The organism is Halovibrio salipaludis, assembly GCF_002286965.1.
In the GTDB taxonomy this organism is placed as follows: Bacteria; Pseudomonadota; Gammaproteobacteria; order Pseudomonadales; family Oleiphilaceae; genus Halospina; species Halospina salipaludis.
This window is the reverse complement of record NZ_NSKD01000002.1, coordinates 114,717-172,387: the sequence shown is the minus strand read 5'-3', so window position 1 is coordinate 172,387 and position 57,671 is coordinate 114,717. Positions and strand designations below refer to the sequence as shown.

Here is a 57,671-nt window from a genome sequence, read left to right as displayed (position 1 = left end):
GCGCCACAGCTGGCAAGTGCGCTCTCGTCACAGGCTCTGGTTTTCCTATAATGGGGGTGAATCCAGTAACGGAGTCCGCTATGAGCTATCAGGTCGATGCCATCCCCGCACTCAGCGACAACTACATCTGGTGCATCCATGATACAGAAAGCAAAGCCGCGCTGATTGTGGATCCCGGCGAAGCAGCCCCTGCCCTGGATTTCCTCGAGCGCAACAGCCTGACGCTTGAGGCGGTTCTCCTGACCCATCACCACCCGGACCACACCCAGGGGGTGGGCAAGCTGATCGGCGACAGCGGCGTGCCCGTGCACGGCCCTGCGGATTCACCCTTTGGCGGCATCACCAACCCCCTGCGTGAAGGTGACACCCTGGGCTGGCGGGCGCTGTCATTCCAGATCCTGGCCGTACCCGGACACACGCGTGATCACATTGCCTTCAACAGCGACAGCCCGGGGCTCAGCCAACCCATAACCCTCTGTGGTGATGCCCTGTTCGCCTGCGGATGTGGTCGGCTGTTCGAGGGCAACCCCGCACAGATGCGCGCTTCCCTGGTAAAACTCCGCGAATGGCCGGACAACACTCTGGTGTGCTGCGGCCACGAATACACCCGCGCCAATGTCGCCTTTGCGCGCGCCGTCACACCGGACGACACAGAGCTTGCGGAATACCAGACCAAGGTTGAACGGTTGCGTGAAGCCGGCCAGCCCTCGGTCCCCACCACCCTCGGGCAGGAACGCCGCCTTAACCCCTTCCTGCGCTGGGATGACCCGGCCGTGGTAAGTTCGGCGGAAACCAGGGCCGGCGAGCACGGGCTCGACGGGGACCGCATCTTCGGCATCATCCGGGAGTGGAAGGACGGTTTCCGCGGCTGAAAACCGCTTTTAACAGAACCCACATTAAAACTTACCCGGTTTAATTGACGGTACTCAGGGCCCTTCCTAGAATCCCGATACGCTGTGTGAACCGGGTTTGTCACAGGCTTCAACCAACCGGCTGTCCCTATGCATTACGTTCCGCTCCTATGCCTGCTTTCAGCCATCAGCCTGCCACTGCTGTCAGGCTGCGAAAGTCTCCAGCCCCAGGGGGCCAGTACTGAGAGCAATCCACCGCCCATTACCCGGGCCGCGCGGATGGATGCCGACGTGCGCAACGATGGAGCGCTGCGCCCCGAGCACCAGAGAAAAGCCGAGGATGGGCCCGACGAAACGGATGACGGCTATGACACGGTCTGGCACCGGTTGCGGGACAGCTTCAAGCTTGATCTTGATGTCAACGACGAGCGCGTGCGCGACCAGCTCGCCTGGTACAGCCGTAACCAGTCCTACATGGACCGGACTGCGGAAAGGGCCCGCCGATACCTGCCCTACATCATCCGCGAGATCGAGAAGCGGGACATGCCCGGCGAACTGGCACTCCTGCCGCTGGTCGAAAGCGCCTATGATCCGTTCGCCTATTCCCATGGCCGGGCATCCGGAATCTGGCAGTTCATTCCAGCCACGGGCCGCGCTTTCGGCATGGAGCAGAACTGGTGGTATGACGGGCGCCGTGACATCATCAGCGCCACCCAGGGCGCTCTGAGCTACCTGGAGCGGCTATCGGGGCGATTCGACGGCGATTACGAACTCGCCCTCGCCTCCTACAATGCCGGTGCCGGCCGGGTACTGCGTGCCATACGACGCAACGAGCGCCAGGGAAGACCCACGGACTACTGGAACCTCCATCTACCGAGAGAAACCCGTCATTACGTGCCCAAGCTTATAGCCCTGGCCCGTATCGTGGCGGACCCGGAAGCCCACGGTATCCAGCTTGAACCCATTCCGGATGATCCCTACTTCGAGGTGGTGGATATCGGCGGCCAGCTGGATCTGGCACAGGCTGCCAGCATGGCCGGAGTCGGAGTGAACGAGATCTATCGGCTCAATCCCGGCTTCAACCGCTGGGCGACGGCTCCGGACGGCCCGCACCGACTGCTTGTACCCGCCGATTCAGCGGACAGGTTCCGGGAAGCGCTGACCACCCTGCCCGAGGACCAGCGGGTGAGCTGGCGCAATTACACCATCCAGAGTGGCGATACCCTGATCAGCATTGCACGTTCCTTCAATACGACCCCCGATGTGATCCGCCAGCACAACGACATCCGGGGCCACACCATCCGCAAGGGCGAGCGCCTGCTGATCCCATCTGCCGGCAACGCCAGCAATGCCTATACCCTGAGCGAATCCAACCGCAGGGCAGCACGCCAGGCCGCCTCCGGCAACAAGGGGCAGAACCGCATTGACTACCGTGTCAACGCCGGAGACACGCTATGGGATATCGCCAGTGCGCATGATGTCGCCGTCAGCAAACTGGCCAGCTGGAACAATCTGGCGCCCGGCGACACCCTGCGGCCCGGGGATACGCTCGCCATCTGGACAGACAAGCAGCAGCCCCGGAGCGAACGCCGTGAAATGGTCCGGCGCGTGGGCTATACGGTGCGCTCCGGCGACTCCCTCCGCCACATCGCGAACCGCTTCAACGTGGGCGTCTCCCAGATCGCCCAGTGGAACAACATCAATACACAGGACTATCTTCAGCCCGGACAGCGGCTTAAGCTGTACGTGGACATACGCAACACACACTGAGGTCAGCATGGGAATACTGGACGGAAAGAAAGCGCTGGTCGTCGGCGTCGCCAGCAAACACTCAATCGCCACTGGCATTGCCCAGGCACTGCATGAACAGGGTGCCAAGCTTGCGCTCACCTATCAGAACGAAAAGCTCAAATCCCGGGTGGAAGGCTTTGCCGAGAGCTGGAACAGCAACATGGTGTTCCCCTGCGATGTCTCCGACGATCAGCAGATCGCGGAACTGTTCGAGTCCCTCAACGAACACTGGGGTGGCCTCGACATCCTGGTGCACTCGGTGGGCTTCGCTCCCGGCGAAGAGCTTGACGGCGACTTCACCGATGTAACCAGCCGTGAAGGCTTCAAGATGGCCCATGACATCAGCTCCTACAGCCTGACGGCGCTGGCCCGCGAAGCACGGCCTCTGATGCAGGGGCGGAACGGCTCCATCCTGACCATGACGTACGTGGGCTCGCAGCTGGTTCTGCCCAACTACAATGTCATGGGTCTGGCCAAGGCCAGCCTGGAAGCCAGCGTCCGCTACCTGGCCGCCTCCATGGGTCCGGAAGGCATCCGCGTGAATGCCGTTTCAGCCGGCCCCATCAAGACCCTCGCGGCCTCAGGCATCAAGAGTTTCCGCCGCATGCTCGCGGAGAATGAAAAGCGCACGCCCCTCCAGCGCAATGTCACCACAAAGGAGGTTGGCAACACGGCGGCCTTCCTGACCTCCGATATGGCAAGCGGTATAACGGGCGAGGTCATCTATGTGGATGCCGGATTCCGCAACATGGGCATGAACCCGATAGAGGACTGAAGGGCTCAGGCCTCCAGCAGGATGGCGACAGTCTCCTTCCAGGCAGGAAGGCTGTCGTCACCCGTATCCAGCACCGCAAGACCAACCCGCCAGAAGCCATCCGCCCACTCCCGGCACGAACGTACCTCGGTCAGCAGCGAGTGAACGGCGCTGTCATCCACCGTCACCTTCAGATTCAGCAGAGCCCCTTCCACAACCGGCTCGTCCGCGGTAACACTGAGGCCACTGGCGGAGATGTCCCGTGTGCGGCAGCGCAGCCAGCGGGGTGGTTCGTCACCCACACCGTCCGCCACCTGGAGATCCGCCACAATACGCCCGGCAATCCGGTACTCGTCCCGCTGTTCTCCGTCTTCCGGCTTCCAGGTTCCTGTCATCAGCGCCCCACCCGCAGTCGTCCCACAACGCGGGAAAGCGTATCCGCAAACTCAGCGCCTTCACTGAGCAGCTGCGCTTCCCCATCCCGTACACGGGTGGCCAGATCTTCGCGCAGGATCTCCCGGCGATTGAGACCGTACCGGTCCACGAACACCAGTTTTCCGGAAGCCCTGATACGCAACGCCAGCTTCAGCCGCAGCGCTTCCTCCCCGCTGCCAAGCTGGATCCAGCTTCCGGCCTCCAGACGATCCACTTCCGCCAACACCTTCTCCCGGATTTCCGCTTCGTCATTGATGCGCCGTGTCTCGGCCTCATCCCGGGCTTCCCTTTCCGCTTCCGCCCGCTCACGGGCCTCCCGTTCCTCGCGCTCCTGCTCCCGCTGGCGCTCTTCTTCAAACGCCTGCTCCTGGGCCCGGCGCAAAGCCTCCGCTTCCTCCCGTGCTTTGTCCCGCGCCTCTTCGCGCTGCTTTCTCTGGGACTCCAGTACTCGCTGGAGGCTGTCCAGAGTATCACTGAGTACGCCGGCAAAGGGGTAGGCTTCCGGCAGATGGGTAAGCTCACCGGCCTCAAATCGCTCCCTGACCGACCGGAAGGGCTCGATATCAAGCTTGGCGCCCCGGGCATTGGTCCAGAGCACCTCGCCGGTTTCCTCCAGAAAACCGGTCAGAAACTGTCGGATCTGTTGGCCATCCGCCTCGTACAGATACCAGCTGCCCACCCAGCTACGGGCCTCATCCCCCTGAGCCTCATCGGGTCTCTCAAGCCAGCGCGGATCCGCTTCCGGTATGCTCGCGGCCTCCTGCTCCACCGCTTCATCCCGCAGGCGCCTGGCAAGAAGCGCATCCACCGGTGCAAAGCGCTGTGGAACCGGATCACGCCCCTCCACCAGGGTGACCACCTGCACCAGTTTGTCAGTGAGTTGTTCCCCGACGTGATAGAGCCGGTTCCGGTCCTGGCCACACAGATTCCCATCCCCAACCCAGATCAGCCATTCCAGAAGGCGGAAGGCATGGCGCCAGGGCTCGGAATCAATGCCGTGTTCCAGAGCCGCCCGACGCATCAGTACCCGCCAGTCATCCTCAATGAAAGCCCAGAGGCTGGCGGGGAGCTGCCGCCCCCGGCAGGTGCGCGAAAGCGCCGCCCGCACTGCCTGCTCCGCGGCGCGCTGGCCGGCCGCGCCGGACTCGGTCTGCCACAGCCGTTGCGCCACACGCTCGGCCTGTTCAGCCTGGTGGCTGATCTGTTCCAGCCAGTCACTGACGCAGGCCTCAAGTGGCTCTTCCCCGCCGGTCCGGAACGCCTCGCCCACCGCCTGTTCCATAGCCGCAAGATGGCTTTCCACCGGTCTATCGGAACGCCCCCCGGTCCGGCTCCATCCCCGCAATGCCTGAAGGCTGTCCAGCCACCGGTGAAGCGGGCGCTGCTCGGAGACTGCTTCAGCACCACGCGCCTCAAGGTCCAGTGCCAGCCAGAAACGCAGTCGCGCCGCACGGTGCACCAGGTAGGGATGAAGGCCTGAACGGCGCAGAAAGACGTTCATGATCCGATCCGCCAGATAGGCGGCGTTGACCTGACGCATGCTCCAGACGGCATCAGTCCGCTGAAGGTGGGTGACTACCCGTTCGTCACTGCCAGCCTGCCAGGCCTCCGACAGAGTACTGTGCCAGCGGGAACTGTCATCCGGCGCGGACTGCCCCACCGGATACGGCAGATCCGGTATCCGCAACTCGGTGATGATGGATTCAATCAGGCTCACACGTTGCCCTGCACGGTCATGGGTGTCTGGCATACACCTTAAACCAGGCAAGGAACGGCGACCAGTACACAGAGGGCCGCCGGATTGCATCACCGCGGGATTTGACGCACTATAACGGCCCGTTTCCGTGCATGGGTGAACAAGAGGCAGTGATGGCAAGCAGCGACATCGAGAACGTCAACATTGAGGAACAACAGGTACTGACCACGCCGGCGGCGCTCAAGGAGCAGCTGCCACTGACCGATGCAGCGCGGCGGACCGTGCTGGAAGGTCGTCAGACCATCAACAATATCCTCGATGGCAAGGACCCGCGCCTGTTTCTGGTTGTGGGACCCTGCTCGATCCATGACCCTGATGCCGCTCTGGACTACGCCCGGCGCCTGAAGGCGCTGGCGGACGAGGTCAGCGACACCCTCTTTCTTGTCATGCGGGTCTATTTCGAGAAACCGCGGACCACTACCGGCTGGAAGGGTCTGATCAATGACCCGCACCTGGACGACAGCTTCGATATCGAGCGTGGCCTCTACATCGGCCGTAAGCTGCTGCTCGATATTGCCGAGCTCGGCCTGCCCACGGCCACGGAAGCCCTGGATCCAACGGCGCCACAGTACCTGCAGGACACCATTGCCTGGTCCGCCATCGGTGCGCGCACCACCGAATCCCAGACCCACCGGGAAATGAGCAGCGGCCTGTCCATGGCTGTGGGCTTCAAGAACGGTACGGACGGCAGCCTGGATGTGGCAGTCAACGCCATGAACTCCACCGCCAACCCGCACAGTTTTCTGGGCATCGACCAGAATGGCCAGGTGGCCATCACGCGGACCAAAGGCAATCCCTACAGCCACGTGGTGCTGCGCGGTGGCGGCGGAAGCCCGAACTACGATTCCGTGAACGTCGCCCTCTGTGAGAAGGAGCTGGAAGCGGCGGATGTGCGTAATGCCATCATGGTCGACTGCAGCCACGCCAACTCCAACAAGGATCCGGCGGTGCAGCCACTGGTCATGCAGGATGTGACCCATCAGATCAAGGAAGGCAATCAGTCCATCATTGGGCTGATGGTCGAAAGCAACATCAACTGGGGCAAACAGAAGCTTGCCGCCATGGACGAGATGGAATACGGCGTCTCCGTAACCGATGCCTGCATCGACTGGGAAACCACCGAGAAGGCCATCCGTCAGATGCGGGACGAACTCAGGGACCTGATTCCCCACCGTCACCGGAGCTGAACGCCTCCGGCTCGGCGGGCATCTGCTCCAGCCAGCCGAGCTGACCTCTCAGACTCACTACATCGCCCACGATGATGATGGTCGGGGCACGCACCCCGGCCGCATCAACCGCCTCCACAATGGACTCCAGGGTAGCGCTGACAACCTGCTGATCCGGTGTGGTCCCCTTGGACACCAGTGCGCAGGGCGTTTCAGCCGGCATGCCATGGGCAATCAACTCGCGGGTGATCACCGGAAGCCCGACGAGGCCCATGTAGAAGACCAGTGTCTGCCGGTTCTGCACGAAATCCTGCCAGGGCAGATCCGTGCTGTCATTCTTCAGGTGGCCGGTAATGAAACGCACCGACTGGGCGTGATCACGATGCGTCAGCGGTATCCCGGCATAAGCGGAGCAACCCTGGGCCGCCGTGATGCCAGGCACCACCTGGAAGGGCACACCGTGTTCCGCCAGACGTTCGATCTCCTCGCCGCCACGTCCGAATATGAACGGATCCCCGCCCTTGAGTCGCACGACCCGCTTTCCGGCCTGTGCGTATTCCACCAGAAGCTCGTTGATCCGGTCCTGGGGGACGCTGTGATTGGAGCGCGCCTTCCCTACATGGATGACCTCCGCGCCTTCATTGATCAGGGCCATAATGGGCTCCGAGACCAACCGGTCATGCAGCACCACATCCGCCTCACGCAGCAGGCGCAGCGCCTTGATGGTGAGCAGGTCCGGGTCCCCGGGTCCTGCCCCCACCAGATAGACCTCGCCGCCCCGCTGGATTTCCGTGGAGGTCGTCCTGCCCGGAGGCAGGAGGCTTCTCAGGCGATCCTTCACCCACTGCGTCACCATTGGCTTCAGGCTCCTTCCGGTACAAGCTCAGTGATGCCGCCCATATAGGGCTTCAGTGCCGCCGGAATACGGACCCGGCCGTCTGCTTCCTGATAGTTCTCCAGGACCGCCACGAGGGCGCGCCCTACCGCCACGCCCGAGCCATTGAGTGTGTTCACCAGCTCTGGCTTGCCGGTCTCGGGATTGCGCCAGCGTGCCTGCATCCGACGGGCCTGGAAGTCCCGGGTGTTGCTGCAGGAGGAGATTTCCCGGTAGGCGGACTGCCCGGGCAGCCAGACTTCCAGATCGTAGGTGCGGGCAGCCGCAAAGCCCATGTCACCACCACAGAGCGTCACAACCCGGTAGGGAAGCTCTAGGCGCTGCAATACCGTCTCGGCATGGCCGGTCAGCGCTTCCAGCGCCGCATCGGAGTCCTGCGGCCGCACAATATGAATCAGCTCCACCTTCTCGAACTGGTGCTGACGGATCATCCCCCGGGTATCCTTGCCATAGGCCCCGGCCTCGCTGCGGAAGCACGGCGTATGGCAGACCATCCGCTTCGGCAGTTCCTCTGCCCCCAGGATGCTGTCCCGCACCAGATTCGTGGCGGGCACCTCGGCGGTGGGAATCAGGTAGAGATCCCGATCACCGTCAATCCGGAAGAGATCTTCCTCAAACTTGGGCAGCTGCCCGGTACCGGTGAGGCTGTCGCTGTTCACCAGGTACGGCAGATAGGTTTCCGTATAGCCGTGCTCGGCGGTGTGCAGATCCAGCATGAACTGGGTCAGCGCGCGGTGCAGGCGCGCCACCCCACCCTGCATCACCGCAAACCGTGCCCGGGCGATGGTGGCGGCTGCAGCAAAGTCCATACCCCCAAGGCCTTCGCCCAGGGTCACATGATCCACCGGTTCAAAGGCCGGTTCCGCGGGTTCGCCCCAGCGCCGGATCTCAACGTTGTCCTCGTCGGAATCCCCCTCGGGCACCGTCTCATCCGGCACATTCGGAATCCCCTCGAGGAAGGCGTTGAGCTCCGCCTGGAGCTCCCTGAGCTGGTGTTCTGCGTCCGCCTTCTGCTGCTTGAGGGATTCCACCTCGTCCATCAGCGGTTGAGCGTCCTCGCCGTTGCGTTTGGCTTCCCCAATGGCCTTGGAGCGGCGTTTCTGCTCCGCCTGGAGTTCCTCGGTCCGCGTCTGGAGGTCACGCCGGCGGGTTTCCAGTTCACGCACCCGCCCGGTGTCCAGCTCATAACCGCGCCGTGCCAGCTGGGCAGCCACGGTGTCAGGATCGGTTCGCACCCATTTGGGATCCAGCATGATGCTCTCTTGTCCAGTCGTCAGTTGTTGTTTCCTTCCGGATAGCGCTGCCGGTCGCTCGCGGCATTCAGACGATCGAGATAGGCGCGCTTTTCCGCCAGTTTCTGTTCCAGGCCACGCGGCTCCGGCTCATAGAAGCGCGTGCCGTGGAGCGCTTCCGGCATGTAGCTCTCACCCGCCGCAAACGCCTCGGGTTCGTCATGGGCATAGCGGTATTCCGCGCCATAGCCCTGTTCCTTCATCAGTTTCGTGGGCGCGTTGCGCAGATGCACCGGCACCGGGCGGTCCTGGTCCTTGCGCACCAGGGCCATGCATTCGTTGAACGCCCGATAGACGCCGATGCTCTTGGGCGCCAGCGCCAGGTAGGTCACCACCTGCGCCAGGGTCAGCTCGCCTTCCGGGCTCCCCAGCCGCTCCTGCACCTGCCATCCCTCCATGCCCAGGCTCAGGGCCCTGGGGTCGGCATTACCGATGTCCTCGCTGGCAATGCGCACCAGCCGGCGCGCAATATACAACGGGTCGCAGCCGCCATCCAGCATCCGGCACATCCAGTACAGCGCGGCATCCGGATCCGACCCCCGTACCGACTTGTGCAGCGCGGAGATCTGATCGTAGAAAACATCGCCGCCCTTGTCGAAACGCCGCAGCGAAGTCTGCAGTACCTCCCCCAGAACGGCCTCGTCAATGACGGGCTTTTCCCCGCCCTCATCCCGGGCAAGATCCGCGCCTACCTCGAGGCTGTTGAGGGCCCGCCGCGCATCGCCATCTGCCGCGCGGGCCATCATTCCAAGCACCTCGTCGGACACCGACACCGCCTGGTTGAGCCCATCTTCCGCTTCGAGCGCACGCCGCAGCAGCGCCACCAGGTCCGCTTCCTCAAGATCCCGCAGCACGTACACACGCGTGCGTGACAGCAGCGCGCTGTTGAGTTCGAACGACGGGTTCTCGGTGGTAGCGCCCACGAAGATGACGGTGCCTTCCTCGATATGCGGGAGGAAGGCATCCTGCTGCGACTTGTTGAAGCGGTGGACCTCGTCCACGAACAGCAGGGTTTCCTGGCCGTTCATCTCCAGCCGTTCACGCGCCGCGTCAACGGCATTGCGGATATCCTTGACCCCGGCAGCGACTGCGGAGAGAGTCTCGAAATACGCCGAAGTCTGTTCCGCGAGCAGGCGCGCGAAGGTGGTCTTGCCAACCCCCGGAGGCCCCCAGAGAATCATGGAATGGAGCTGGTTCTCCTCAACGGCACGGCGCAGGGGCTTACCCTCGCCCACCAGATGCGGCTGCCCGACGTAATCCGTCAGGCCACGCGGGCGCATGCGCGCCGCCAGGGGCTGGTGGCGCCCGCTCCCAGAGCTGAACAGGCCCTCCTGCATCAGCGGGCTCCGTTGCCCTCGTTGCGGATCACATCCACATCATCCGGCGCATCCAGCTCGAAGCGGTCATCCGGGATGGATTCATTGAGCACCACATCACGGAACTGCAGGTCGCTGCGCTGGTCAAGCGAGTCGTGCAGCTCCATGCCCTGGAGTACGCCTTCCTTATCAAAACGCATGCTCAGTTCCAGAAAAAGCGTGTCTTTATCACGCGGTTCCAGAATGAACCGCTCGCCCTCACTGGTTGTCTCGCGCCGGATCCGGAAGGTTTCCGACAGATTGCCCACCTCGCCGGAGAGAAGCAGCGCCGGGGTTGAGGCAATGCGTTCCTCCAGGGGATAGATGGTGACCTGGCGCAGATCCGGGTCATAGACACGCACCTTTTTCCCGGAAGTCACAATCTTCTGTTCCATGGGCGGATCGGTATGCCAGAAGAAATCGCCGCCGCGCCGGGCGCTCAGCTCACCCGTGGTCTTCTGCAGCCGTTCACCGTCAGGGCTCTGAACCGTCTGCTCAAAATCCGCCTGATAGCTCCTGTAATCCGAAAGGCGCTTACTGAGCAGTTCAGCAGCGTCCTCGGTATCAGCCGACTGGCCAAAGGCCGGAAGGGCTGCCAGGCAGAACATCATCAGTGCGATCGCGGTCCGTCTTGTCATCATCTAGTCTCTCGGTGGCGGGGCAGCGAGCACCTCGCGGGAACCATTCTGGCCGGCGGCGCTGACAACGCCCGCTGACTCCATGGCTTCCACCAGGTTCGCCGCCCGGTTGTATCCAATCTTGAATTTGCGCTGCACGGAAGAGATCGAAACCCGGCCACTCTCGGTGACAAACGCCACGGCCTCATCGAAAAGCGCATCCTGCTCGCTGTCCTCGCCGCCCATGGCGGCGATTCCGGGCACACTGTCACTGTCTCCGCCACTGAGCACGTCGTCCACGTAGTCCGGCTCACCGCGCTGTTTCCAGGCCTCGACAATCCGGTGGACCTCATCGTCATCCACAAAAGCCCCGTGTACCCGCTCGGGATTGCTGGATCCCGGCGGCAGATAGAGCATGTCACCATTACCCAGAAGCTGCTCGGCGCCGCCCTGATCCAGCACCGTGCGTGAGTCCACCTTGGACTGAACGGAGAACGATGCCCGTGTGGGAATGTTCGCCTTGATCAGGCCGGTGATCACATCCACTGAGGGCCGCTGGGTCGCCAGGATCAGGTGGATGCCGGCCGCCCGCGCCTTCTGGGCGATGCGGGCAATGAGCTCTTCCACCTTCTTGCCCACGATCATCATCATGTCCGCGAACTCGTCCACCACCACCACGATGTACGGCAACGGCTCGAGTTCCGGCCGAGCGTCCTCGCTGGGATCCAGCGCGTTCTGCGGGTTCCAGAGCGGGTCCTTTATGGGTTCGCCACGCTCCCGGGCGTCCCGCACCTTGCGGTTGTAACCGGCCAGGTTGCGGACACCCTGGGAGGACATCAGCTGGTAGCGCCGTTCCATTTCCGCCACGCACCAGCGCAGGGCGTTGGCGGCCTCCTTCATGTCCGTGACCACCGGCGCCAGCAGATGCGGAATCCCCTCGTAGATCGACAGCTCCAGCATCTTGGGGTCGATCATGATCATGCGCACTTCCTCGGGCGTGGCCTTGAGGAGCATGCTCAGGATCATGGCGTTCACGCCCACGGACTTCCCCGAGCCCGTGGTACCAGCCACCAGCAGGTGCGGCATCTTGCCCAGGTCAGCCACAACGGGCTCACCGCCAATGTCATTGCCCAGCGCCAGCGTCAGAGCGGAACCGGATTTTGAATAGCTGGCCGAGGAGAGGATCTCGGACAGCTTCACCATCTCCCGTTCCTCGTTCGGGATCTCGATGCCCACCACGGATTTGCCCGGGATCACCTCCACCACACGGACGCTGTAGACCGCCAGGGCCCGCGCCAGATCCTTCGCAAGATTGGAGATCCTGCTGACCTTCACGCCAGCGGCCGGCTTGATCTCGAAGCGGGTAATCACCGGCCCGGGATTGACCTCGACCACTTCCACGGCCACCCCGAAGTCCGCCAGTTTTTCTTCCAGCAGGCGTGACATGTACTGCAGCGAATCCGCTGAATAGCCCTGTTTCTTATGGGGCCCTGGCTCATCCAGAAGGCTGACCGGTGGCACCGGGCTCTGCCCTTTATCGGCGGCCCTGCCGTTACCACGGCGGCGACGCTTCCCATTACCTTTGGTCTGCTCGGACTCCGGCTGCGCCTTGCCGGCACCCTGACCCTGGAAGCGTGTGATCGTCACCGCCTGCTGGTCGGCTTCCCCTTCGGGGGCCCCGGGTGCCTCGTCAACGGTATCCACCACCAGCGGCAGTGACGGCTGCTCCGACTCCGTCTCCTCACTCATAACGGGTTCGCGGCGCTTCGGTTCCGGCTTTCCGGATGTGGCCCGGTCACGCCTGAACCGTTGCCCCAGACGTTTCAGAAGGCCCGGCGACGGTTCGTCCACGCGCCGGTTCACGATGGGCGGCTCGGTTTTCTTCGGGGCATCCAGGCGGGCCTGGCGCACTTCGCCCGCCTTCCGGCGCATCCGGCCCAGGCCGCCGGTAACCGCCCGACCGCTCCAGGTCACCGCGCGCCCGAGCATCACAGCACCATGCCCGATACGGTCTATCATGGCGATCCAGGACAGGCCCGTTACCAGCGTCAGCCCGAAAAGCGCTATTGCCCCCAGGATCAATGTGGTCGCCGGCCTGTTGAGCATGGTGACCAGGGTCATGGCCATCTCGCTGCCAAGCACTCCTCCGGAGTCCGGGCCCAGCCCAAAGAACGAATACAGCCCGAAAAGGCCACAGCTGGCGGAAATGAAGAGCACAAAACCACCGGCGCGCAGAAAGAACAACGGCCAATGGAAATCCGGATAGGTGCCGCGGTTGCGATATAGAACAATGGCGCACCAGCCGGCGAGCATCGGGAAAAGCCAGGCGAGTTCCCCAAAGAAGGTCATCAGGAGGCTTGAGAGCCAGGCACCGCTGCGGCCGGCATAATTGGTGGCTTCCAGTTCATGGCCGATACTGGCCCAGCCGGGATCGGATGGATTGTGGGAGACCAGCGCCATCACCAGATAGACGCACAGCACAATCAGGGCAATCAGCGCGCCTTCACGCCCTCCCTGGGCCAACAGCTCACGGAAGCGCGTCTGGCCGCGGTGACCTGTCTCCTGCTGCGCCTGTCCGGATTTACCCTGTGCCATAGCGTCCACTTGATCCTTTGCCCCAAGTTAAACATGTAATGGCCTGATTCGCCAGAACATGTCCAAGCGGCAACCATGCGTTCAGCCGCCCGCAAGCGCCCGATCGAGGTCCTCGATCAGGTCCTCGACCGATTCCAGGCCAACGGACAGCCGTACCAGGTTTTCCGTGATGCCCCCCTGCTCCTTGTCCTCATCGGACAGGCGTCCGTGGGTGGTGGTCGCCGGATGGGTAACCGTGCTCTTGGCATCCCCCAGGTTGGCCGTGATCGAGAACAGGTTGAGGCGGTCGATCAGCTGCCACGCCTGCTCACGGCCACCGTTGACCCGGAAGGACACCACGCCGCTGCCGCCGCTCTGCTGGTGGCGTGCCAGCCCGTTCTGCGGGTGATCCGGCAGGCCGGCATAGAGAACAGTCTCGATGCCCGGCTGTTCACGCAGCCACTGGGCCACTTTCAGGGCATTGTCGGAATGGGCCTTCATCCGCAGCGACAGGGTTTCCAGCCCCTTGAGGAACACCCAGGCATTGAACGGGCTCATGGTCGGGCCGGCCGACCGGATCACACCGTGGACCTCTTCCATCAGCTGATTGCTTCCGACCACGGCACCACCAACGCAACGGCCCTGACCATCCAGGTACTTGGTGGCGGAATGGATGACAATATCCGCCCCATGGCGGAACGGCTGCTGCAGAACGGGCGTGCACAGGCAGTTGTCCACCACCAGCAGCGCCTCGTTGCTGTGCGCCAGGGTTGCCAGGGCCTCCATGTCGGCAATTTCCCCCAACGGATTGGAGGGGGTCTCGAGAAAGAGCATCCGGGTCTCGGGCCGGATCGCCGCTTCCCACTCCGCCTGGCTGGTCAGGTCAACAAAGGTGGTCTCGATACCAAAACGGGCCATGTACTTCTGCAGCAGAACCGTGGTGGTGCCGAAGACGCCACGGGAGCACACAATGTGATCCCCCTGCTGGAGCAGGCCCATAAAGGTCGCGAGTATCGCGGACATACCCGAGGCGGTGGCTACCCCGCGCTCACCGCCTTCCATCGCGGCAATCCGATCCTCGAAGGTCGCAACCGTCGGGTTGGTGAACCGTGAATAGATGTTGCCCGGCTCATCCCCCGCGAAACGTGCCGCCGCCTGGGCCGCGCTGTTGTAGACAAAGCTGGAGGTCGGATACAGGGCCTCGCTGTGCTCAAGTTCCGGCGTCCGCCGCTGCCCCGCCCTCACGGCCCGGGTTTCGACCCTTGTACCGGTCAGATCGGCATGCGGCACCTGCTTGCTGGAATCACTCATGGGTCTACTCGTCGTTATGGATATCGATAACGTCGCTGTCCGCCGTCAGTTCCTTGTTGCGTTCGTTCTTCTTCGCTTCCGAACGCTCTTCTTCCAGGCGCGTCAGGTATTCCTCGGTCACATCCCCGGTGGGGTAATGGCCGTTGAACACCGAGCAGTCAAACTCGCTGATCGCCTCGTTGCCTTCCCGGGCACACGCCACCAGATCGTCCAGGTCCTGATAGATGAGCCAGTCCGCGCCGATCAGCTCCTCGACCTCTTTCTCGGTCCGGCCATGCGCGATCAGCTCCCTGGCGGCCGGCATATCGATGCCGTACACATTGGGGTAGCGAACCGGCGGCGCCGCGGAGGCGAAATAGACTTTCCTTGCCCCGGCATCCCGTACCATCTGTACGATTTCCTGGCATGTGGTGCCGCGTACGATCGAATCATCCACCAGCAGCACGTTCTTGCCCTGGAATTCCAGCTCGATGGGGTTGAGCTTCTGGCGTACCGAGCGCTTGCGCATGGTCTGCCCGGGCATGATGAAGGTGCGCCCAATGTAGCGGTTCTTGATCAGCCCCTCCCGGAACTTGACCCCCAGGTCGTAGGCCAGCGGCAATGCCGAGGTCCGGCTGGTGTCCGGGATGGGGATCACCACATCAATGTCATGGTCGGGCATCTCGCGCTTGATCTTGCCGGCAAGGGCCTCGCCCATGCGCAGCCGGGACTTGTAGACGGAGATGTTGTCGATGATGGAGTCAGGGCGCGCGAAATACACATGCTCGAAAATGCAGGGGTTGAGCTTGGGGGATTCCGCGCACTGCTGGGTGTAGAGACTGCCATCCGTCTCGATGTAGACCGCTTCGCCCGGAGCGATGTCCCGGATCAGCTCAAAACCCTGGGAGGCCAGCGCCACGCTTTCAGAGGCGATCATGTATTCCCTGCCTTCGGGCGTCTCGCGCACGCCGAAACAGGCCGGCCGGATGCCATTGGGGTCACGGAATCCAACAATCCCGTAGCCGGTAATCATGGCAATGGCGGCATAGGCGCCCCTCGACCGCCGGTGAACGGTGCGCACCGCGTCAAACACGTCCTCACTGGTCGGATTCAGCTTGCCCTTTTTCTGGAGCTCATGGGCAAAGACGTTGAGCAGAACCTCGGAGTCCGAGTTGGTGTTGATATGCCGCAGGTCGGAGCGGAATACGTCGTTTGCCAGCTCCTCGGTATTGGTCAGGTTGCCGTTGTGCGCCAGGGTTATGCCATAGGGACTGTTGACGTAGAACGGCTGCGCCTCGGCGGAGCTGGAGGTTCCCGCCGTGGGATAGCGCACATGGCCGATGCCCACATTGCCCACCAGCCGGCGCATATGCCGTGTCCGGAAGACATCCTTGACCAGGCCGTTGTCCTTGCGCAGGAAAAAGCGCTCATTCTCGAAGGTCACGATACCGGCGGCATCCTGGCCCCGGTGCTGAAGTACAGTCAGTGCATCATAGAGCGACTGGTTGACGTTGGTCGTGCCAACGATGCCAACGATTCCACACATCGGATTGGGTTACTCCGCGGTTGCTGGGGATTGGGATCGGTCTTCCTGCATTTCGATAAGGCGCTTGGCGCCTTCCTGCATGGCCTCTCCGGAGGCGGCACTGGTAGCTTCCGCATCCGGCAGAAGCGCATCGATCTCGTCACCAAGCACATCCCGCGTCCAGGCCTCGACCTTTGCGAGTTCCTGGACGGTGGCCGACTCGCGCCACCAGGTGTCACCAGTGACCGGTGTCATCCGCAGCAGCGCCAGCGCAACCAGCACCACCACCAGACCGCGCGCCAGCCCGAAGAACATGCCCAGGGTTCTGTCGGTGGCACTGAGACCGGTTGCTTCCACCAGACGGCCCAGTGCGTTGTTAACCACAGCACCGACGACCAGTGTGCCCACGAACAGTATGCCGAAAGCCGCGATGAGACGAACCGTGGGATTGCCGACGGTATCCGCCAGCAGCATCTGCATGTTGGGGTGAAAGGTGCGGGCGATCACAAAGGCGCCCACCCAGATCACAAGCGACATGGCTTCCCTGACGAAGCCCCGTTTCAGGCTGATCAGGGTTGAAATGGCGACAATGGCAATAATGACCCAGTCAATCCAGATCAGCGCATCCATCCGGAGGCCCCAGTGCTTTCAGGAAGCGGGCATTCTAGCAGGAATCGGGAAGCCGCCAAACCGGCGTTACTCTTCTCCTTCAACCACCATTGCTTCCAGATTGAACTCGCTCTCGAGCTGCTCCATTGCGGACACTGCTTTCTGTTCATCCACAAAGGGCCCCGCGAATACGCGCGTAAAGGTGCCTTTGTCGTTTTCCACCGTTTCGCTGTGCGCGTCCATCCCCTGATCCCGTACGCTATCACGCAGTTTCAGGGCATTGTCGCGGCTGCTGAAGCTGCCGAGGCGTACCAGCCATGCCCCTCTGAGCGCTCCGCTCTCTTCCTGCTCAACCTCGGGAGTGGGCTCAGCCTCGGAAACAGGGTCGGGCTCCGGCTCATCCCTGGTTGCCGTTATCTTCTCATCACGCGCCCCGTCACGCTCGACCTCGCCTTCATCGGCTGTCGGGATCTCAGGCGCCTCTTCGGATTCCGGCATTTCCGGTTCCCGGGGCTGCTCAACCTCAACCGGTTCCATTTCAGGTTCCGGCGGAACCTCCAGAGTCTGTTCCCGGCGAGCCTGATGCGGTTCGTCGAAAAGCATCGGCAGGAAGATCACAGCCAGACTGACAATGATCAGTGCCCCGATAATCCGCTGTTTGAATCCGTCCAAATCCCTGCGCCTCGGTTGTCTTTGGTTCTGCGCGAGTGTAACCGCTTTGATGAGCCCGGGGCCAGTTACGACCCCAGCAAGGCCAGTGCTTCCGAGACCGTCAGGAAGGATCCGAACACCAGAACGCATCCCTCCTTTCCGGCCGCCTCCCGGGCCGAAGCCAGGGCTTCCCGGACCGACTGGAATGTCCGGATCCGGTCATCCGGTATGACTCCGGAAACCCGGTCACTGACCTGCTCCGCGGTCAGCCCGCGCGGTCCCGGAAGCGGGGCCAGGTGCCAACCGTCAATCACGTCGGCAAGGGTACCCGAAACGCCCTCAATGTCCTTGTCGCCCATTGCGCCATAGACGGCCTGCACCGGTTTCTCCGGAATATCGCTCAGGCGCTGGGCCAGCCAGCGTGCCGCCTGGGGATTGTGCCCGACGTCCAGGATCACCGGCGGCGCACCTTCCAGCCTCTGGAATCGCCCGGGCGGTGCGGGAGCTTCGCGGAGGGTTGCCAACAAGCCGGAATCCGCCTCGAATCCGAGAATGCCATAGGCCTCCAGAGCCGTCTGCTGGGAGGCCGCGAGCCCTCCCTCGCCATCCTCGCCACCGAAATCCCGACCGCGTATGCGCAGCGGGATCCCCTGGGCGGCCGCCTGATCCGTCACGGAGGAAGGCGGATCCGGATCACCGAACAGCGCTGGCCGCCCCGCCCGCAGGATACCGGCTTTTTCATAGCCGATCTGTTCCCGGTCATTACCCAGCCACTGGGTATGATCCAGGTCCACGCCCGTAATGATGGACAGTACGGGGTCCGCCACATTCACCGCGTCCAGGCGTCCGCCCAGGCCCACCTCCAGGAGCGGATACGCCACTCCCGCCTCCCGGAAGAGCCAGAACGCCGCCAGGGTCGTGAACTCGAAATAGGTCAGTGGCACATTGCGGCGCGCCCGCTCCACGGCCGCCATGGCCCTGCAGATGGCCTCATCCGTGGCTTCCTCACCGTCGATGCGGATGCGCTCGTTAAAGCGACGGATATGGGGTGAAGTGTAAGCGCCGGTGCTGTCTCCCCCGGCGCGGAGCAGGGATTCCAGGGCTGCAAGGGTGCTGCCCTTGCCATTGGTGCCCCCGATGATCACCACCTGACCGGGCAGGCCTTCCGGCATGAGACGCCGGTAGACGATCATTACCCGGTCAAGGCCAAGCTCCATCTCGCTGGCATGCAATGATTCGAGGTACGCCAGCCAGTCATCCAGGCTGGCATCACTCCGCGGCATTGGCGTCCCCGCTGCCCTCCTCTTCGGGCAGCTGCTCAGCAAGCGGCTCGTGTTCATCCTCCGGCGGCTGCTCGCGACGCTGCAGCTTGGCCAGAACATGGGCGATGCGATCACGCATATCGTGCCGGGAAACGATCATGTCGATCGCCCCGTGCTCGATCAGGAACTCACTGCGCTGGAAGCCTTCGGGGAGCTTCTCCCGAACCGTCTGTTCAATCACCCGCGGCCCCGCAAAGCCCACCAGGGCATAGGGTTCGGCGATGTTGAGATCCCCCAGCATCCCGAGGCTCGCGGAAACGCCGCCAAAGACCGGGTCGGTCAGTACCGAGATGAAGGGGATACCCTTCTCGCGCATGCGCTGCAGCGCTGCCGCGGTCTTGGCCATCTGCATCAGGGACAGGATCGCCTCCTGCATGCGCGCCCCACCACTGGCCGCGAAGCACACCAGGGGCACGTTCTCCTCAATACAGAAGTTCACCGCGCGGACGAATTTCTCGCCCACCACCTGCCCCATGGAGCCACCCAGAAACTGGAATTCGAAGGCTACAGCCACCACCGGCACGTCCTGAACGGTGCCAGCCATGGCTACCAGGGCATCCTTTTCGCCAGTACTCTTCTGAGCCTGGCTCAGACGATCCTTGTAGCGCTTGGTGTCCTTGAACTTGAGGCGATCCACCGGTTCAAGATCCGCCGCGAGCTCCCGGCTGTCCGTGCCGTCAAAAAAGATCTCGAGACGGCGACGGGCATTGATCCGGATGTGGTGCTCGCACTTCGGGCAGACGTTAAGGTTGCGATCCAGTTCCGGGCGGTACAGAAACCCGTTGCACTTGGGGCACTTCTTCCAGAGCCCTTCGGGAACCGTGGAACGCTGTTGTGCGTCCGAACGGATCATCCCGGGCATGATCTTATCGAGCCAGCTGCTCATGAACTGTCCTCCGGCTCAGGGTGTATCAAGGCTGTCCCGCAGGGGCTTCACCAGGGATTTCAACGCCTGGTGCAGTGAATCACCGCCCTCGGGATGCCGGCCAATGCAGTCAACAATAACACTACCCACGATAATAGCATCCGAAACCCGTCCTATGGCGCCCGCTGTTTCCGCATCCCGGATTCCGAAACCGACGCCCACTGGCAGCTCCGTGAGTTCCCGGATGTGGGCAACCCGTTCCTCCACTGCCCCGGCATCAATACTGGCTGAGCCGGTTACGCCCTTGAGCGAGACGTAATAGACGTAGCCGCTGCTGTGTTCCCCCATGCGCCGGATGCGTTCATCCGAAGTAGTGGGCGAGATCAGGAAGATCAGATCCAGACCCTGGGCACGGAACCACGGCACAACCTCCCCTGCCTCTTCGGGCGGCAGGTCCACCATCAGGACACCATCCACACCGGCCTGTGCGGCGCTTTCCGCAAACGCCTCGTAACCCATGGCTTCCACCGGATTCAGGTAGCCCATGAGCACCACGGGGGTTTCCGTATCCGTCTCGCGGAACCGGCGCACGACCTCCAGCACATCACGGCTGGTACAGCCGTTTGCCAGGGCCCGTTCACAGGCCCGCTGGATGACCGGGCCGTCCGCCATGGGATCGGAGAACGGCACCCCGAGTTCGATGAGATCCGCACCGGATGCCACCAGGCTGTGCATGATGCGGAGGGTTTCACCGGTATTCGGATCCCCGGCAGTGATATAGGGAATCAAGCCCTTGCGGCCCTGCTCGCCCAGGGCCGTGAGTCTCTGTTCGATTCGGCTCATGGGTCAGCGCCCCTCCACTTCGATGTTGTCCATGCGGGCGACGGTATCCATATCCTTGTCGCCACGACCCGAAAGGTTGATGACAATGGACTGGTCCGGGCGCATCTGGGGCGCCAGCTTGATGGCCCAGGCAATGGCATGAGCGGTTTCGAGCGCGGGCATGATGCCCTCCACCGCCGTCAATCGCCGGAACCCATCCATCGCTTCGTCATCCGTCACCGATACATAGTTCACACGCCCGATGTCCTTGAGCCAGGAGTGCTCAGGCCCCACGCCGGGATAGTCCAGACCGGCGGATACCGAATGGGTACCGGAAATCTGGCCGAATTCATCTTCCATCAGGTAGGTGCGGTTGCCATGCAGCACCCCGGGCCTGCCAGCACTCAGCGGCGCCGCATGCTGACCGGATTCGATGCCGTACCCGCCGGCTTCGACCCCGTACATGGCCACCGACTCGTCGCCCAGGAAGGGATGGAAGAGACCGATCGCATTCGAGCCGCCACCGACACAGGCCACCAGCGCGTCCGGCAGTGCCCCGTTCTTTTCCAGGCATTGCTGCCGGGTTTCACGGCCGATCACTGACTGGAAATCACGCACCATCATCGGATAGGGATGCGGGCCCGCCACCGTGCCGATGATGTAGAAGGTGTCATCGACATTGGTGACCCAGTCCCGGAGCGCCTCGTTCATGGCATCCTTGAGAGTCCTCGTGCCGCCTTCGACGGCTTCAACCTCGGCCCCGAGAAGCTTCATGCGGTAGACGTTGACAGCCTGCCGGCGCACATCCTCGGCGCCCATGTAGATCTTGCATTTGAGACCAAGCCTTGCGGCCACTGTTGCCGTGGCAACACCGTGCTGACCCGCGCCCGTTTCCGCGATCACGCGCGGCTTCCCCAGGAACTTCGCCAGCAGTGCCTGCCCAATGGTGTTATTCACCTTGTGCGCACCGGTATGACAGAGGTCCTCGCGCTTGAGCCATATGGAAGCGCCGCCCAGCTCACTGCTCAGTCGATCCGCGTGGTACAGGGGGGTGGGTCTTCCCACATAATCCGCCAGATCACTGTTGAACCGGGCGAGGAAATCGGGGTCCTCACGCAGCCGCCGGTATTCACTTTCCAGATGTTCCAGTGAGTCGATCAGGGTCTCGGAGACAAAGCGGCCCCCGTAGGCGCCGAAATGGCCCCGCGCGTCCGGACTATCCTTGATCTGTTGTTCAGTCAGTTTCATGGGTCAGGGTAACCTCCCGGACGAATTCATTGATGCGCTGGGAACTCTTGATACCCGGCGCCGACTCGACACCGCCGCTGACATCCACAGCCCAGGGGCGGACACGGCGCACCGCCTCACCCACATTATCCGGCGTCAGACCACCGGCCAGAATCAGGGGCAGTTTCCGTGTCTCCGGCAGCCAGTCCCAGTTGAAGGTTTTGCCGGTACCGCCGTAGCGGTCCTCACTGTAAGCGTCGGCAAGCAGGCCGAACGCTCTATCATAGGTACTCTCGGCTGCGGCAACCACCCGGGAATCCCGAACCCTGACCGCACGTATCCATGGGTGCCCGAAACCCGAGCAGAATTCGGCTGATTCATCCCCGTGGAACTGCAGCAGATCCAGCGGCACTTTTGACAGCGCCTCCCGGACCAGCGACTCAGAGGCATTCACAAAAAGCCCCACTGTGGTCACGAACGGGGGCAGTGCCGCGCGGATCCGTTGAGCCTGTTCCAAGGTGACATGACGCGGGCTTTCAGGGTGGAAGACCAACCCAATGGCATCCACGCCGGCCTGCGCCGCTGCTACGGCGTCCTCTTCGCGGGTGATGCCGCAGATCTTGATCCGGGTGCGTGGCAAGACCACCTCCTGCGCCAAAACGCACAGGATAGCGCCCGCGGCCCCACAGACCAAGTCTCAGAGGTTCCCGGAAAGCCACCAGGGGCCCAGCCTGGGCCGGGGCACCCCGCACTGCTCCGGATAGCCGACATCGACCAGGTAGAGCCCCTGGGGCGGGGCAGTGATACCGGCCAAGCGGCGATCCCGCTGATACAGCAGCTCGGCGACCCAGTCCGGGGAGCGTTCACCGTGACCCACGGCCATCAGGGTCCCGGCGATATTGCGCACCATGTGATGGAGAAAGGCATTGGCCGTAATATCCAGCACCAGAAAGGGCCCTTCCCGGTAAACCGCGGCCGCCTCAATGCAGCGCCAGGGGCTGTTGGCCTGACAGCCGGCGGCGCGGAAGGCGGAAAAATCCTGTTCACCGGGAAGGTGCTGTGCCGCCTGATGCATGGCATCCGCGTCGAGTCGCGTATGGGTCCACGCCACACGCCCGCGCAGCAGTGCCGGAGGTGTTGGCGTGTCCAGCATCACGTACCGGTAACGGCGGGAGTGGGCAGTAAAGCGTGCACTGAAATCCGATGCCACATTGCCGGCCCAGTGAACGCGGATGTCGGCCGGCAGAGCACTGTTGATGCCCAGAACCCACGAGCGGATGGCGCGCGAGGCCCCCGTATCAAAGTGCACAAGCTGGTAGCAGGCGTGAACGCCTGAATCCGTACGCCCGGCACAGACTGGCTCTACAGGTTCATTCGCCACCCTGGAGACAGCGGCCGCCAGAGTGCCCCCGATGGTCCGGATACTGCTTTTCTGATCCTGCCAACCATGGAAGCCACCACCATCGTATTCGACAACCAGGCCAATACGCCCGGGGCCAGCCGCGATCGCCGTCGTCAGCTCAACGGGGTCCTGCAGCACGGCAGATCAGAGTTCGCTGAGAAGCCGCTGGGCTTCCTGCTGCTGTTCCTCACTGCCTTCACGGGCAACCTCTTCCAGGATGTCCCGTGCGCCGTCCGCATCCCCCATCTCCACATAGGCCCGGGCCAGATCCAGCTTGGTGCCGGCTTCATCCGTGCCCTCGAGGAAGTCGAACTCATCATCACTGTCACTGTCTTCCGATCCAGTGGACGTGTCACCTGACTCCATATCGCCCGTCTCTTCCTGGTGTCCCTGGGATGCCTGTGATTCCTCACCCTCAAGAGCAGCCAGCTCCTCGTCGGAGAGCGCGCTCTCGGCACCGAGGTCCTCCATCTCCGAGTCCATCAGACTCTCTTCGAGCTGATCGGCGGGAGCTTCCTCCTCGCCGCCGGAAGACTCGCTGGTTTCCCCGGGCGCTTCGGGTTCTTCGCCAACGCCCTCCTGAGCCACCTCTTCAGCAAGCTCAAGATCCTCATCCGAAACATCCAGGCTCAGGTCATCCAGTTCGTCATCACTTTCCTGTGTGGCAGTCTCTCCCGCCGGGCCGGCTGGCTCTGTCTCCCCGGACTCTCCAGCCTCGGCTTCTTCACCTTCGGTCACCCGATCAAGTTCCGCATCCAGCTCTTCCAGGAAGGAATCATCAAAATCCGTTCCGGAAGGTGCCTCGGAAGCGGTTTCCGCCGGCTCTTCCCCGGTGTCCAGATCAAGATCCAGATCATCCAGGCTCAGCTCCGTATCCGCATCGCTCGCCTGTTCAGTGGCGTCACCGGTTTCAGGCGCGGGTTGCTCGGCTGCCTCAGCCTCCGTATCCAGTTCCGGCACGGACTCTTCTTCCGGTTCGCCCGGCTCCTCCAGCTCCAGATCATCCATGGAGAACCCGAGATCGGCCACATCCTCTTCCGACTCTGGGGCATCCCCGGTTTCCCCGGCCTCTCCGCTGGCGCCTGCCGTTCCCGATTCAGCCGGGGTTTCCTCCTCGCCAAGATCGAAGTCGAGACTGAATTCCTCGGACTGCAGTTCCTCATCCTCGCCCTTTTCAGCGTGGCTGGTGCCGGTGCTTTCCGGGGCGCAGGATTCGTCCAGCAGATCGTCAACATCCTCAAGGGCACTGAAGTCAAAGCCCTCGTCCTCAAGCGACTCGTCATCCGCAGGGGATGGCCCGCCAGCCTCCGTATCAGGGCCAGTACCAGTCTTCAGCTGTTCGGTCAGATCCTCGATGCTGAGATCCTCGTCAGCGGCATCCAAACGGCTGCGCAGGGCATCAGCCTGCTCGATGGCCTCGTCGTCATTGAAGGCACTGAGTTCGCGATACTGCTTTTCGAAATTCTCTGACTCACCGGCGTCGGCGTAGACCCCGAGCAGTTTCAGCCGCAGATCCACGCGACTGGGCTCGGAAGAAATAGCCTGCTCAAGATGCCGGGCAGCCTGGCCGTGACGACCATAGGCCAGGTAAACATCCGCCTCGGCCAGCGCATCCTCGCTGCCTTCGCTGCGTGGTGCCGCCTCTTCACCGGGTGCCTCAGCACCCGCTTCATCGCCAGCTGCATCCAGATCCAGTGTTTCCTCAGCCTCAACCGGTTCGTCCGGGGTCTCGGAAACATCCTTCAGCTGGTCGTAGAAAGCCTGTTCCCGCGCGGCATTGCGCCGTGCCAGGCCCCAGAGAAGCCCCAGCAACGCGATGCCCAGTACCCCCGCACCGATCTGATAACGGGGATCATTGATCACACGCTGAACAACATCGCCGGCACTCGTGGGAGCACCCTGGCTCTGTGTCTGTTCCGGATCAGGCTGTGTCGCGGTGTCGCCATCATCCGGCTCACCGCCAGAGCCCGCCGCTGCAGCCGGATCAGACTCATCGTCATCAGCGCCCGCTTCCCCGGAACCTGACTCAGCGGTGTCCGATTCAGCGATGGACTCCTCGGCGGATTCCTCTGAAGCGACCGCATCCTTCCTGGAATCCCCTTCCGTGGTCTCCCCACCAGAGGCCTGACCGCTTCCGGTGCCAGTCGCACCATCCGCTGCGGTTTGATCATCGTCGGTACCGCCAGCGTCTTCCGATTCCGTATCACCGGACGCCTCACTCTCCCGCGCTTCGGCAAGCCGTTGCTCCATCTCTGCAAGCTGGTCGTCCTTGAGTTCAATCAACTGGCTCATGGTGTCCAGCTGTTCCTCAAGATCCTTAAGGCGATCGGACAGCTCTTCGCGATCCCGTTCCGCCCGCTCGAGCTCCTCCAGGGCAGCGGCAAGGCGTTCATCTCCCTCACCGTCGCCCATGCCGGCCATGGTGCCGTCGCCGGAACTGTTCTCACCGTCCGCTACCAGGATCCGCAGCTCATCACCACTCTCACCGGATGATGGTTGCTGCCCTGCGGCGCCAGCCTGCTGGGATTGATCCGTTCCGCCAGTCTGCCCGGCTTCAGGGGCGGAGGCGGTTTCCCCCTGACCCTGGCTGGCCTGCTGGTGCCGCCTGTTCTGCGCCGTTACCTGTTGGATCGCCTCCTGCCTGGAGCGGGAACGCATGGCCTCTTCGGAGGGGATGCGCAGGACGCGTCCGCGGCGCAGCTGGTTGATGTTGTTGTTGCTGAAGGCATTCGGGTTGGCTTCCTGGATCGCCAGCATCACCTGATGACGGCTCAGGTCGCTGGAGGGGCTGACCTCGCCGGCGATACCCCAGAGGGTGTCATTGGCACCAGTGGGTCCGTATTCATCAGGGGAGTCGCCCGCAGCCGCAGCTGCACTTTCCGGCTGACTGCGCTCACTCCGGGAATCCGGAGCGGCCTGTTCACGTGTCCGGGTATCCCCGCTACCGGTTTCCGCACTCGGGCCAATCGCTTCCTGGCCGGGATCACGGGAAGGCGGGTCCACCAGGAAGGAATATTCACGCAACAGCCGCCCATTCGGCCAGGTAAGCTCCACGAGAAAGTTCAGGAATGGCTCCCGGATGGGGTCCTCAGAGGTAACGTTAATCCGGAACCCGCCATCGGATTCGATCACGTCAAAATCCAGATCATGGAGAACATCCATGCGACGAAGCCCGGCCCGCTCAAATGCGGACTCCGGTGCCAGCGATACCCGGATCTGGTCTGCGGACAGATCGCCCGGCTCACTCAGCTCGATCTCGGCCCGCAGCGGTTCATTCAGGTTCGTCAGTATTCGACCCTCGCCCATGCCGAGCGCCTGAGCCAGACCTGATCCAAGCCCACCCGCCAGGGCGAGCGCCACCGCCAGTTTGCGTACTTTCATGCCGTTTCCTTTCCCCGTTCTCGTCAGGCAGCCGTCCACGGATTCCGCGCAGATTACGGAAATAGACCTGTAATTATGAAGTTAAGCGGAAGTATTGTTGATAACTGCGAATTACGCAATAAATCGCCGGGCACTGGAGGCGCCCGGCTGGCGGGAATGCGCCCCGGTTCACGCCAGACCGGGACGCTGCATTCAGGAATCAGCCATCACGCTCAAGCAGGATGGCCAGCATACGCCGCAGCGGTTCAGCCGCCCCCCACAGCAGCTGGTCGCCCACGGTGAAGGCGTTGAGATACTCCCCGCCCATGGCCAGCTTGCGCAGCCGACCGACCGGAACCGTCAGGCTGCCGGTGGCATAAGCCGGGCTCAGCTTTTCCATACTGGCCTGCTGCTCATTGGGTACCACCTCGCACCACTCACTGTGCTCCCGGAGCATGGCTTCGATATCCGCGAGCGGAACGTCCCTGCGAAGCTTGATGGTCAGCGCCTGGCTGTGACTGCGCATGGCGCCCACGCGAACACAGGTGCCATCAATCGGGATCGGGTTATCAGTACGCCCGAGGATCTTGTTGCTCTCCGCGCCCGCTTTCCATTCCTCCTTACTCTGGCCGGAGGGCATGGGCTTGTCGAGCCAGGGAATCAGGCTGCCCGCCAGGGGCACACCGAAATTCTCCGTGGGGAACTCGGAACTGCGCATGGTCGAGGTCACCTGCCGGTCAATCTCCAGGATCGCCGAGGAAGGATCCGCCAGAAGATCGGATACGGCGCCGTTAAGCGCCCCCATCTGATCCAGCAGCTCCCGCATGTGCTTGGCGCCGGAGCCAGAGGCGGCCTGGTAGGTCATGGGGCTGATCCATTCCACCAGATCATGATCAAACAGGGCCCCAATGCCCATCAGCATGAGGCTGACCGTGCAGTTACCGCCGATGAAATCACGCTGCCCGGCATCCAGAGCCCGGTCAATCACGCCACGATTCACCGGGTCCAGAACAATCACCGATTCATCCTCCATCCGCAGGGCGGAGGCGGCGTCAATCCAGTAACCATTCCAGCCTGACTGGCGGAGGGGGCCATAGACCTCATTCGTATAGTCCCCACCCTGACAGGTGACGATGATGTCCATCGCCTTGAGTTCATCAATGTCCCGGGCATCCTTGAGCGGCGGCGCCTCCTTGCCGAAGTCCGGCGCGGGCTTGCCCGCCTGGGATGTGGTGAAGAACACCGGCTCGATTCCGGCGAAATTATTCTCTTCCTGCATCCGCTGCATGAGCACGGATCCGACCATGCCACGCCAGCCAACCAGACCTACTCGCTTCATTGTGCCGCCTCTGTTTTCAGTGTCTTGGGTTTTTCGCCGGGGCTGCGGCGATCGCAGCCATGGCCGCTCCTACAGGTGCGTGTCCAGGGCCGATAGCACCGCTTCGCCCATGGCGCGGGTGCCAACCAGCTGCGTGCCCTCGAAATGGATATCCGGCGTACGCAGCCCCTGTTCCAGCACGTCCTGCACCGCTTTTTCGATCGCGCCCGCTGCACCTTCCATGCCAAAGCTGTACCGCAGCATCATGGCACCGGACAGAATCGTCGCCAGCGGGTTCGCCTTGTCCTGGCCCGCAATATCCGGCGCCGACCCGTGGCAGGGTTCGTACATGCCCTGCTTGCTCTCGTTCAGCGCCGCCGAGGGCAGCATCCCGATGGAACCGGTCAGCATGGCTGCCTCATCAGACAGGATATCACCGAACATATTGCCGGTGACAATCACGTCAAACTGGTTCGGATCGCGCACCAGCTGCATGGCGGCGTTATCCACATACATGTGACTCAGCTCAACGTCCGGATACTCCGTCGCCAGATCCTCCATTACCTCACGCCACAGCGCGGTCACTTCCAGCACGTTGGCCTTGTCGATGGAACATAGTCGTCCGTTGCGCTGACGCGCGGACTCAAATGCCACGCGCCCGATGCGCCGGATCTCGGATTCGTTGTAGCGATAGGTATTGATCCCTTCCCGTTCTCCGCTTTCCAGCGTCTCAACGCCACGGGGCTGACCAAAGTAGATGCCGCCGGTGAGCTCCCGAACGATCAGGATGTCCAGGCCGCTGACCACTTCCGGACGCAGGCTGGAGGCCTCCGCCAACTGCGGGTACAGGAACGCGGGACGCAGATTGGCGAAAAGACCCAGGCCGGAGCGCAGGCCCAGCAGCCCCTTCTCGGGCCGATTGGCCATCTCCAGATGATCCCACTTGGGGCCGCCCACAGCGCCCAGCAGGATGCCCCCGGCTTCCCGCGCCCTGCTCATGGTGTCGTCCGGGAGCGCAGTGCCCGCGGCCTCGATGGCGGCACCGCCGACCAACGCCTCATCGAAATCGAGTCCCAGCGAAAGCCGTTCATTGGCGTGCCCAAGAACCGCGCGTGCCTGCTCGATGATATCCGGGCCGATGCCGTCACCCGGCAGGAAGAGTACTCTCTGTGTCATAGCATCATGATCCTTGTCCAGTAATCCAGTTTCGAGGGTTATTACGAAAATCGTCCGCAAAGCGGGCTCCTACATATGAAAACTAATGTATTGCTGTAGAAGCCTGCCCCGCAGGCAATCCGGAACAGCTTCCAGGAACTCACCCGGCAGGAAACAACCAGGGCGCCTCCTGCTTCCGGCGTTCCTCGTAGGCCTGGATGGCATCCGCATCCTCAAGTGTCACGCCGATATCGTCGAGGCCGTTGAGCAGGCAGTGGCGCCGGAACTCATCCACCTCGAAGTGATAGATCTTACCGTCCGGCGTGGCAACAGTCTGGTTCTCCAGATCCACGGTCAGTGCATAGCCCTCGACGGACTCCACCGCACGGAACAGCTCGTCGACCTCTTCCTCTTTCAGAACAAGCGGTAACAGGCCATTTTTAAAGCAGTTGTTGTAGAAGATATCGGCAAAACTCGGGGCGATAATCGCCCGGAAACCAAAATCCTCCAGCGCCCAGGGCGCGTGCTCACGGCTGGAGCCGCAACCGAAGTTGGCGCGCGTCAGCAGCACACTCGCTCCCTGGTAACGCGCCTGGTTCAGCACGAACTCAGGGTTGAGCGGCCGTTGACTGTTGTCCTTGCCTGGCTGACCTTCGTCCAGATAGCGCAGCTCGTCGAACAGGTTGGGCCCGAAGCCAGTGCGCTTGATCGACTTGAGGAACTGCTTGGGGATGATCATGTCAGTGTCGACATTGGACCGATCCATGGGGGCAACCAGCCCCGTGTGCCTGGTGAATGCCTTCATGATCTCACCCCGCCCTGTCGTAGTAGTCGGAAATATCCACAAAATGGCCATGAATAGCGGCGGCAGCTGCCATAGCCGGGCTCACCAGGTGCGTGCGCCCGCCAAAGCCCTGCCGGCCCTCGAAGTTCCGGTTGGAGGTGGAGGCACAATGCTCCCCTTCACCCAGCTGGTCCGGGTTCATCCCCAGACACATGGAGCAGCCCGGCTCCCGCCACTCGAACCCTGCATCAATGAAGATCCGGTCCAGCCCTTCCCTCTCGGCCTGGGCTTTCACCATACCGGAGCCGGGCACGACCATCGCCTGCTTGAGCGTGGATGCAATCGTCTGCCCCTTGAGGATGGACGCCGCTTCACGCAGGTCCTCAATCCGGGCATTGGTACAAGAGCCGATGAAGATCCGGTCAAGCTGGATGCCCGTCATCGGGGTGTTCGGTTCCAGCCCCATGTACTTCAGGGCCCGCTGCATGCCTTCACGCTTGATGGGATCCGACTCATTCGCCGGATCCGGGACACGATCCCCGACATTGGTCACCATCTCCGGCGACGTTCCCCAGCTGACCTGGGGTTCGATATCAGCCGCATCCAGATGAACCACCTTGTCGAACTCGGCATCGTCGTCACTCTTCAGCTCGCGCCAGGACGCAACCGCGCGCTCCCACATCTCGCCCTTCGGCGCCATGGGTCGATCCTTCACGTACTCAATGGTCCGATCATCCACCGCCACCATGCCGGCACGCGCGCCCGCCTCGATGGACATATTGCACATGGTCATGCGCGCCTCCATGGAGAGGCTGCGGATCGCCGAGCCCGCGTACTCAATCGCGTAGCCGGTGCCACCGGCCGTACCGATCTTGCCGATGATCGCCAGCATCACATCCTTGCCCGTAATGCCCGGCTTCAGCTCACCGTCGACCTGCACCAGCATGTTCTTCGACTTCTTCTGCACCAGGCACTGGGTCGCCAGCACATGCTCCACCTCGGAGGTACCGATGCCGTGCGCCAGTGCCCCGAAAGCCCCGTGAGTGGACGTGTGCGAATCCCCGCACACCACCGTCATCCCCGGCAAGGTCGCCCCCTGTTCCGGGCCGATGACGTGCACGATCCCCTGGCGCTGATCGCTCATGCCGTACTCAACAATGCCAAACTCATTGCAGTTTGCATCCAGCGTCTGGACCTGGGTCCGGGAGATCGGGTCCTCGATCCCCTCAACCCCGTTCTCACGCCCGGTGGTTGGCACGTTGTGATCCACCGTTGCCAGGTTGGCATCAATCCGCCACGGCTTACGCCCGGCCAACCGCAGCCCCTCAAACGCCTGGGGCGACGTAACCTCGTGCAGCATGTGCCGGTCGATGTAGATCAGGCAGGAGCCGTCAGCACGCTCCTTCACCAGATGGGCATCCCAGAGTTTGTCGTACAGTGTCTTGCCACTCATGGCGCTACTCCCGTTGCGAGCGGCCACGCCCTCCCCCATAACGGAGCTGACGTGGTTTGACCGATTGTTCGTTAATGGTACAGACTCTGATCAGATCACTTCAATTCATGTTTTTCCTGAAACAGATTCCTTTTTGGAATCCAAAACCCGGATCGCCCGCGAGGCGGGCTCTTACAGTTAGCTTCGGCGCACGTTTGCGAACGGCAACACACTCTGGGGGACGGTGAGTGGGGAGTCTTTCACGGGAAGCTCTGGAGCCATGGATGGCGAAAGAGCAGCGTACAGGGGTTTGCGCGATTAAGCGCAAACGGGTTTACACGGATGTAAACCCAGGACTTTTCAGTGAAGCAGGACTGCGCAACTGAAAAGTATTTACAGCGTTTCCCGTGAAAGACTCCCCACTCATCGTACCCTGCAACCAGGTACCAATCTTTAGTGCTATGGACACCCAATCCCTGATCGCCTTCACCACCGTCATCGACACCGGCTCCTTCTCCGAGGCCGCAGAAGCCCTGCACCTCACTCAATCCGCCGTCAGCAAACGCATCGCCACCCTCGAACACCAGACCGGTCGCCCCCTGATTGAACGCAACGGCCGCAGCCTGCGGCTGACCGACGCCGGCCACGCCTTGCTGCCCCATGCCCGGAAAGTCCTGGACGAACTCCACAACGCCCGCGAAGCCCTCACCAGCCTCGACCAGCGCATGCACGGCCCCCTGTCACTGATCATCAGCCACCACATCGGCCTGCACCACCTCCCCAACTGGCTGCGCGCGCTCCAGAAAGCCCACCCCGACCTCACCTTCAACCTCCAGTTCCTCGAATCCGAACAGGTCTTCCAGCAACTGCACCAGCATGACGCCCCACTTGCATGGGTGACACTCAACGACCGGATCATGGAACGCTTCCAGGTCTGGTTCGCCTGGGAAGATCCAATGAGCTTCGTCTGTGGCCCTGACCACCCCCTAGCCCACAAGCAGCAGCTGGCCCCTGAGGACATTGCGCAGTACCAGGCCATCCTGCCCGACAGTAATACCGAAACCTACCGGGTCGTCTCCCACCATTTTCTTCAACAAGGAATCACACTGGATGCCCAGATGCCCACCAACTACCTCGAAACCATCAAGATGATGACCAGCGTGGGACTGGGGTGGTCGGTTCTGCCCAACACCATGCTCGACAGCACCCTGGTGGTCCTGGACGTACCGGAGCCCGTAACCCGGATGCTGGGTGCCGTGGGCATCAGGGGACGGGAACCCGGGACAGCGGCCCGCGCCCTTCTTGAAACCGTTCAGGGACAGGCACCGGCGCGCTGTGCCGAAACCGGCTGACTGTTTTATAATTCCGGGCCATCACAGACAGGCAGAACTAAAGACAGGGGATTTCATGGACAGCTCGGAAGTAGAAGCGGTATTCCAGAGTTATGGGCGGGTCTGCACGGGCGAACAGTTTTTCGTTGATTTCTACGACTACTTCATGAGCAGCTCTCAGACCATCAAGGACCAGTTCCGCGATACCGACATGAAGCAGCAGCGCCACCTCCTGCGCAACGGCATCATGCAGTTGATCCTCTACGCCCGAGGCATGCCCGACACCAAGCTGAAACAGCTGGGTCAAAGCCATTCAAGGCACGGCTACAATATCTCGCCCGAATGGTATTCGCTCTGGCTGGATGCCCTGATGCAGGCGGTCAGCAAACACGACCCAGAGTACGATGCGACACTGGATGCGCAATGGCGCCGGGTGCTGAAGCCCGGTATCGATCTGATCCGGGATGCCTACTGAGATCCCCTGCTCAATGCCGCCAGCGGATGGCATACTCCATGCTGTCCACGGTTGCCGTGGCTACCACACCAATGCAGTGAGAGAGCCTGACCATGAGCGACAACAGCTACACGCCCCCGAAAGTCTGGAAGTGGGAAGACGCCAGTGGCGGGCGTTTCGCCAGCATCAACCGCCCCATTGCCGGCCCCACGCATGACAGGGAATTGCCGGTGGGCAAGCACCCTCTGCAGCTCTATTCCCTGGCTACGCCCAACGGCGTGAAAGTGACTGTTATGCTCGAGGAGTTGCTGGAAGCCGGCCACTCCGAGGCCGAATACGACGCCTGGCCCATCAGCATCCTTGAAGGCGAGCAGTTCAGCAGCGGCTTCGTGGCCGTTAACCCGAACTCCAAGATCCCCGCGATGATGGATCACACCCAGAACCCACCACTGCGGATCTTTGAATCCGGCAGCATCCTGCTCTATCTGGCCGAGAAGTTCGGGGCCTTCCTGCCCACCGATCCCCATGGACGCACCGAGACCCTCTCCTGGCTGTTCTGGCAGATGGGCATGGCCCCACTGCTGGGCGGTGGCTTCGGGCACTTCTACGCCTATGCCCCGGAATCCTACGAGTACCCGATCAACCGCTTCACCATGGAAGTGAAACGCCAGCTGGATGTGCTCAACCGGCAACTGGCGGACAACCGCTACATCGCCGGGGATGAGTACACCATCGCGGACATGGCGATCTGGCCCTGGTACGGCGCGCTGGTGAAGGGCAAGGTCTATGACGCGGCCGAATTTCTGGAAGCGCACACCTACACCAACGTGATCCGCTGGGCGGATGAGATCGCCGCGCGCCCGGCCGTCAAGCGGGGTCGCCTCGTCAACAAGACCTGGGGCGATGAGGGAAGCAAGCTCCCGGAGCGTCACGACCCCAGCGACTTCGACAACCTGTGACCCCAGGTTTGACGGGATCAGCCGCTGCTTACTGGCCGGCGTACGCTCTCTGCGGCGCGGGCCGCATCCAGAGCCAGGCGGCGGCGACCCCCACCAGCATGAAACCGGCGCCGCCGTAGAAGGCGGCGACGGTGCTCTCCCACTCTACCAGCACGCCCGAGATCCAGGCGCCGAAAGCACCGCCTGCCCCGTAGGTCAGCCCGCTGTACAGCGCCTGCCCCTGCCCCTGGTGCCCTTCGCCGAACTGCACCCGGATGTAGTGCACCGAGGCCGCGTGCAAGGCGGCATAGGAGGCCGCATGAAGCAGCTGTGCCCCGAGCAGGATCCAGAGAAACTGCGAGAATTCCGCGATAACCAACCAGCGCAGTGCTGTCAGGGTCGCTGCACAGAGCATGATCACCCGCATCGGGTAGGCCGAAAGCAGCCTGTGCATCACCAGGAACAGGCCAACTTCCGCCAATACGCCCAGTGCCCAGAGCGCCCCGGTGCTGATCTTCGCATAGCCAAGCTGCTCCAGATGGATCGAGAAAAAGGTGTAATAGGGCCCGTGGCTGGCCTGGAGCATGAAGTTCAGGATGAAGAAGGACCAGACCTCGGGCCGCTTCAGGATAGCCGCAACCGATCCGTGATGGGGCTGCCTGCGGGTACTGGGTTCGTCATGAATCTGCAGCGTCGCCATGAGGAGTCCGGCGAACAGGGGCAGCACCAGCCAGGGCATGATGGACACCGCCATGTGATCCAGCGCCGCCCCGAAACCGGCCACCGACAGGATGAACCCGATCGATCCCCAGAGCCGGACCCGCCCATAGCGCCTGGAGTCGCTGCCCAGGTTGTGCAGGGTGATGACCTCAAACAGCGGCAGCACTGCGTTCCAGAAAAAGCTGAACGAGAGCATCACCAGCATCAGCCCCCAGAATCCTGGGCGCAGCAGGGTGAAGCTGAAACACAGGACGGCCACAAGCGCACCGAAGCGGATCAGTCGCAGCCGCCGGCCGGTGCGATCCCCCAGCCAGCCCCACAGATTGGGCGCGATGATCTTGGTGCCCTGCAGGGTAGCCATGAGCAGGGCGATCTCAATGTAGCGGAACCCCTGGTCTTCCAGATACAACGCCCAGTAGGGCATTAATACCCCAAAAGCAGCGAAGAACCAGAAGTAGAGGTTGGACAGGCGCCAGTAGATCCCCGTCCCGGAGGCCGCCATATCAGTCCTCCTGCTGACGGCGGGCCTTTTCGATGTCCGGCGTATCCACCCGCACGTCCGCATTCTGGGCGCGGTGGCGCAGGTAGTGGTCCATGAGCACGATGGCCATCATGGCCTCCGCGATGGGCGTGGCCCGGATGCCGACGCAGGGGTCGTGACGGCCGGTGGTCACCACCTCCACCGGATTGCCGTGCACATCAATCCCCTGACCCGGCAGCCGCAGGCTGGACGTGGGCTTCAACGCCATGCTCGCCACCACCGGCTGCCCGGACGAGATACCGCCCAGCACCCCACCGGCGTTATTGGAGAGAAACCCGTCCGGCGTCATCTCATCCCGGTGCTCGGTGCCCCTCTGGCTGACACTGTCGAATCCGGCCCCGATCTCCACACCCTTGACGGCATTGATGCTCATCAGTGCCTTGGCAAGGTCGGCGTCCAGCCGGTCAAAGACGGGTTCGCCCAGACCCGGGATAACGCCGTCCGCCTCAACACGGATACGGGCCCCAACGGAGTCCCCTTCCTTGCGCAGCTTATCCATGAAGGCTTCCAGCTCCGGAACCTTCTCCGGCTCCGCGCAGAAGAAGGCGTTCTCGTGCACAGCGGACCAGTCGGTCATGCCGAGCTCAATGGGCCCGAGCTGGGTCATGCACCCCCGGATGGTGATGCCCTTCTCCTTCAGGAAGGCGCGGGCGATGGCGCCGGCCGCTACCCGCATGGCGGTCTCCCGCGCCGAGGAACGGCCGCCGCCGCGATAATCGCGGATGCCGTACTTATGCCAGTAGGTGTAATCCGCGTGGGCCGGACGGAACTGGTCCTTGATCTTCGAGTAGTCGCTGGAGCGTTGGTCCGTGTTCTCGATCAGCAACCCGATGGGCGCGCCCGTGCTCACCCCTTCGAACACCCCGGACAGGATCCGGACCTCATCCGGCTCCCGGCGCTGTGTGGTATGGCGCGAGGTTCCAGGGCGCCTGAGGTCCAGCTCCGCCTGGATCATCTCGGTGGAAACCGGCACGCCCGGTGGGCAGCCGTCCACGATGCAGCCCAGAGCGGACCCGTGGCTTTCGCCGAAGGTGGAGACGGTGAAGAGTGTTCCAAAGGAATTACCAGACATGGATTCTATCCGTTCATCAGGGGCGCCGCCTGCGCCAGTGTTTGCGCGTCGACCACGAAGACCCCGTGACCGCCGTTTTCCATTTCAAGCCAGGTGAAGGGAACGCTGGGGAAAGCCGCCTCCAGCGCCGGCTGGCTGTTGCCGACTTCCCCAACCAGCAGCCCATCTTCCGAGAGATACGCCGGTGCTTCCCTCAGGATCCGGCCCATCAGTTCCAGGCCGTCTTCTCCGGCCGCAAGTCCCAGCTCCGGTTCATGGCGGTATTCCGGTGGCAGCGTCGCCATATCCCTGGCATCCACGTACGGCGGGTTCGCCAGAATCAGGTCATAGGGGCCATCCAGCTTCTCGAACAGGTCCGAGGCCACCGCGCGCACCTGCCCTTCCAGGCCATGGCGCCTGATGTTCTGTTCCGCCACCTCAACGGCTCCGGGGGACACCTCACCCAGATCCACCTGGGCCGCCGGGAACACATGGGCCGCCGCGATTCCAATACAACCACTGCCAGCGCACAAGTCCAGAATCCGTTCAACCGGCCGACCCGACAGCCAGGGCTCACCTTCCGTGGCCAGGAATTCGCCAATGGGCGAGCGCGGGATCAGGACCCGTTCGTCAACATGGAACGGCAGCCCCATGAAAAAGGCTTCGCCTGTTATATACGGAACCGGAACACGGTCCCGGGCGCGACGTTCGATGCGCTCAAGCACCTGTTCCCGTTCAGAGAGGGTCAGACGGGCATCCAGGAAGGGCACGTTATTGTCCATGGGCAGATGCAGGGTCTGCATCAGCAGCTGTACCGCGTCATCCCAGTGGCTGTCGGTGCCGTGGCCGCACCAGACGCCGGCCTGCGTGAACCGTGACACCGCGTAACGCAGCCAGTCGCGCACGGTCTGGAGTTGTTCAATGGCTTCGGTGCTCACCCAGTACTCCCGGAGTCATCCCGTAAAAGCCACGATTGTACCAGCTATTGGCGGTTCATTCCCGGGATCCGCGGCTCCCCCGTACCCGCATTGCGATGGTCCTCAAGGGCATCCTCCGCAAGCATCCGCCCCAGCTGGATCAGCTCCGGGGCACGATGGTAATCGAACGAGCGGCATACATGCTTGGGGAAGTTGATCAGGATATCCGGCGGATAGCCGGCGATCTTGTAACGGGTCAGCGAGTCCTGCATGGTCTCGATCGCCAGGTTCATGACATCAAACTTGCCGAGCCCCAGCTCCTGCAGGCTCACCGAGCGCGCATCGTCGCCCTCGCTTCCCTTTCCCGCCGCCTTTTCGCGCGCATGGCGCTTCTGGGCCTCCGCCAGCGCCTGTTCCTCGCTACTGGCCCGGCCACGGCGCCGTGCCGCGCTGTCCTGGCCGTCCCAGTCAAACCAACGGGCCGCACGCTGTTTGAGCCTGTCCAGCCACTCATCCGGCGAGGCGTCGGCTTCTTCCGCTGGATCCACTTCCTCGTCGGCTGCCGCCTGTGCCGCAGCCTCGGCGGCCGCTTCATGCTGCTTGCGCTCGCGGGAGGCCCATTCCTCCAGCGGTGGCAGGTTGGCATAGCGCTTGTCGTTGCCACTCAGGTTCACGGCCATGATCAGATCCGCATGGGAGGCCACCGTGGGAATGATCGGCAGGGGGTTGAGCAGCCCCCCATCCACCAGCACCCGGCCATGCAGCATCACCGGCGTGATCACACTGGGGATCGCCGTGGAGGCCCGCACCGCCTGATGGAGCGGCCCTTCCTGAAACCACACCTCCTGGTGCGCCAGCAGGTCCGTCGCCACTGCCGTGAAGGGAATCTGCAGGTCCTCAATGCGCAGATCGCCCAGCATTTCCTGCACCACGCCGAAAACCTTTTCGCCGCGGATCGCACCGGGTGACCCCAGGGAAAAGTCGAGAAGGCGCAGCAGCTGCAGCTGATCAAGCCCGGTGACCCAGTCCTTATAGGCCTGCAGCTTACCGGCGGCGTACATGCCGCCAATGAGCGCTCCCATACTGGCACCGGAAATGGCCACGATGTTGTAGCCCTGCTCCCTGAGCACCTCAATCACGCCAATGTGAGCGTACCCCCGGGCACCACCACTGCCGAGCACCAGTGCCACGGTCTGTGGTTCATTCATCGCCTGCTCCCTTCGGATTCAAATCCCTTGAATGACAATGGGCTCGGCCGGTGATCATTACAAGGGCGCAGACCGGATGCGGCCCAGCCAGCCCAGGCAGCCCTCGGCCAGCCCGCCAACGTCTCCATCCAGATGACAGTGATGGCTTCCCTCCACATCGATCACCTCAGCGTCAGACAGCCTGGGCAGACGGCCCTCGATCCATTCCGGCTTGAAGGCGGCCATGCCCCGATTGGCTCTTATAAGCAGTGTGGGTGCGGCAATGGCCGCCAGGTAGGCTTCAACCTCATCCTCTTCCAACCGGTGCATGGACGGATAGCGCAGCCTTGCATCCGTTCCCCACCGCCAGCCCTGCTGATCCTGCTGGAGACTTCTTGGCACAATGCATTCAGCGGCGACACGGGACAGCGGGATGCGACCCTTCATGCGCGCGACGATGGCTTCCTCAACGTCCGCATAACGGGGCGGCTGACCGCGGCTGCCCTGGCGCACGCGGTCAATGGCCTGCTTGAGCTGGTCCGGGAAGGAGTCGGCGTCCCCGGTAAGCGGCCCCAGGCTGTCCACCAGCATCAGCGCCCTCACCCGCTCCGGCACCGCCACACTGAGCAGACTCGCCACGATTCCGCCGAGTGAATGACCGAGCAGAACGGCTCCCTGCGACGCCTCCCGATCGAACAGGGGCGCCAGATCCCGCACATAGTCGAGCAGCTCGTAGCTGGCCCCCGGCGGTCGGTGGAAGGAGAAACCATGGCCTGGAAGATCCACTGCCACCACCCGGTAGTCGTCGGCGAGAGCCGGCCCCAGGCGGCTGAAACTGGCAGCGTTATCAAGCCAGCCATGGAAGGCGATGATCAGGGGGGAGGACGGATCGCCCCAGGCAAGCGCACCCAGGGTGCCTGCGGGGACGTCCAGTGTCAGCTGCTCCGGTTCAGTGTTGGGCATGATTACATGGTATGGGTTGGCCGGTCCGAATTCAGGGAGCCGGCCAGGTAGGCTTCAATCTTGGTGCGCGCGGTCTCGTCGTCCCCGTTGAACTGGACACCGACACCAGCGGCGCGGTTTCCCTGAGCCCCTTTCGGGGTAACCCAGACGACCTTACCGGCGACCGGAATTTTTTCCGGTTCATCCATCAGGTTGAGAAGCAGAAAAACCTCGTCGCCCATACGGTAATTCTTCTGGGTCGGAATAAAGAGGCCACCATTGCGGACAAAGGGCATATAGGCGGCGTAGAGCACCGCCTTGTCCTTGATGGTCAGCGTCATGATACCGCTGCGTGCGCCGATTCCAGGCCCCATGATTCTCCCGTCTGCTTGCCGTTTGCGCTTTTCGCCAGTCTAGCCGCTCATGCCGGATTTGCCACCCCCGGCCGGCGCATCAGCTGCCGCCACCGTTCCAGCACACCGATCAGTTCCAGCTCGGGATTGACGTTGTAATCCAGCCCGCGCCGGACCTCCATGATAGCCTCGTGGAGGGTGATCAGTTCCGCGGGATGACGGCGGCCGGCGAGGAAACGCAGCATCGGCGCGGCCTCGCTGTCAGCAATCGCCTCCGGGTCCGCGCCTGCCCGGGCCAGATCCAGGGCCCAACCCTGGAGCAGGTCCAGCGCTTCCGTCAGCGGCATGGCCAGGAAAGGCTTCACCGCCTCGGACATGGTGAGCTCGGACTTAAGCGCCTGCTGCAGCGCCTTCAGACACTGGCCCCGCTGCCCGGGTCTGTCCGCCTCCAGCAATCGCAGTGCCTCCAACGGCGCCCCACCGGCCCATCGCAGGGCCTGATCCAGAGCCGCCGCATCCTCATCACGCCGCTGAGCCAGCCACGCCTTTGCCTCGACGGTCCCGGGAGCCTCAACCCGCAGGATCTGGCAGCGGGAACGGATGGTGGGCAGCACCGGCTGGCCTTCGCGCTGGAGAACCAGCAGGAAGGTATCGGCGGGGGGTTCCTCCAGGGTCTTGAGCAGCGCGTTGGCGGCATTGAGGTTGAGCTGATCCGCACGTTCGATCACCGCCACTTTCCGCTTCGCCACCTGTGGGCTCTCCATCACGACCCCCCCCAGTGCCCGCACCTGGTGGATGCGGATATAGCGGGACTGGTCCGTGGGCATGAGCCGGCGCGCATCCGGGTGGCCCTCGCCACCCAGCAGGCGGCACTGTTTGCACTCACCGCAGGCAGCCACACCCTCGCCCGGGTTTACCAGCGCCTCACACAGCAGCAGTGACGCCAGGGATACGGCCAGCTGGCGTTTCCCCACACCCGCCGGGCCCAGCAGCATCAGCGCATGCGGGAAGCGCCCTTCGCTGAGCCGTTGAGAAAGCTGCTTATGCACCTCGGACTGCCAGGGCCAGGGGGCAAAGAAGTCACTCTGCAGTGGCTGTGTTTCCGGATCGGCCATCGGATTTCCGTTTTCGGATTGCGTTCATAAGGCGGCGCGCCCGCGCGAGCGCTTGCGGGTCGGTCTGCCCCGGATCGTAGAATGCCCGTTCCAGAAGCACGCCCAGGGCCCGGATGTCGGGTGCCAGCGCCGGAAAACGCCGCTCAGCCGCCGACACCTGTACGGTCAGGGTCTCGCTCCGGCCGGCACCAGTCCCCTGGCGCTCAAGCCAGCGGCACCACTGATCATACAGGCGGTACCAGGGATCGCGGAAGTGCCGGCGGCGGGCCCGCAGAAGGGAAATCCCGACGCCGGCCAGGATCAGAAGCGCCACCAGCGAGGCCGTGATCACGCCCAGCATGCGCCGGTTGATATCCCCCGGCAGCTGCCCCAGCAGGGAAAGCTGGGTCTGACCTGCATAGCCCACCACCCAGCGCTGCCAGTAGTAGTTGGCTGCATCGAGGCGCAGGCGCATCCAGTTGACCCAGCCCACATCCGCGTACCGGTTCATGGAAAAGGGGTCATCCGACAGGAATCCGCCCTCATCCTGCATGGCCTCGCGCAGCCCGTTCTCGATGCGACCGGGCGCGATCATGGCGGTGGGATCAAGCCGGACCCAGCCCCGCCCCGGCAGCCAGGCCTGTACCCAGGCGTGGGCATCATACTGGCGCACGATCAGGTACTCGTTGTCGACACCCGCCTCGCCACCCAGATACCCGGTCACGATCCGGGCCGGAATATCCGCCGAGCGCAGCATGAAGGCCAGCGCACTGGCGTAATGCTCACAGAAGCCCTCCCGGGTCTCGAACATCAGCGCGTCCACTGTGTCGGCATTGCCGAGCGCCTCCGGCTGCAGCGTGTAATGGAACGGCTTCTGGTTGAAGTGCTCCATCAAGTGCCGGATCAATGCCTGCCTGCCGTCAACCTCACGCCGTTGCTGAGCCACCCATGCCCGCGTCCGCTCATTGGTGCCTCCGGGCAGCCGGGTGTAGAACCGCCGCTCGGCCTCCGACAGGCGCCGCGCCTCGGTTGGCTGTTCGTACCGCATGCGGTAACGCCGCCGGGTGTCCACACTGCGCTCGAAACGCACCATGCCATTGCGGTTGAGGCTCACGCTGGCGGACGCAGGCACTGAGTCCGCCAGCGCGAAGCCCCAGCGCCGGCCGTGGGGTTCAAGCATCACCTCGTATTCGTCGTCCGCCAGCTCACCGGCTGAGGCATCTTCTGGCACCCGCGAGATCCCCTCTCCGTCATTCAGGCTGCGCCTGTCCCAGCGCCTGCCGTCGAAACGGTCCAGTACCAGCGCCTGCCAGTAGCGCTGCCCCGGATCAGGCGTATCGCCACCGAAAGTCACCCGGAACGCCGGGTCGTCATTCTGCGCCAGACTGGTGATCGCGCCGGGCTCCATGGTATCGCTCAGCCCTGTCGTGCCCTGCTCCGAGACCAGCGGCACACTCCACAATGGCCCGATACGGGGAAAGAAAATGAACAGCACGACGACCACGGGCAGCATCTTCACGAACACCAGGGCCGAGCGTTTCATCGCCTCGGCCCCCATACCCTGGACACGACCGCCAAGCGCCATCTGCAGGCCGGTAAACAGCAGGAACAGGCTGACCAGAAGCCCGCCCGTCCAGAGCATGGACTGATGGAAAAGCAGCGTGACCACAGCCAGATAGCACTGGATGAAAAACAGGATGAACAGATCCCGGCGACGCCCCAGCTCCAGCCATTTGAGCGCGACCGTCAGGACCAGGAAAGAAGCGGCCGTATCCACCGTGAACTGGCCCCGGTAATACACCCAGAAGGTGGCGGCGCTGATCACCGCCAGAACGCCGAGCCACAGTGGGCGGACGCCACGCTTCCGGTAGCGCTGCAGCAACCAGCCGGAAACCACCATCACGCAGGCGCCCAACGAGAGCCACAGCGGCAGGCGCTGGACCTGGGCCAGCAGGATCAGGCCGAAGGCGGCCACCCATGGATCCAGGTGATGGCGATTCATGTCGGCCCCTCCCCGAACCCAAAGCCACCGAGACGGTTCAGACAGGCCCGTTCGTGCTGGTCCCCGGTGTCCGGCTCGATGGTCTGGCCCGGCAGCTTCAGGCCGAAGGGCTGCCCCTGCTCACTGAGCCGCCCGACGTGCCAGGCCAGATAGCTCAGGCGCAGCTCCGTGTCCGCCCCCGGGAACTGCTCCCAGTCCAGCCAGCGCGGGTCCGCCGGCGGCGTATCCCAGTCCATCACCACCAGATGCCCGCTGCGTGCAAAGCGCTTCCAGCTGATGCGGCGCAGTGCATCCCCCAGACGATAGGGCCTGAGCCGGATGTCCGAATCCCCGGGCCCCGCATTCAGGGTAACTTCCCCCTCGTCGCCCTCGGCATCAGGGGAGGCTTCGAATGGCGGAGGCGTTACCGGCCGCGGTGTCACCAGGCCCCGTGAGGCCGGACGGAACCAGGTCCAGGCGCGGATGAGCCCGAATGGGAAATCCGTCTCCAGCCGGATGGACGGCAGCTTCAGAGGCCCACGCCGACGCGTCGGTACCGGCAGCGGCACTACCTGCCCCTCACCGGCCTCAAGGCTGACCGTGACCGGTTCGCCATCGTCGATCCTCAGCCGCAGCGCTGCCCGGGGGCGGTGCTCCTCATCCCGGATGCGTATCGCCATGGGCAGGCGTTCACCAGCCTGCGATTCACCCGCGCACACCAGACTCAGATGAAGCCCCTCAAGATTACGATAGGTCTGGAAGATGGTGCCGTAGAACAGCGCCCCCAGAATGAAGGTGAACAGGTAGATCAGGCTGTTCTGGTAGTTGATGCCGGTCAGAAGCGAAATCACGAGCACCCCGGTGAACATCAGCCCCTCCCGGGTGGGAAGCACAAAAATGTTACGCCGCCCCGGGCGGTAGTCATCCGCACGGGGGATCCGCCGGTTCACCCACCGGCGCCAGGGACGTTTCACGATCTTACCGGGCATTTGATCCCTGTCACGGCTGTTAACAGACACTCACGCTTAGGCACTAATCACTATTGCAATAAGCTGTCAAACATCAAATACTGATTGGTGAACAATCAGCTTACGAGCAGGGGCATACGACCATGGCTTTGAAACCGATCCTTACCGTTACCGCACTGGGTGCTGGCCTGATGGCCGGCAGTGCGTTGGCCGATGGTGTACGCAGCCTGTCTCAGGACGAAATGGTTGAAACCTACATCCAGGATTCCGCCATTGTGGTCTCTCCCCGCCGTGATCGCCAGACGCGTACTATTGAGGAGACCCGGGCGCGGGCCATCCGGGCGCTGGTCCGCCCCGGCGAACCCATCCGCACCGAGGCGGATGAGACGCAGACCGTCATGGACATGCAGCGCCACCGTATGGAAAGCCTGGAGCAGGCCCAGAACTACGCGGAGCAGGAGTTCATCCGCCAGGCGCTGGCTTCCCCCGCGGACCAGCTTCAGGGGCTTCAGCCTCAGATCGATACCAGCCTCCCGCAGCCGGTTATTCCCGGTTACGGCACCCCGGATATCCCCGAGGGCCCCTTCACCCGTAATTATGCCAACGACCAGCTGGGGCTCAGCTTCGATGGTGAGACCCTGAACTTCTCGATGGGCAACAATCCGCCGGGTGTAGGCGCCATTGATCTGCCCAGAGGGATTGATGAAGGGCCGGTCAAGTTGACCCCCAGGGCCGGTGGCGGGTTTGATCTGTCGATCGATGTGCCCCAGCAGTAAGCCGGGCCCGGCGCTTCAGAGAAGGGACTGGCTGACGCACAGTTCGATCTTGTCGAGGATCATCCGGATCTGACGCACTTCTCCTTCCAGATGATCCTCGAAGGACCCTCCGGCCGCATAACTGTCCGAAATGATCCGCGCGCCCATGCTGATCCGCAGGGCGGCGCTGCTGATCCCCTTCAACGGAACCGGCTGGCCGATATGACAGCACTGCCCTGCGGCCCTGCGCATAGCCTCACCAAGTGGCTCCAGGCTGTCCCTGTCCAGCTCCTGATTCAGGAGCTCATACAGTCTCCTGGTCTGGCCCGCATCCAGATAGCCACCTCCCTGTGAGGACTTCACCAGGAACGGAAATATGCTGCGCCGGTTCGACAGCTCCTGCCCCGCAAAATCATTCCGTGCCCACCAGTCCTCATCCGGTGCAAAGAGGGGCTCAACCAGTGGATGCTCGCGGAGAAGGCTCACCACCTGTTCGCTGAACCGGTTCAGCCCATCAACCCTGATGTGTTCCGGTACAGCGTAATAGCGCTCAATTTCAGCCAGCGCCGCGCGCCACCGCAGCATAACCCCCGCCTGAAGAGCCGGCCGGGCGCCAGCCACCATGGACTGCCAGGCCCCCAGGGCGTCAGACGTTATGTAATCAGAAAGCCCTTCAGGCAGAGCCCTCCTGTCATGGGCCAGCCGTCGCCCCACCTGGGTGGGAAAAATGGCAGCGCCACTGAACGGCGGGCCGGTAAAGAATTTTGAGCCGGTCAGCAGCAGAATATCGCCCTTCTCCAGATGGGTCCGCAGATCCTCTGGATCCGTCCGCAACTGACAGGCATCCACAATGATCTGAAGACGGCCGTCAAAGCGTTGTCTGAGACGGTCCATGACCTCCCGTGACGGACACCACCGGCCCAGCTTGGACTGCTCCATCGCGTGCAGGATGACCGAATGGCCCTCGCTGACCAGTGAGGCCACACAATCCTCGATGGCCGCATCCATTTCCCTGGGGGATCGAACACGACCGGCCTCGTCATGGATGTCAATTGGCCGGTAACCAATGGGGGCCATGCCGGCCAGTCGTTCGCCCCGGGTAACGGGTACGCCCAGACAGGTCTCGCCGTCGAAATGCCGGCCGGTCACTGACTCCGGGGTTCCGGACCCTGTTTCATCCGCGCCACAGACAACACTGACCCAGGAAGCGGACGGATCACTGGCGGTTACACCCACCGACAGCAGCTGGGCATCGGTCCCGGAAGGTACGAGAAAGGCCGACGCTTCAAGGTCGTTCAGCCCCAGGAGATCCATCAGCTGATGCTCAAGCTTACGGAAGTAATCCGGAACAACCTCTGTCGGACCACCGGCAAGCAGATCGTGCAGCAGCTGCTGTCGGTAGTGGTCGGCCGCTTCGTAGGCCTGACGGGAAACCGAGGAGGCCGTCGATGAGGCGAATGTGAAGGCATGGTCCCGGGGAGCTGGTGAACAGCCGTAGCGGTTAAGCCCGGTCACCGGATCCACGATGAGCCGGCCGTCACCCCCCTGCATGAAGTGCCAGTGCGTCGGGTTCAGCAGCGTCGGGTAGTGCTGATCCAGGCACTCACCGATGCGCCGGGTATGGTGGAGCAGCTGCTCAAGATGCTTCCACTCCGTTCTGTGGTTCACAATGGCCACGCGGATTGCGAGGCATCCATTGAGTGTTGTGGTGGAGGGCGCCGAGACCCCCTGAAGCTGCAGCTGCGTCACGATAGCCCGGTTGAGCGCATCCAGATAATGCTCTGAACAGACCCCGGTGGCATGATCTGAAGAAGGCCGATACCGCAGGCAGACGATATTGCTGCTGACCGGCGCCAGGCATTCCAGGTCCTCAGCGGCGCTGACACGGATTGCCAGCTCGCGTGCCAGGCAACAGTGCTTTCTGACACTGGCCGCCATGCTTTCAAGCCCTACCCCCTGGAAGGTGAACCAGACCTTCAGGGCCAGAAAGCCACGTGACAGCTCAGGCCCCAGGTCACAGGGCCAGGGCGCACCTGCTTCGAGACCGATGGGCTGGGTTTCGAGATACTCGACAGGCTCCGAGAACGTACTCCGGTGCGCCTGGGCATCGCGCACGAGCACACCTCCGACTGCGTAAGGCACCTGGAACCATTTGTGGAAGTCAAAGCCCACCGAGTCCGCCCGGTCGAGACCGGCCAGATCGTCCGCGTACTCCTCAAGCAGCGCCAGTGCGGCACCGAACGCGGCATCCACGTGGAACCAGAGTTGTTCCTCTTCGCAGATATCCGCGATCCCGGCAAGGTCATCAATGGCGCCGGTGTTCACGGTGCAGACCGTCCCGATAACCGCAAAGGGTTTCAGGCCGGCACGCCGATCATTCCGGATGGATTCACGCAGCGCCCCGGTATCAAGGGAGTGGTCATCCTGGACGGGTACCCGTCTCAATGACTCGCTGCCCAGACCGAGCAACTGGAAGGCCTTCACCAGCGCCCCATGCGTCTGCGTTGAGCAATAGCCAACCAGAACCGGGCCTTTTCCCTGGACCCCCTGCCTTTTGACCTCTTCTCCAAGAGCCCATTGCCGGGCGACGGCAAGTGCGATGACCGAGGCCATCGAGGTTCCACTGACCAGAAGCCCGGAACTCTGCTGCGGAAACCCGAACAGTTCACGGCTCCACTGGACCACCTGGCCCTCAACCGCATGGGCAATATGGTTCCGGCCCCCGAGGTTATTGTTCAGCAGGGCGGCGCAGAGCTCACCCAGGGCGCCATAGAGATTGCCGCCCCCATGCACCCAGCCGAAAAAACCGGGATGAAGGTTCCCGTTGGTATAGGGGATCAGATGATTCCTGAAATGATCCAGGAGCTGATCAACAGGCTGGCCCTGTCTTGGCGCCGGTCCTGTAAAGGCGTGCACCGCTTTCTCGGGGGCCGGCTGCCAGACCGGCGCCTCTTCCAGTCCCCGGTAATGGTCCAGGCCGGCTTCCAGCGCTTCGTGGAAGAACCGGCTGAGGGAGCCGACGTCGTCCGGATCAAGATTCGCCATGATTACCCCGCACAGCGCGCCGCTACGCCTCTGCCGTCTCAGCAGTCACTCTCTCAGGCTCCGCGACCGTATCCCGGACCCGGATTTTCTGTGGGACCATCCCCTTCCAGTCGACAGCCTTCACATTCTCGATGGTGGCTTTTTCCGGCCCTCTGGGGTCTGAAAGAAGATGATTCACGGCCGCGTCGGCTCCCGCCACAACGACTTCCACCCGACCGTCGGAGAGGTCCCTGAGCCAGCCTTTCAGGTTGTGTTTGTGCAGTTCCTGGCGCAGCCACTCCCGGAAACCGTGACCCTGGAGGTCACCACTGAAAAGCACATGCCTGGCAGCGGGATTGGCCGGGTCCGCCTCAAAGCCATGCTCCTGAGCGGGCCCTTCAAGCCCTTTCGGTGGGTTGAACTCCCACTCCGGAACGCCGGCACGGGCGCAGAACATCCGGTGTGCAGCGAGGATGATCTCCAACGCCGCGTCATTCTCGGGTGTGTTCTGGTAGGTCTGGCGCAGGAAGCTTCGCATGCTGGCATTGGTCTCGAAGATGACGACCTTCCCCTGGTTTTCCGCTTCCGTGCAGACCGCGAAGTCGACCCCGAAATAATCCAGATCCAGCGTTCGGAGCGCCTGCTCCAGGTTCTCCCAGACACCCGTCTCAAACTGTTCGGCGGGATTCTCGATGTAATCCTGCTCCATGTCATAGAGCCAGGGGAACCTGCGGAAGGCTTTGCGGGTTTCTTCCCCGTGAACGTTCCAGTCCCCGTCATACCCCATCCGCATATGGGCCGGGTAAAGCTTTCCATCGACCATAAAGGCGCGGTACTTGGGATGAAAGCGATGGCCTTTGGCACGCGGGTCCGTGAAGGTTACATCGTGGTACTGGAGAACGTAGACCTCGGCTTCGTCCGTGATCCTGACCGGCGTGGAGTCAGGCTCATCGATACGGTACATGTGCTTGCCGTTCTGGTAGCCCGATGGCCGAACAATGATCGGGGCCCGGAGCCCATTCTCCCTGATGGCATCCTGGACCCGGTCACTGATATCTCCCTGGACACGCCCCAGGGAAACGCTCCGCGGCATGAGGATGCCTTCACACTGTCCCAACCTCTGCGCATTCTCCTCCCGCGTGGTACGCAGCACCTCCGCGGGCGCATTGATTACCGGCGCACTGAGTTTCCGGCATACCCTGCTCGCATTCCTGAGGCCTTCCTGGCAGCGGCCCGCATCGGTAATGCTGTTGTAAACCACGTCAACGTCAGGCAGGTCATCCAGCACCTCAGGACAGTCATCGATCACATCCACACTGAGGGAGCTCAGCGTAGCCGCGCCCGTGTCCATCATATGCATCAGGTTGTTATGCCCCTCGCTGACGGTGAGCTGCCCGCTTGCTGGCTCGTAGTGATAGGGGGCACAGCCGACTGTCCCCAGCACCAGTATCCGCAATCGTTCCTCTCCGGAAGACGGCGCCCTGGCCACCGGCTGCCGGAGGGCAGCCTGAAGACCCCACTGGCAGCTGAGTTCTTCCTTGCCGAGGAACCCATAGAGCCCTGACAGGAGCTTGATCGCTGTCAGTGGCTTATTATCCGCGATGGTCACCCAATGACGGGTTGCATTGAGAGCATCCAGGTAATTCCCCTGCCGAAGGGTAAGGCCGACATACCGTTCGAGAAGGGTTTCGTTATTCGGATCGCTGCGGGACGCCCGGGAATAGCTGATAACGGCATCATCCAGTTTCTGGTTGCTCAACTGGGCTTCCCCCAACCAGCGCCACCCTTCGGGCTCCGCCGGGTCGATTGCGAGTATCTGTCTGGCCGCCACCGTCACTTCGGCCGCACTGGATGCATTCCGGAGCCTGGACCGGGCTTCCGAGAGAGCCGACGGTTCCGCAATACGTCCATTCCTGCCGACACGTGACGCTTTAGTGTACGGCTTCCGGCTCTTACCAACAGTCTGTTTTTTCTGCTTGCGTGCCATGTTCAGAACTCCAATACCAGCCGCACCGAATCACCATCGTCAGCCCCGGTGCCTTCGCGATGCCCTAATCACGGACTTTACCCAACAGGCGCGGGGTTTGATGAGGTTGAATTCCCAAAACGGCCTTATGGATGGTTACAGGAGACGCCTCCAAACAGAAAAGCCACCCCGGAGGGTGGCTTTTTCAGTTTCACAGGTCGTTTTATTCGCGACCGTAGATGGCCATTTCGGTGTTGCTGACCTGCAGGTTGCTGATCCCAACAGAGCCGATGCTGGCAGTGGTGCCGTCACCGCCACCAACATTGATGGTCGGCATCCAGACGTCAGCCTGGAAGTTGTCCAGGTTGACACGGAGCGTCTCGCCGTTGGCAGTATCAGTCCCACTGAGTGCCTCACCCTGGCCAATGTCCATGCTGACGACAGCAGCGCCACCGCCCAGCACGTCACCGTTGCCCTGGCCTGCGCCTTTCAGGATGGAAAGGGAACCGGCGCCTGCCATGCGCATGCCTTCCAGGCCAACAGCGGCCACGTCAAACTCGGCATCCAGGTTATCAATGGCGAACCCTGCTTCAATTTCCAGGGAACCGGACGAACTGTCGCCACCAACCACATTGTCAGTGCGAGCAATGATGTCCAGCTGGCTCAGGAACACATCCATATCAATGGAGGAAACCAGCGTAGCCGAGGAATCGCCATCAGAGGACTCAAGCTGGAGGGCATTGTTATCAGTGCCACCGATGTTGAGGTTCATGTCCACCGGCACCGAATCGCCGTCCCCGTCAACCTGATAGCTCTGCACGGAAATCAGGGCATCACCATCGTTCAGGGTCAGGTCATCACCGCCAAGGGGTGTACCCGCCTTGGATCCGAAATCAGTCAGGCTGTCTTCTTCGGCCGCGCCACTGGGCAGGTCAACATTGATTGCTACGTCAAGCCCTTCACCGAAGGGACCACCGGAGTCCATGCCGCCGATGGACAGGTTGTTGACCAGCAGGGAGCCTGTAGCGTCGGTGTCAGTGCTCTGGCTGTATTCGATCTGATCCATGCTGACCTGGGTGCTCAGCTCGATGGTTACACCGGCCTGGCCAGTGGTGTCGCCCATCGCCTGATCGGACATGGCCGTGAGTTCCGCCTGTGCGGCGAACGGTGCTGCGGCAACGGCTGTTGCCAGTGCAAGTTTATTCAGGCCTTTCATGATTGTTCTCCTTAGAGATTCTTTGATTGCTTCGTTTATTTTTATTGCCGGTCATTTCTGACCGGGCAATTGTGATTCTAGGTCAGACAATCGGATCATAGAGTGAACAGGTTCACAGGTGATGACCAATGGCAGGAGGAAGGCCTGAATTGTGATTCTATTAACATTCGGTCAGATATTTAACGAAAACGGCCACCCGAGGGTGGCCGCCATACTGACCTGATCGTATTCCGGAAAGGACTGTTTACCCATTGCTCTGCTGCTGGGCCGCCTTGCGCATCATCTGCTTGACCGCCATCTGGAGTTCCGGCTTGATCTGCTGGGACACGGGCTCCCCGAAGACCCATTCGTCCTCACTGTTCTGCCAGTAAGGCACGGACATGAGCAGACCAAGGCCGCCGAGATGCTGCAGCTCAACCATCAGGAACCGCACGTCATCGATACCGCGGTCCCCCTTGATGGATTCCTTCAGCTGCTTCTGGGTTTTCTCCTTGACTCCCTCCGGCAGCGCCATGGTCATGAAGAGACCACTGGCCGCCAGATTACCCCGGAGCGCGTTGGTGATGATCGTCTTCTGGACGGCATGGGCCGCCACTTCAGCCTGCATCTTCTGCTCCGGGTTGATATGCAGGAACTGGCCTTCGCCCTGATGGTTCGAGACGTAGCCATAGGGCACAAAACTCCCATCCTCCCGGATGCTTTCCTGAGCCTTGACCTTGCCTTCCTTGAAGAGCTTTTTAAGCATTCCGACAACCAGCTTCTGCTGCTTTTCCGAAAGCTGGCCAAACGCCATTTCCTTGGCTCCCTTCTCCTCCAGGGCCTCTCCGCCCTCCTGGCCCAGCGCAGCGGTGGGAACCAGGGCACAGATGATGAGAGCACAGAGCAGCGTTCGAAACATGATATAACCTCCAGGCGTTAGCCGTACCAATCGGCCCAATTGTGCCTCACAGCACCGCGGACGCGACGTTCACGGGGTCACATCCCGAGCATTGAACGGTTAAACTGTGATGCTTTTCACTGGAATCGCCATGGAATCGACGCACGTCCTCTCACAGCTGAGCTGGTCGGAGCTGGCACAGTCCCTTGCGGACGAGCCCGGCTTCTGCCTGTTTGATGTGCCCGGCGCAACGCATGAGCCCGCGCCGATACGGGTCATGACGGCCCTGCCCCGGTTCCGTGAGACCTGTTACCGGTGCGCCGACCACACCGCCGGGCTCAGCCAGCGGGCTCGACGTGCGCCCGACGATGGCTACGGCTGGCTGCCACTGAAGCTGGGATTCGTGAGCTATGGCGACGGGGAAATGGAACTGCCAACGCGCAGGCCCTCGCCGAGCCCGCTCATCCAGGTCAACGAGTACGACTGGCTGATCCTGTATCGCCCGGAAACCGGCGCACTGGAGCTGCGCATCCACCAGGACTGCCCACCAGGGCGCCGGCAATACATCCACGGGCGCCTGAACGCGCTCACCGGTGCACACCGCCCCACGCAGAAAGCCCGTTTCCACCTGACATCGGGGTTTGCAGCGCTCCAGTCCCGCGCGGACTACATGGAGCGCATCCGGCGGATCCATGACTATATCCACGCCGGGGACGTCTACCAGGTCAACTACGCCCAACCGTTTCGGGCACACTATGAGGGCCACCCCATCCACGCCTTCCAGGCACTCCACAGGGCCAACCCCGGCCCCTGCTCGGCCTACTTCGACACCGGCGTCAACCGCATCCTGAGTCTCTCCCCGGAACGGTTCCTGAGGGTGCAACGGGGCCAGGTGGAGACCCGTCCCATCAAGGGCACCCGTGCGCGTGGCAGCACCCCCGAGGAGGACCGGAAGCTGGCGGATGCGCTCCTGAAAAGCCCCAAGGACAGGGCCGAGAACCTGATGATCGTGGACCTTCTGCGCAATGACCTGGGCCGCTGCTGCCGCATTGGCTCAGTCCGGGCCGAACCGCTTTTCGCCCTGGAAACCTTCGCCAATGTGCACCACCTGGTCTCCTGCATCACCGGGGAGCTGGCGCCCGGCCTGTCTCCCCTGGATCTGCTGCTGAACGCCTTCCCCGGCGGGTCCATCACCGGTGCCCCGAAACGCCGCGCCATGGAGGTCATCCGGGAACTGGAGGAGGAGCCCCGCGGCGTCTACTGCGGCAGTTTCTTCCACTGGACGCCATGCAACGGCTTCGACAGCACCATCGCGATCCGGACCCTGGAATGCCGTGACGGGGAGATCACCTGTTTCGGTGGGGGTGGCATCGTGGCGGACTCAGAGCCCGAGGCGGAATATCAGGAGTCGATTACCAAGATACGGCTGTTCATGGACGTGCTTGAAGCGATGACGTAGGAGCGCGCTTGCGCGCTCCTACAGGGCCTGGCTGGCGTTGAGGAAGGCCTGCCTGAGGGTTTCATAGTCATGCACGGCCGGAAACTGGGGAAACTCGCGGATGACGTTCTCGGGCGCGTGGAACAGGATACCGGCTTCAGCCTGGGCCAGCATGGTGGTGTCGTTGTAGGAGTCGCCGGTTGCGATGCACCTCATGTTGAGAAGCTGGAAGGCGCGCACGGCCTGGCGCTTGGGGTCCGGCTGGCGCAGATGGTAGTCCAGAATGGTGCCGTCTTCGCCCACGCTCAGCCGGTGGCAGAGCAGCGTCGGGTAGCTGAGCTTCTCCATCAGGGGCATGGCGAATTCGTAGAAGGTATCGGAGAGGATCACAACCTGGAAATTGCGGCGCAGCCAGTCCAGGAATTCACGGGCGCCGGGAAGGGGCTCCAGCTCACCAATGACTTCCCGGATCTCCGGAAGGCCGTAGCCATGCTGGTCCAGCAGCGCCAGCCGCTGCTGCATCAACTGGTCATAGTCCGGCACGTCCCGCGTCGTGGCCTTGAGTTCCGGTATCCCGGTTTTCTCGGCAAACGCAATCCATATTTCCGGGATCAGAACCCCTTCCAGATCCAGACAGGCCAGCTCCACGACGCCTCCTTTTACCCTGTGCCCTTGCCAGTATTGTCTTTTTGGGAGCGTCATCATAAATAAAGCCTGAACCGAATGCACGGGTAATAACGCGTCCCGGATGTTAGAATTGAGAGTGATGAATTCACCGCCGATCACGGAATCCCATTGATGGACATCGACAGTCTCAACAGCGAGCTGGCGGACGCCTCGCCCCGGAAAATCATCAAAACCGCACTGGAGCAGTTCGACCACATCGCGATCTCCTTCAGCGGCGCCGAGGACGTGGCCCTGATCGCCATGGCCCACAGCCTTAAAAAGCCCTTCAGTGTCTTTACCCTGGACACCGGCCGCCTGCACCCGGAAACCTACCGGTTCGTGGAAAAGGTGCGGCAGGCGTACGATCTCGACCTGGAGATCCTGTTCCCGGACGCGCAGGCGGTCCAGGACCTGGTCAACAGCAAGGGCCTGTTCAGCTTCTACGAGGACGGCCACGAGGAGTGCTGCGGCATCCGCAAGGTCGAACCGCTGCGGCGCAAGCTGTCGGGCCTCGATGCGTGGATCACCGGACAGCGCAAGGACCAGAGCCCCGATACCCGCAACGATGTGCCCGTGGTCCAGCAGGATACGGCCTTCGAGGGGCGTAATGGGCCGCTGGTGAAGTTCAATCCCATGGCCAACTGGTCCTCAAAGGATGTCTGGGACTACATCCGTGCCATGGAAGTACCCTATAACGAGCTGCACGACCGTGGCTTTGTGAGCATTGGCTGTGAGCCCTGCACCCGGCCGATACTCCCGGGCCAGCACGAACGCGAGGGCCGCTGGTGGTGGGAAGAAGCCACCAAGAAGGAATGTGGTCTGCATTCCGGCAACATGATCGCCAGTTCCAGCGCTGAGTGACCCCCACTCAGTAGCTGGGCAGCACCACATTCTCAAAGAGTTCATCCAGCTCCACCTGGGAGGTCCTCTGGGCGGCGGCCTCAATGAGATCCCGACTCAGGTGGGGCGCGAACCGCTGGATGAAATCAACCATGTAGGCACGCAGGAAGGTCCCCTTGCGGAAGGCGATGCGGGTGATGCTCGGCTCGAAAAGGTGCTGGGCATCCAGTGCCACCAGGTCCGTATCCACCTCCGGGTCGTGAGCCATGTGCGCCACAATTCCCACGCCCAGGCCCAGGCGCACGTAGGTCTTGATCACGTCCGCATCCGAAGCCGTGAACACAACCTTGGGCGTCAGCCCCTCGCTCTCAAAGGCCTGATCCAACCGTGACCGGCCGGTGAATCCCTGCACATAGGTCACCAGCGGGTACTTCGCCAGCTCTTCCAGGGTCAGGGTCCTGAGAGCCGCCAGTGGATGGTCCTTCGGCACCACGGCGCAGCGATTCCAGCGGTAACCCGGCATCATGATCAGGTCATGGAACTGGTCCAGGGCCTCGGTGCAGATCGCGAAGTCCACCACGCCGTTGGCCGCCATCTCGGAGATCTGCCAGGGCGTACCCTGGTTCATGTGCAGGGTCACTTCCGGGTATTCAGTCATGAACTCACGGATCAGCTTGGGCAGCGCATACCGCGCCTGGGTGTGGGTGGTTGCGATCCGCAGCTCACCCCGGCTCTGGTCACTGAACTCCTGGGCAATGCGCTTGATGCCATCGGCGCGGCGCAGGATTTCGCCCGCCTCACGGATGATGCTCTCCCCCGCGGGGGTGATCCGGGTCAGGTGCTTACCAGAGCGCGCAAAGATCTCAACCCCGAGCTCATCTTCCAGCATGCGTATCTGCTTGGAGATCCCGGGCTGCGAGGTGAACAGTTCGGCAGCGGTGGCGGAAACGTTCAGGTCATGATGGGCCACTTCCCAGATATAACGCAGTTGCTGCAGCTTCATGCCCGGTGACTCCAGTGCTTTTACGTTGATATAAGAATATAGCGTATTATTCCATTTTTTCCGCAGCCTGTCCCAGCCCCTGGCCAGCGCACGAATCACGAAGCACCTTGAACATGCAACCTCCAGCCCCGACAATGCGAAGCTGAGCACAGGAACGGGATCAGGGACTTGCCGATGTTACTGGCCACAAAATTCATGCGCCCGGCAGCGGACCCCCGTGCCATCGCCCGTCCCCGTCTCCTGGAACGGCTTCAACCCGATGCGGCACGGCGCCTGACCGCCATCACGGCCCCGGCCGGGTATGGCAAGACCACACTGGTGAACCAGTGGTGCGCGGCCCATGAGCAGCCGGTTGCCTGGCTGTCCCTGGATGAACAGGACGACGAACCTCGCCGTTTCTGGTCCTATGTCATCGGCGCCCTGGAAAACACCATCCTGGGGCACCAGGCAGCCATTCACCATTATCTGGACACTCCGGGTGCGGAGCACATAGAGGGTGCCCTGACCGCCTTCATCAACACGCTCATCGACCAGTCAGTCGAGCACGCCGACCTGATACTGGACGACTATCACCTGATCCAGGACCCCGACATCCAGCGCCAGATCACCTTCCTTGTGGATCACGCCCCACCCGCGCTGCACCTGGTTCTGCTGTCACGCACGGAACCGGCCCTGCCGCTGTCCCGGTGGCGGGTCAAGGGCTGGATGGAGGGCCTGCACGCCAGTGACCTCGCCTTTTCCGAATCCGAATGCAGCGCCTTCTTCAATCACTATATGGGGCTGGCCCTGGACGACGAGAAGGTCCGCGCCATATGGCAGCGGACCGAGGGGTGGGCTGCGGCCATGCAGCTCACGGCGCTGTCCGGCAAGAGCATGAGCTCCAGCAGCCTGTCCCGGGCCGTACTCAGTGAGGGCGATCACAGCCGCCAGATCAGTGATTACATACTGACCGAAATACTGGATCAGCAGAGACCGGATGTGCGGGATTTCCTGCTGCGAACCAGCGTCTGCCGGCGCCTGAGCGCGGACCTGTGCAACAGCATCCTGGAACGCGACGACAGCCAGGCGGTCCTGGAACAGCTGGTCCACGCGAACCTGTTCATCATTCCCCTGGATACCCGCGACCAGTGGTTCCGCTATCACGACCTGTTCCGCGAGGCCCTGGCCCAGCGCTTCAGCCAGACCGAGCCGGAGGCGTACCGGGAACTGCAGGCCCGGGCCATCCGCTGGCTGCTGAACGAGGATTACCTGCAGGAGGCGATCGTACAGCTGCTTCAGCTGGAGGACTGGGACTGGCTGGAACAGGTGCTGGAACAGTACGGCAACAACCTGATCCACACCGGCTTCCATGAGCTGGTCCACAAGTGGCTGCAGTACCTGCCGGAGGAACGGACCACCCGCAATCCACGCCTGATGATGCTCCAGATCTGGGCACTGTTCTTCCTGAACCGGCTCAACAACATCGAGCCCCTGCTGGAGCAGCTGGAAGACGCGCTGGACATCCGCGTGGCCAATTCCGACGATAACGCCGACGTGGCGCTGGCGCTGCACAACGAGATCGCGCTGATCCGTTCCTACATGGCACGCACCCGCAGCGACCACTCCAGTGCCCAGCACCTGACCCAGCAGGTTCTGAAGGATATCGACCACACCAATATCCCCCTCAAGTCCGTGACCTACTACGGCATCGGACTGGACTGCTACGCCAACGGGGATCTGGCCAGTGCCACCCATGCACTGGAATCCGCGGTGGAGCACGGGCGCCGGGAAAAGAAACACGCCACCACCCTCTCCAGCGGCGGGCTGCTGGCGTGGATCCTGTTCTACCAGGGTGAGATGGACCGGGCACTGGACGTGGGGACCAGCGTGCGCGAATGGGTGAACTCCCATCACACGGATCCCCAGCAGCCCCGGCTGGTCTCCTGCTGGCAGAACAGCGCCATGGTCCAGATCCACCGGGAGAAGAACGACCTCACCCTGGCGGATACCCACATGAACCCGCTGCTGCCACACCTGGAGACGGGCAGCGAGCCCGGCCAGCACGTGGTGATCCAGTACACCCGGGCGCACCTTGCCTTCTCCCGGGGCCAGTACCAGAACGCCATGGAATACCTGGAGGACGCGGAGCGTGTCCAGGACCAGAAACGCGATGCCATCCTGT

General features: G+C 62.5%; 46 protein-coding genes and 3 pseudogenes (1 of these 49 only partly in view). 11 read left to right on the top strand and 38 right to left on the bottom strand.

All coding sequences use genetic code 11. From position 1 onward, the window contains the following. Positions 1–80: 80 nt before the first annotated feature. The 3 genes from gloB (at position 81) to CK501_RS05530 (ending at position 3,417) form a co-directional block, all read left to right on the top strand. Complete coding sequence (gene gloB, locus CK501_RS05540) at positions 81–872, top strand: hydroxyacylglutathione hydrolase (protein WP_095616753.1); 792 nt, start codon at positions 81–83, stop codon at positions 870–872. 129 nt (positions 873–1,001) lie between these two features. Further along, complete coding sequence (locus CK501_RS05535; RefSeq protein ID WP_095616752.1) at positions 1,002–2,621, top strand: lytic transglycosylase; 1,620 nt, start codon at positions 1,002–1,004, stop codon at positions 2,619–2,621. A 7-nt stretch (positions 2,622–2,628) separates the two neighbouring features. Next, complete coding sequence (locus CK501_RS05530; protein WP_095616751.1) at positions 2,629–3,417, top strand: enoyl-ACP reductase FabI; 789 nt, start codon at positions 2,629–2,631, stop codon at positions 3,415–3,417. Between the two features lie 5 nt (positions 3,418–3,422). Here the strand turns inward: CK501_RS05530 and CK501_RS05525 are convergent, their stop codons facing one another. Then, entirely contained in the window at positions 3,423–3,791 is a 369-nt protein-coding gene (locus CK501_RS05525) for a PilZ domain-containing protein (protein ID WP_095616750.1), read from the bottom strand. Then, on the bottom strand, positions 3,791–5,548 hold the full coding sequence (locus tag CK501_RS05520; protein ID WP_143421388.1) for a DUF1631 family protein: 1,758 nt from the start codon (positions 5,546–5,548) through the stop codon (positions 3,791–3,793). Before CK501_RS05520 ends, CK501_RS05525 begins: the two co-directional genes overlap by 1 nt. 152 nt (positions 5,549–5,700) lie before the next feature. Here CK501_RS05520 and CK501_RS05515 point away from each other — a divergent pair, with 152 nt between their 5' ends. Next, entirely contained in the window at positions 5,701–6,774 is a 1,074-nt protein-coding gene (locus tag CK501_RS05515) for a 3-deoxy-7-phosphoheptulonate synthase (RefSeq protein WP_095616748.1), read from the top strand. Here CK501_RS05515 and cobA read toward each other — a convergent pair. From cobA to leuC, 21 genes and pseudogenes are all read right to left on the bottom strand, one after another. After that, positions 6,740–7,528, bottom strand: a pseudogene (gene cobA, locus CK501_RS05510) (uroporphyrinogen-III C-methyltransferase); the annotation flags it as partial. The gene CK501_RS05515 and the pseudogene cobA sit on opposite strands and share 35 nt — an antisense overlap. Before the next feature lie 86 nt (positions 7,529–7,614). Next, positions 7,615–8,901, bottom strand: a complete 1,287-nt coding sequence (gene serS / locus CK501_RS05505; protein ID WP_095616746.1) for a serine--tRNA ligase — start codon at positions 8,899–8,901, stop codon at positions 7,615–7,617. Positions 8,902–8,921: 20 nt separating this feature from the next. Then, a complete protein-coding gene (locus CK501_RS05500; RefSeq protein ID WP_095616745.1) occupies positions 8,922–10,277 on the bottom strand; it encodes a replication-associated recombination protein A in 1,356 nt (451 codons plus the stop codon). Beyond that, a complete protein-coding gene (gene lolA / locus CK501_RS05495; RefSeq protein WP_095616744.1) occupies positions 10,277–10,936 on the bottom strand; it encodes an outer membrane lipoprotein chaperone LolA in 660 nt (219 codons plus the stop codon). Before lolA ends, CK501_RS05500 begins: the two co-directional genes overlap by 1 nt. Beyond that, a pseudogene (locus CK501_RS17230) lies at positions 10,937–12,442 on the bottom strand (DNA translocase FtsK); the annotation flags it as partial. 483 nt (positions 12,443–12,925) lie between these two features. Then, positions 12,926–13,507: pseudogene (locus CK501_RS17225) on the bottom strand (DNA translocase FtsK 4TM domain-containing protein); the annotation flags it as partial. Between the two features lie 81 nt (positions 13,508–13,588). Continuing rightward, the gene (locus tag CK501_RS05485) at positions 13,589–14,797 is read right to left on the bottom strand and encodes an O-succinylhomoserine sulfhydrylase (RefSeq protein ID WP_095616742.1); all 1,209 of its coding nucleotides are present in this window, start codon (positions 14,795–14,797) and stop codon (positions 13,589–13,591) included. A gap of 4 nt (positions 14,798–14,801) precedes the next feature. Beyond that, positions 14,802–16,322 (bottom strand): amidophosphoribosyltransferase, encoded by a 1,521-nt coding sequence (gene purF, locus CK501_RS05480; protein ID WP_095616741.1) that lies wholly within the window; start codon positions 16,320–16,322, stop codon positions 14,802–14,804. Between the two features lie 9 nt (positions 16,323–16,331). Continuing rightward, positions 16,332–16,931 (bottom strand): CvpA family protein, encoded by a 600-nt coding sequence (locus CK501_RS05475; RefSeq protein ID WP_095616740.1) that lies wholly within the window; start codon positions 16,929–16,931, stop codon positions 16,332–16,334. Positions 16,932–16,997: 66 nt separating this feature from the next. Further along, positions 16,998–17,582, bottom strand: a complete 585-nt coding sequence (locus CK501_RS05470; protein WP_158223052.1) for an SPOR domain-containing protein — start codon at positions 17,580–17,582, stop codon at positions 16,998–17,000. A 65-nt stretch (positions 17,583–17,647) separates the two neighbouring features. Beyond that, positions 17,648–18,844, bottom strand: coding sequence for a bifunctional folylpolyglutamate synthase/dihydrofolate synthase (locus CK501_RS05465; RefSeq protein ID WP_095616739.1), 1,197 nt, complete (start codon positions 18,842–18,844; stop codon positions 17,648–17,650). Next, a complete protein-coding gene (accD, locus tag CK501_RS05460; protein ID WP_095616738.1) occupies positions 18,831–19,769 on the bottom strand; it encodes an acetyl-CoA carboxylase, carboxyltransferase subunit beta in 939 nt (312 codons plus the stop codon). The genes CK501_RS05465 and accD overlap by 14 nt, the downstream gene beginning before the upstream one ends. Positions 19,770–19,784: 15 nt before the next feature. Next, the gene (gene trpA / locus CK501_RS05455) at positions 19,785–20,591 is read right to left on the bottom strand and encodes a tryptophan synthase subunit alpha (protein WP_095616737.1); all 807 of its coding nucleotides are present in this window, start codon (positions 20,589–20,591) and stop codon (positions 19,785–19,787) included. Between the two features lie 3 nt (positions 20,592–20,594). Then, a complete protein-coding gene (trpB, locus tag CK501_RS05450; RefSeq protein WP_095616736.1) occupies positions 20,595–21,818 on the bottom strand; it encodes a tryptophan synthase subunit beta in 1,224 nt (407 codons plus the stop codon). Further along, positions 21,805–22,437 carry a phosphoribosylanthranilate isomerase gene (locus CK501_RS05445; RefSeq protein WP_095616735.1) on the bottom strand — a complete coding sequence of 211 codons (633 nt, stop codon included), beginning with the start codon at positions 22,435–22,437 and terminating at the stop codon, positions 21,805–21,807. Before CK501_RS05445 ends, trpB begins: the two co-directional genes overlap by 14 nt. A 57-nt stretch (positions 22,438–22,494) precedes the next feature. Further along, the gene (truA, locus tag CK501_RS05440; RefSeq protein WP_095616734.1) at positions 22,495–23,337 is read right to left on the bottom strand and encodes a tRNA pseudouridine(38-40) synthase TruA; all 843 of its coding nucleotides are present in this window, start codon (positions 23,335–23,337) and stop codon (positions 22,495–22,497) included. 6 nt (positions 23,338–23,343) lie between these two features. After that, complete coding sequence (locus tag CK501_RS05435) at positions 23,344–26,580, bottom strand: FimV/HubP family polar landmark protein (RefSeq protein ID WP_095616733.1); 3,237 nt, start codon at positions 26,578–26,580, stop codon at positions 23,344–23,346. 199 nt (positions 26,581–26,779) lie between these two features. Beyond that, positions 26,780–27,898 carry an aspartate-semialdehyde dehydrogenase gene (gene asd / locus CK501_RS05430; RefSeq protein WP_095616732.1) on the bottom strand — a complete coding sequence of 373 codons (1,119 nt, stop codon included), beginning with the start codon at positions 27,896–27,898 and terminating at the stop codon, positions 26,780–26,782. 69 nt (positions 27,899–27,967) lie between these two features. Continuing rightward, positions 27,968–29,053 (bottom strand): 3-isopropylmalate dehydrogenase, encoded by a 1,086-nt coding sequence (gene leuB / locus CK501_RS05425; protein ID WP_095616731.1) that lies wholly within the window; start codon positions 29,051–29,053, stop codon positions 27,968–27,970. A gap of 139 nt (positions 29,054–29,192) precedes the next feature. Continuing rightward, complete coding sequence (gene leuD / locus CK501_RS05420) at positions 29,193–29,837, bottom strand: 3-isopropylmalate dehydratase small subunit (RefSeq protein WP_095616730.1); 645 nt, start codon at positions 29,835–29,837, stop codon at positions 29,193–29,195. 4 nt (positions 29,838–29,841) lie between these two features. Then, positions 29,842–31,269, bottom strand: coding sequence for a 3-isopropylmalate dehydratase large subunit (gene leuC, locus CK501_RS05415; RefSeq protein ID WP_095616729.1), 1,428 nt, complete (start codon positions 31,267–31,269; stop codon positions 29,842–29,844). A gap of 440 nt (positions 31,270–31,709) precedes the next feature. Between leuC and CK501_RS05410 the strand changes: the two genes are divergently transcribed. The 3 genes from CK501_RS05410 (at position 31,710) to yghU (ending at position 33,992) form a co-directional block, all read left to right on the top strand. Continuing rightward, positions 31,710–32,600: a LysR family transcriptional regulator gene (locus CK501_RS05410; protein ID WP_095616728.1), complete on the top strand. Its 891-nt coding sequence runs from the start codon at positions 31,710–31,712 to the stop codon at positions 32,598–32,600. A 55-nt stretch (positions 32,601–32,655) separates the two neighbouring features. Next, positions 32,656–33,054 carry a globin gene (locus CK501_RS05405; protein ID WP_095616727.1) on the top strand — a complete coding sequence of 133 codons (399 nt, stop codon included), beginning with the start codon at positions 32,656–32,658 and terminating at the stop codon, positions 33,052–33,054. Between the two features lie 92 nt (positions 33,055–33,146). Further along, positions 33,147–33,992, top strand: a complete 846-nt coding sequence (yghU, locus tag CK501_RS05400) for a glutathione-dependent disulfide-bond oxidoreductase (RefSeq protein WP_095616726.1) — start codon at positions 33,147–33,149, stop codon at positions 33,990–33,992. 28 nt (positions 33,993–34,020) lie between these two features. Here the strand turns inward: yghU and CK501_RS05395 are convergent, their stop codons facing one another. From CK501_RS05395 to CK501_RS05355, 9 genes are read right to left on the bottom strand one after another with little or no spacing between them, the layout of a single operon-like run. Then, complete coding sequence (locus tag CK501_RS05395; protein ID WP_095616725.1) at positions 34,021–35,193, bottom strand: MFS transporter; 1,173 nt, start codon at positions 35,191–35,193, stop codon at positions 34,021–34,023. 1 nt (position 35,194) lies between these two features. Next, entirely contained in the window at positions 35,195–36,304 is a 1,110-nt protein-coding gene (gene aroC, locus CK501_RS05390) for a chorismate synthase (RefSeq protein WP_095616724.1), read from the bottom strand. A gap of 5 nt (positions 36,305–36,309) precedes the next feature. Continuing rightward, positions 36,310–37,221 carry a 50S ribosomal protein L3 N(5)-glutamine methyltransferase gene (gene prmB, locus CK501_RS05385; RefSeq protein WP_095616723.1) on the bottom strand — a complete coding sequence of 304 codons (912 nt, stop codon included), beginning with the start codon at positions 37,219–37,221 and terminating at the stop codon, positions 36,310–36,312. Between the two features lie 44 nt (positions 37,222–37,265). Then, a complete protein-coding gene (locus tag CK501_RS05380) occupies positions 37,266–38,408 on the bottom strand; it encodes a patatin-like phospholipase family protein (RefSeq protein WP_095616722.1) in 1,143 nt (380 codons plus the stop codon). Between the two features lie 57 nt (positions 38,409–38,465). Beyond that, complete coding sequence (locus CK501_RS05375; RefSeq protein WP_095616721.1) at positions 38,466–39,350, bottom strand: alpha/beta fold hydrolase; 885 nt, start codon at positions 39,348–39,350, stop codon at positions 38,466–38,468. Between the two features lie 2 nt (positions 39,351–39,352). Beyond that, on the bottom strand, positions 39,353–39,703 hold the full coding sequence (locus tag CK501_RS05370; RefSeq protein ID WP_077531261.1) for a PilZ domain-containing protein: 351 nt from the start codon (positions 39,701–39,703) through the stop codon (positions 39,353–39,355). A gap of 47 nt (positions 39,704–39,750) precedes the next feature. Beyond that, positions 39,751–40,797 carry a DNA polymerase III subunit delta' gene (gene holB, locus CK501_RS05365; RefSeq protein ID WP_095616720.1) on the bottom strand — a complete coding sequence of 349 codons (1,047 nt, stop codon included), beginning with the start codon at positions 40,795–40,797 and terminating at the stop codon, positions 39,751–39,753. Further along, on the bottom strand, positions 40,763–42,778 hold the full coding sequence (locus CK501_RS05360) for a transglutaminase TgpA family protein (protein WP_095616719.1): 2,016 nt from the start codon (positions 42,776–42,778) through the stop codon (positions 40,763–40,765). The genes holB and CK501_RS05360 overlap by 35 nt, the downstream gene beginning before the upstream one ends. Beyond that, positions 42,775–43,746, bottom strand: a complete 972-nt coding sequence (locus CK501_RS05355; protein WP_095616718.1) for a DUF58 domain-containing protein — start codon at positions 43,744–43,746, stop codon at positions 42,775–42,777. Before CK501_RS05355 ends, CK501_RS05360 begins: the two co-directional genes overlap by 4 nt. Before the next feature lie 122 nt (positions 43,747–43,868). Here CK501_RS05355 and CK501_RS05350 point away from each other — a divergent pair, with 122 nt between their 5' ends. Continuing rightward, positions 43,869–44,501 carry a hypothetical protein gene (locus CK501_RS05350; RefSeq protein ID WP_095616717.1) on the top strand — a complete coding sequence of 211 codons (633 nt, stop codon included), beginning with the start codon at positions 43,869–43,871 and terminating at the stop codon, positions 44,499–44,501. Positions 44,502–44,516: 15 nt separating this feature from the next. Here the strand turns inward: CK501_RS05350 and CK501_RS05345 are convergent, their stop codons facing one another. The 4 genes from CK501_RS05345 to CK501_RS05330 form a co-directional block, all read right to left on the bottom strand. Further along, entirely contained in the window at positions 44,517–47,525 is a 3,009-nt protein-coding gene (locus CK501_RS05345) for a pyridoxal phosphate-dependent decarboxylase family protein (protein WP_095616716.1), read from the bottom strand. A gap of 22 nt (positions 47,526–47,547) precedes the next feature. Further along, positions 47,548–49,263, bottom strand: coding sequence for an acylphosphatase (locus CK501_RS05340; protein WP_158223051.1), 1,716 nt, complete (start codon positions 49,261–49,263; stop codon positions 47,548–47,550). Between the two features lie 430 nt (positions 49,264–49,693). Continuing rightward, the gene (locus CK501_RS05335; RefSeq protein WP_095616714.1) at positions 49,694–50,686 is read right to left on the bottom strand and encodes a DUF6160 family protein; all 993 of its coding nucleotides are present in this window, start codon (positions 50,684–50,686) and stop codon (positions 49,694–49,696) included. Between the two features lie 244 nt (positions 50,687–50,930). Then, the gene (locus tag CK501_RS05330; RefSeq protein ID WP_095616713.1) at positions 50,931–51,584 is read right to left on the bottom strand and encodes a hypothetical protein; all 654 of its coding nucleotides are present in this window, start codon (positions 51,582–51,584) and stop codon (positions 50,931–50,933) included. A gap of 130 nt (positions 51,585–51,714) precedes the next feature. Between CK501_RS05330 and pabB the strand changes: the two genes are divergently transcribed. Next, positions 51,715–53,022 carry an aminodeoxychorismate synthase component I gene (gene pabB, locus CK501_RS05325; RefSeq protein ID WP_198949410.1) on the top strand — a complete coding sequence of 436 codons (1,308 nt, stop codon included), beginning with the start codon at positions 51,715–51,717 and terminating at the stop codon, positions 53,020–53,022. 18 nt (positions 53,023–53,040) lie between these two features. Here the strand turns inward: pabB and thrH are convergent, their stop codons facing one another. Next, positions 53,041–53,649: a bifunctional phosphoserine phosphatase/homoserine phosphotransferase ThrH gene (gene thrH / locus CK501_RS05320; RefSeq protein ID WP_095616712.1), complete on the bottom strand. Its 609-nt coding sequence runs from the start codon at positions 53,647–53,649 to the stop codon at positions 53,041–53,043. A 150-nt stretch (positions 53,650–53,799) separates the two neighbouring features. On the opposite strand from thrH, the gene CK501_RS05315 reads away from it, so the two are divergent. Next, positions 53,800–54,528 (top strand): phosphoadenylyl-sulfate reductase, encoded by a 729-nt coding sequence (locus tag CK501_RS05315; protein ID WP_198949409.1) that lies wholly within the window; start codon positions 53,800–53,802, stop codon positions 54,526–54,528. Between the two features lie 7 nt (positions 54,529–54,535). Here the strand turns inward: CK501_RS05315 and cysB are convergent, their stop codons facing one another. Next, positions 54,536–55,510 (bottom strand): HTH-type transcriptional regulator CysB, encoded by a 975-nt coding sequence (gene cysB / locus CK501_RS05310; RefSeq protein ID WP_095616710.1) that lies wholly within the window; start codon positions 55,508–55,510, stop codon positions 54,536–54,538. Positions 55,511–55,684: 174 nt separating this feature from the next. Here cysB and CK501_RS05305 point away from each other — a divergent pair, with 174 nt between their 5' ends. Then, a protein-coding gene (locus CK501_RS05305; protein ID WP_095616709.1) for a LuxR C-terminal-related transcriptional regulator crosses the window boundary here: on the top strand, positions 55,685–57,671 show its 5' portion. 722 nt of this gene lie beyond the right edge of the window; the window shows 1,987 of its 2,709 coding nt (coding positions 1–1,987); it begins with the start codon at positions 55,685–55,687; its stop codon lies off the right edge, out of view.

Excerpts from the sequence above, each read along its gene's own strand:
- lolA (WP_095616744.1), bottom strand. The coding sequence starts at position 10,936 with ATGATGACAAGACGGACCGCGATCGCACTGATGATGTTCTGCCTGGCA.
- leuD (WP_095616730.1), bottom strand. The coding sequence starts at position 29,837 with ATGAAGGCATTCACCAGGCACACGGGGCTGGTTGCCCCCATGGATCGG.
- CK501_RS05535 (WP_095616752.1), top strand. The coding sequence starts at position 1,002 with ATGCATTACGTTCCGCTCCTATGCCTGCTTTCAGCCATCAGCCTGCCA.
- CK501_RS05370 (WP_077531261.1), bottom strand. The coding sequence starts at position 39,703 with ATGGGGCCTGGAATCGGCGCACGCAGCGGTATCATGACGCTGACCATC.
- pabB (WP_198949410.1), top strand. The coding sequence starts at position 51,715 with ATGGAATCGACGCACGTCCTCTCACAGCTGAGCTGGTCGGAGCTGGCA.
- trpB (WP_095616736.1), bottom strand. The coding sequence starts at position 21,818 with ATGAAACTGACTGAACAACAGATCAAGGATAGTCCGGACGCGCGGGGC.
- trpA (WP_095616737.1), bottom strand. The coding sequence starts at position 20,591 with ATGAGCCGAATCGAACAGAGACTCACGGCCCTGGGCGAGCAGGGCCGC.
- CK501_RS05315 (WP_198949409.1), top strand. The coding sequence starts at position 53,800 with ATGGACATCGACAGTCTCAACAGCGAGCTGGCGGACGCCTCGCCCCGG.
- CK501_RS05335 (WP_095616714.1), bottom strand. The coding sequence starts at position 50,686 with ATGAAAGGCCTGAATAAACTTGCACTGGCAACAGCCGTTGCCGCAGCA.
- CK501_RS05380 (WP_095616722.1), bottom strand. The coding sequence starts at position 38,408 with ATGAATGAACCACAGACCGTGGCACTGGTGCTCGGCAGTGGTGGTGCC.
- asd (WP_095616732.1), bottom strand. The coding sequence starts at position 27,898 with ATGAAGCGAGTAGGTCTGGTTGGCTGGCGTGGCATGGTCGGATCCGTG.
- CK501_RS05375 (WP_095616721.1), bottom strand. The coding sequence starts at position 39,350 with ATGCCCAACACTGAACCGGAGCAGCTGACACTGGACGTCCCCGCAGGC.
- aroC (WP_095616724.1), bottom strand. The coding sequence starts at position 36,304 with ATGTCTGGTAATTCCTTTGGAACACTCTTCACCGTCTCCACCTTCGGC.
- gloB (WP_095616753.1), top strand. The coding sequence starts at position 81 with ATGAGCTATCAGGTCGATGCCATCCCCGCACTCAGCGACAACTACATC.
- CK501_RS05330 (WP_095616713.1), bottom strand. The coding sequence starts at position 51,584 with ATGTTTCGAACGCTGCTCTGTGCTCTCATCATCTGTGCCCTGGTTCCC.
- purF (WP_095616741.1), bottom strand. The coding sequence starts at position 16,322 with ATGTGTGGAATCGTTGGCATCGTTGGCACGACCAACGTCAACCAGTCG.
- CK501_RS05485 (WP_095616742.1), bottom strand. The coding sequence starts at position 14,797 with ATGAGTGATTCCAGCAAGCAGGTGCCGCATGCCGATCTGACCGGTACA.
- CK501_RS05405 (WP_095616727.1), top strand. The coding sequence starts at position 32,656 with ATGGACAGCTCGGAAGTAGAAGCGGTATTCCAGAGTTATGGGCGGGTC.
- CK501_RS05530 (WP_095616751.1), top strand. The coding sequence starts at position 2,629 with ATGGGAATACTGGACGGAAAGAAAGCGCTGGTCGTCGGCGTCGCCAGC.
- CK501_RS05515 (WP_095616748.1), top strand. The coding sequence starts at position 5,701 with ATGGCAAGCAGCGACATCGAGAACGTCAACATTGAGGAACAACAGGTA.
- CK501_RS05435 (WP_095616733.1), bottom strand. The coding sequence starts at position 26,580 with ATGAAAGTACGCAAACTGGCGGTGGCGCTCGCCCTGGCGGGTGGGCTT.
- accD (WP_095616738.1), bottom strand. The coding sequence starts at position 19,769 with ATGAGCAGCTGGCTCGATAAGATCATGCCCGGGATGATCCGTTCGGAC.
- CK501_RS05475 (WP_095616740.1), bottom strand. The coding sequence starts at position 16,931 with ATGGATGCGCTGATCTGGATTGACTGGGTCATTATTGCCATTGTCGCC.
- CK501_RS05525 (WP_095616750.1), bottom strand. The coding sequence starts at position 3,791 with ATGACAGGAACCTGGAAGCCGGAAGACGGAGAACAGCGGGACGAGTAC.
- holB (WP_095616720.1), bottom strand. The coding sequence starts at position 40,797 with ATGGCCGATCCGGAAACACAGCCACTGCAGAGTGACTTCTTTGCCCCC.
- serS (WP_095616746.1), bottom strand. The coding sequence starts at position 8,901 with ATGCTGGATCCCAAATGGGTGCGAACCGATCCTGACACCGTGGCTGCC.
- leuC (WP_095616729.1), bottom strand. The coding sequence starts at position 31,269 with ATGAGTGGCAAGACACTGTACGACAAACTCTGGGATGCCCATCTGGTG.
- CK501_RS05350 (WP_095616717.1), top strand. The coding sequence starts at position 43,869 with ATGGCTTTGAAACCGATCCTTACCGTTACCGCACTGGGTGCTGGCCTG.
- CK501_RS05360 (WP_095616719.1), bottom strand. The coding sequence starts at position 42,778 with ATGAATCGCCATCACCTGGATCCATGGGTGGCCGCCTTCGGCCTGATC.
- CK501_RS05345 (WP_095616716.1), bottom strand. The coding sequence starts at position 47,525 with ATGGCGAATCTTGATCCGGACGACGTCGGCTCCCTCAGCCGGTTCTTC.
- leuB (WP_095616731.1), bottom strand. The coding sequence starts at position 29,053 with ATGACACAGAGAGTACTCTTCCTGCCGGGTGACGGCATCGGCCCGGAT.
- CK501_RS05500 (WP_095616745.1), bottom strand. The coding sequence starts at position 10,277 with ATGCAGGAGGGCCTGTTCAGCTCTGGGAGCGGGCGCCACCAGCCCCTG.
- CK501_RS05355 (WP_095616718.1), bottom strand. The coding sequence starts at position 43,746 with ATGCCCGGTAAGATCGTGAAACGTCCCTGGCGCCGGTGGGTGAACCGG.
- CK501_RS05395 (WP_095616725.1), bottom strand. The coding sequence starts at position 35,193 with ATGGCGGCCTCCGGGACGGGGATCTACTGGCGCCTGTCCAACCTCTAC.
- CK501_RS05465 (WP_095616739.1), bottom strand. The coding sequence starts at position 18,844 with ATGCCGCGGAGTGATGCCAGCCTGGATGACTGGCTGGCGTACCTCGAA.
- CK501_RS05410 (WP_095616728.1), top strand. The coding sequence starts at position 31,710 with ATGGACACCCAATCCCTGATCGCCTTCACCACCGTCATCGACACCGGC.
- yghU (WP_095616726.1), top strand. The coding sequence starts at position 33,147 with ATGAGCGACAACAGCTACACGCCCCCGAAAGTCTGGAAGTGGGAAGAC.
- cysB (WP_095616710.1), bottom strand. The coding sequence starts at position 55,510 with ATGAAGCTGCAGCAACTGCGTTATATCTGGGAAGTGGCCCATCATGAC.